Annotated in this window: 53 protein-coding genes, 2 tRNA genes and 3 pseudogenes (1 of these 58 cut by a window edge); 32 read left to right on the forward strand and 26 right to left on the reverse strand. The window is 60.4% G+C overall.

The window, feature by feature from the left end; genetic code table 11:
* Positions 1-46: 46 nt before the first annotated feature.
* The gene (locus tag AC1DIS_RS22515; protein WP_477743188.1) at positions 47-1,441 is read right to left on the reverse strand and encodes a sensor histidine kinase; all 1,395 of its coding nucleotides are present in this window, start codon (positions 1,439-1,441) and stop codon (positions 47-49) included.
* A complete protein-coding gene (locus AC1DIS_RS22520; protein ID WP_007934994.1) occupies positions 1,419-2,102 on the reverse strand; it encodes a response regulator transcription factor in 684 nt (227 codons plus the stop codon). Before AC1DIS_RS22520 ends, AC1DIS_RS22515 begins: the two co-directional genes overlap by 23 nt.
* Positions 2,103-2,262: 160 nt before the next feature.
* Between AC1DIS_RS22520 and AC1DIS_RS22525 the strand changes: the two genes are divergently transcribed.
* The 5 genes from AC1DIS_RS22525 to hcnC all read left to right on the forward strand — a co-directional run bounded on the left by AC1DIS_RS22525 (position 2,263) and on the right by hcnC (position 7,118).
* Positions 2,263-2,583: a YdcA family protein gene (locus tag AC1DIS_RS22525; protein ID WP_064617596.1), complete on the forward strand. Its 321-nt coding sequence runs from the start codon at positions 2,263-2,265 to the stop codon at positions 2,581-2,583.
* A 182-nt stretch (positions 2,584-2,765) separates the two neighbouring features.
* Complete coding sequence (locus tag AC1DIS_RS22530) at positions 2,766-3,716, forward strand: hypothetical protein (protein WP_111453213.1); 951 nt, start codon at positions 2,766-2,768, stop codon at positions 3,714-3,716.
* Positions 3,717-4,145: 429 nt separating this feature from the next.
* Positions 4,146-4,457, forward strand: coding sequence for a (2Fe-2S)-binding protein (locus AC1DIS_RS22535; protein ID WP_477743187.1), 312 nt, complete (start codon positions 4,146-4,148; stop codon positions 4,455-4,457).
* The gene (gene hcnB, locus AC1DIS_RS22540; protein WP_111453215.1) at positions 4,457-5,866 is read left to right on the forward strand and encodes a cyanide-forming glycine dehydrogenase subunit HcnB; all 1,410 of its coding nucleotides are present in this window, start codon (positions 4,457-4,459) and stop codon (positions 5,864-5,866) included. The genes AC1DIS_RS22535 and hcnB overlap by 1 nt, the downstream gene beginning before the upstream one ends.
* Positions 5,859-7,118 (forward strand): cyanide-forming glycine dehydrogenase subunit HcnC, encoded by a 1,260-nt coding sequence (hcnC, locus tag AC1DIS_RS22545; RefSeq protein WP_477743186.1) that lies wholly within the window; start codon positions 5,859-5,861, stop codon positions 7,116-7,118. The genes hcnB and hcnC overlap by 8 nt, the downstream gene beginning before the upstream one ends.
* A 51-nt stretch (positions 7,119-7,169) precedes the next feature.
* Here the strand turns inward: hcnC and AC1DIS_RS22550 are convergent, their stop codons facing one another.
* The 8 genes from AC1DIS_RS22550 to AC1DIS_RS22585 form a co-directional block, all read right to left on the reverse strand.
* Positions 7,170-8,039, reverse strand: a complete 870-nt coding sequence (locus AC1DIS_RS22550) for an isocitrate lyase/PEP mutase family protein (protein WP_477743185.1) — start codon at positions 8,037-8,039, stop codon at positions 7,170-7,172.
* Between the two features lie 134 nt (positions 8,040-8,173).
* On the reverse strand, positions 8,174-9,208 hold the full coding sequence (astA, locus tag AC1DIS_RS22555; protein ID WP_064617603.1) for an arginine N-succinyltransferase: 1,035 nt from the start codon (positions 9,206-9,208) through the stop codon (positions 8,174-8,176).
* Positions 9,209-9,269: 61 nt separating this feature from the next.
* Entirely contained in the window at positions 9,270-10,286 is a 1,017-nt protein-coding gene (locus AC1DIS_RS22560; RefSeq protein WP_477781086.1) for an arginine N-succinyltransferase, read from the reverse strand.
* Between the two features lie 119 nt (positions 10,287-10,405).
* Entirely contained in the window at positions 10,406-11,755 is a 1,350-nt protein-coding gene (locus AC1DIS_RS22565) for an APC family permease (protein WP_477743184.1), read from the reverse strand.
* Positions 11,756-11,808: 53 nt separating this feature from the next.
* Positions 11,809-12,561 carry an N-formylglutamate amidohydrolase gene (locus tag AC1DIS_RS22570; protein ID WP_018928986.1) on the reverse strand — a complete coding sequence of 251 codons (753 nt, stop codon included), beginning with the start codon at positions 12,559-12,561 and terminating at the stop codon, positions 11,809-11,811.
* On the reverse strand, positions 12,545-13,876 hold the full coding sequence (locus AC1DIS_RS22575) for a type I glutamate--ammonia ligase (protein WP_477743183.1): 1,332 nt from the start codon (positions 13,874-13,876) through the stop codon (positions 12,545-12,547). The genes AC1DIS_RS22570 and AC1DIS_RS22575 overlap by 17 nt, the downstream gene beginning before the upstream one ends.
* Positions 13,873-14,517, reverse strand: a complete 645-nt coding sequence (locus tag AC1DIS_RS22580) for a cysteine hydrolase family protein (protein ID WP_064617612.1) — start codon at positions 14,515-14,517, stop codon at positions 13,873-13,875. Before AC1DIS_RS22580 ends, AC1DIS_RS22575 begins: the two co-directional genes overlap by 4 nt.
* 2 nt (positions 14,518-14,519) lie before the next feature.
* Positions 14,520-15,374 carry a MurR/RpiR family transcriptional regulator gene (locus AC1DIS_RS22585; protein ID WP_018928989.1) on the reverse strand — a complete coding sequence of 285 codons (855 nt, stop codon included), beginning with the start codon at positions 15,372-15,374 and terminating at the stop codon, positions 14,520-14,522.
* A gap of 514 nt (positions 15,375-15,888) precedes the next feature.
* Between AC1DIS_RS22585 and AC1DIS_RS22590 the strand changes: the two genes are divergently transcribed.
* Both AC1DIS_RS22590 and cobF read left to right on the forward strand, forming a co-directional pair.
* Positions 15,889-16,461, forward strand: coding sequence for a histidine phosphatase family protein (locus AC1DIS_RS22590; RefSeq protein ID WP_086945593.1), 573 nt, complete (start codon positions 15,889-15,891; stop codon positions 16,459-16,461).
* The gene (gene cobF / locus AC1DIS_RS22595; protein WP_192350355.1) at positions 16,461-17,216 is read left to right on the forward strand and encodes a precorrin-6A synthase (deacetylating); all 756 of its coding nucleotides are present in this window, start codon (positions 16,461-16,463) and stop codon (positions 17,214-17,216) included. Before AC1DIS_RS22590 ends, cobF begins: the two co-directional genes overlap by 1 nt.
* An 18-nt stretch (positions 17,217-17,234) precedes the next feature.
* Here cobF and AC1DIS_RS22600 read toward each other — a convergent pair whose 3' ends face one another.
* A complete protein-coding gene (locus tag AC1DIS_RS22600) occupies positions 17,235-18,458 on the reverse strand; it encodes a DUF3422 domain-containing protein (protein WP_019651636.1) in 1,224 nt (407 codons plus the stop codon).
* 259 nt (positions 18,459-18,717) lie between these two features.
* Here AC1DIS_RS22600 and AC1DIS_RS22605 point away from each other — a divergent pair, with 259 nt between their 5' ends.
* The 3 genes from AC1DIS_RS22605 to AC1DIS_RS22615 all read left to right on the forward strand — a co-directional run bounded on the left by AC1DIS_RS22605 (position 18,718) and on the right by AC1DIS_RS22615 (position 20,756).
* Positions 18,718-19,605, forward strand: coding sequence for a universal stress protein (locus AC1DIS_RS22605; RefSeq protein ID WP_477781087.1), 888 nt, complete (start codon positions 18,718-18,720; stop codon positions 19,603-19,605).
* Positions 19,606-19,670: 65 nt separating this feature from the next.
* The gene (locus tag AC1DIS_RS22610; RefSeq protein WP_477743181.1) at positions 19,671-20,351 is read left to right on the forward strand and encodes a phosphoribosyltransferase; all 681 of its coding nucleotides are present in this window, start codon (positions 19,671-19,673) and stop codon (positions 20,349-20,351) included.
* Positions 20,352-20,426: 75 nt separating this feature from the next.
* On the forward strand, positions 20,427-20,756 hold the full coding sequence (locus AC1DIS_RS22615; RefSeq protein WP_018928995.1) for a hypothetical protein: 330 nt from the start codon (positions 20,427-20,429) through the stop codon (positions 20,754-20,756).
* 119 nt (positions 20,757-20,875) lie between these two features.
* On the opposite strand, the gene AC1DIS_RS22620 is transcribed toward AC1DIS_RS22615, so the two are convergent.
* Positions 20,876-21,556: a glutathione S-transferase family protein gene (locus tag AC1DIS_RS22620; RefSeq protein WP_018928996.1), complete on the reverse strand. Its 681-nt coding sequence runs from the start codon at positions 21,554-21,556 to the stop codon at positions 20,876-20,878.
* 285 nt (positions 21,557-21,841) lie between these two features.
* Between AC1DIS_RS22620 and AC1DIS_RS22625 the strand changes: the two genes are divergently transcribed.
* Positions 21,842-22,762: an alpha/beta fold hydrolase gene (locus AC1DIS_RS22625; protein ID WP_192350360.1), complete on the forward strand. Its 921-nt coding sequence runs from the start codon at positions 21,842-21,844 to the stop codon at positions 22,760-22,762.
* Here the strand turns inward: AC1DIS_RS22625 and AC1DIS_RS22630 are convergent.
* Genes AC1DIS_RS22630 through AC1DIS_RS22645 form a run of 4 tightly spaced genes read right to left on the reverse strand, consistent with a single transcriptional unit; the run spans position 22,739 to position 27,355 of the window.
* Positions 22,739-23,203: a response regulator gene (locus AC1DIS_RS22630; protein ID WP_018928998.1), complete on the reverse strand. Its 465-nt coding sequence runs from the start codon at positions 23,201-23,203 to the stop codon at positions 22,739-22,741. The two genes, AC1DIS_RS22625 and AC1DIS_RS22630, sit on opposite strands and share 24 nt — an antisense overlap.
* Complete coding sequence (locus tag AC1DIS_RS22635) at positions 23,200-25,527, reverse strand: ATP-binding protein (RefSeq protein ID WP_477743180.1); 2,328 nt, start codon at positions 25,525-25,527, stop codon at positions 23,200-23,202. Before AC1DIS_RS22635 ends, AC1DIS_RS22630 begins: the two co-directional genes overlap by 4 nt.
* Positions 25,524-26,174, reverse strand: coding sequence for a response regulator (locus AC1DIS_RS22640; protein ID WP_096480281.1), 651 nt, complete (start codon positions 26,172-26,174; stop codon positions 25,524-25,526). The genes AC1DIS_RS22635 and AC1DIS_RS22640 overlap by 4 nt, the downstream gene beginning before the upstream one ends.
* Positions 26,171-27,355, reverse strand: a complete 1,185-nt coding sequence (locus tag AC1DIS_RS22645) for a sensor histidine kinase (protein WP_477743179.1) — start codon at positions 27,353-27,355, stop codon at positions 26,171-26,173. The genes AC1DIS_RS22640 and AC1DIS_RS22645 overlap by 4 nt, the downstream gene beginning before the upstream one ends.
* Positions 27,356-27,527: 172 nt before the next feature.
* Here AC1DIS_RS22645 and AC1DIS_RS22650 point away from each other — a divergent pair, with 172 nt between their 5' ends.
* Entirely contained in the window at positions 27,528-28,046 is a 519-nt protein-coding gene (locus AC1DIS_RS22650; RefSeq protein WP_064617629.1) for an SgcJ/EcaC family oxidoreductase, read from the forward strand.
* A 161-nt stretch (positions 28,047-28,207) separates the two neighbouring features.
* Here the strand turns inward: AC1DIS_RS22650 and AC1DIS_RS22655 are convergent, their stop codons facing one another.
* From AC1DIS_RS22655 to AC1DIS_RS22665, 3 genes are all read right to left on the reverse strand, one after another.
* Complete coding sequence (locus AC1DIS_RS22655) at positions 28,208-29,134, reverse strand: bifunctional 5,10-methylenetetrahydrofolate dehydrogenase/5,10-methenyltetrahydrofolate cyclohydrolase (RefSeq protein ID WP_477743178.1); 927 nt, start codon at positions 29,132-29,134, stop codon at positions 28,208-28,210.
* A gap of 169 nt (positions 29,135-29,303) precedes the next feature.
* Positions 29,304-29,792, reverse strand: a complete 489-nt coding sequence (locus tag AC1DIS_RS22660) for a copper chaperone PCu(A)C (RefSeq protein WP_018929004.1) — start codon at positions 29,790-29,792, stop codon at positions 29,304-29,306.
* Positions 29,792-30,397 carry an SCO family protein gene (locus tag AC1DIS_RS22665; RefSeq protein WP_018929005.1) on the reverse strand — a complete coding sequence of 202 codons (606 nt, stop codon included), beginning with the start codon at positions 30,395-30,397 and terminating at the stop codon, positions 29,792-29,794. Before AC1DIS_RS22665 ends, AC1DIS_RS22660 begins: the two co-directional genes overlap by 1 nt.
* Before the next feature lie 785 nt (positions 30,398-31,182).
* Between AC1DIS_RS22665 and nirB the strand changes: the two genes are divergently transcribed.
* The 5 genes and pseudogenes from nirB to AC1DIS_RS22690 all read left to right on the forward strand — a co-directional run bounded on the left by nirB (position 31,183) and on the right by AC1DIS_RS22690 (position 36,346).
* Positions 31,183-33,744 carry a nitrite reductase large subunit NirB gene (nirB, locus tag AC1DIS_RS22670; RefSeq protein WP_477781088.1) on the forward strand — a complete coding sequence of 854 codons (2,562 nt, stop codon included), beginning with the start codon at positions 31,183-31,185 and terminating at the stop codon, positions 33,742-33,744.
* The gene (gene nirD, locus AC1DIS_RS22675) at positions 33,744-34,130 is read left to right on the forward strand and encodes a nitrite reductase small subunit NirD (RefSeq protein ID WP_018929007.1); all 387 of its coding nucleotides are present in this window, start codon (positions 33,744-33,746) and stop codon (positions 34,128-34,130) included. Before nirB ends, nirD begins: the two co-directional genes overlap by 1 nt.
* Before the next feature lie 31 nt (positions 34,131-34,161).
* Entirely contained in the window at positions 34,162-34,602 is a 441-nt protein-coding gene (locus AC1DIS_RS22680; protein ID WP_018929008.1) for a CBS domain-containing protein, read from the forward strand.
* A gap of 130 nt (positions 34,603-34,732) precedes the next feature.
* Positions 34,733-35,488, forward strand: a pseudogene (locus tag AC1DIS_RS22685) (MCP four helix bundle domain-containing protein); the annotation flags it as partial.
* Positions 35,489-35,620: 132 nt separating this feature from the next.
* A complete protein-coding gene (locus tag AC1DIS_RS22690; RefSeq protein ID WP_371924247.1) occupies positions 35,621-36,346 on the forward strand; it encodes a methyl-accepting chemotaxis protein in 726 nt (241 codons plus the stop codon).
* Positions 36,347-36,376: 30 nt separating this feature from the next.
* Here the strand turns inward: AC1DIS_RS22690 and AC1DIS_RS22695 are convergent, their stop codons facing one another.
* Positions 36,377-37,150 carry an L-iditol 2-dehydrogenase gene (locus AC1DIS_RS22695; protein WP_086945580.1) on the reverse strand — a complete coding sequence of 258 codons (774 nt, stop codon included), beginning with the start codon at positions 37,148-37,150 and terminating at the stop codon, positions 36,377-36,379.
* A gap of 100 nt (positions 37,151-37,250) precedes the next feature.
* Positions 37,251-38,561, reverse strand: a complete 1,311-nt coding sequence (locus AC1DIS_RS22700; RefSeq protein ID WP_477781089.1) for an ABC transporter substrate-binding protein — start codon at positions 38,559-38,561, stop codon at positions 37,251-37,253.
* Positions 38,562-38,867: 306 nt separating this feature from the next.
* Between AC1DIS_RS22700 and AC1DIS_RS22705 the strand changes: the two genes are divergently transcribed.
* From AC1DIS_RS22705 to AC1DIS_RS22715, 3 genes are all read left to right on the forward strand, one after another.
* Positions 38,868-39,770, forward strand: a complete 903-nt coding sequence (locus AC1DIS_RS22705; RefSeq protein ID WP_018929012.1) for a helix-turn-helix domain-containing protein — start codon at positions 38,868-38,870, stop codon at positions 39,768-39,770.
* 241 nt (positions 39,771-40,011) lie between these two features.
* Positions 40,012-40,085, forward strand: a tRNA-Cys gene (locus AC1DIS_RS22710).
* A gap of 195 nt (positions 40,086-40,280) precedes the next feature.
* Positions 40,281-40,367, forward strand: a tRNA-Leu gene (locus AC1DIS_RS22715).
* A gap of 82 nt (positions 40,368-40,449) precedes the next feature.
* Here AC1DIS_RS22715 and AC1DIS_RS22720 read toward each other — a convergent pair.
* Together AC1DIS_RS22720 and AC1DIS_RS22725 are read right to left on the reverse strand one after the other, a co-directional pair.
* Positions 40,450-41,024: pseudogene (locus AC1DIS_RS22720) on the reverse strand (tyrosine-type recombinase/integrase); the annotation flags it as partial.
* A gap of 39 nt (positions 41,025-41,063) precedes the next feature.
* On the reverse strand, positions 41,064-41,552 hold the full coding sequence (locus AC1DIS_RS22725) for an N-acetyltransferase family protein (RefSeq protein WP_477781090.1): 489 nt from the start codon (positions 41,550-41,552) through the stop codon (positions 41,064-41,066).
* Positions 41,553-41,866: 314 nt separating this feature from the next.
* Between AC1DIS_RS22725 and AC1DIS_RS22730 the strand changes: the two are divergent.
* Positions 41,867-41,950: pseudogene (locus AC1DIS_RS22730) on the forward strand (terminase small subunit); the annotation flags it as partial.
* Complete coding sequence (locus AC1DIS_RS22735; RefSeq protein WP_477779285.1) at positions 41,945-42,172, forward strand: hypothetical protein; 228 nt, start codon at positions 41,945-41,947, stop codon at positions 42,170-42,172. The pseudogene AC1DIS_RS22730 and the gene AC1DIS_RS22735, both read left to right, overlap by 6 nt.
* On the opposite strand, the gene AC1DIS_RS22740 is transcribed toward AC1DIS_RS22735, so the two are convergent.
* Positions 42,156-42,380, reverse strand: a complete 225-nt coding sequence (locus tag AC1DIS_RS22740; protein WP_477743175.1) for a site-specific integrase — start codon at positions 42,378-42,380, stop codon at positions 42,156-42,158. The two genes, AC1DIS_RS22735 and AC1DIS_RS22740, sit on opposite strands and share 17 nt — an antisense overlap.
* A 215-nt stretch (positions 42,381-42,595) precedes the next feature.
* Here AC1DIS_RS22740 and AC1DIS_RS22745 point away from each other — a divergent pair, with 215 nt between their 5' ends.
* A complete protein-coding gene (locus AC1DIS_RS22745; RefSeq protein ID WP_477743174.1) occupies positions 42,596-44,722 on the forward strand; it encodes a TonB-dependent siderophore receptor in 2,127 nt (708 codons plus the stop codon).
* Between the two features lie 207 nt (positions 44,723-44,929).
* A complete protein-coding gene (locus AC1DIS_RS22750) occupies positions 44,930-45,157 on the forward strand; it encodes an NIL domain-containing protein (protein ID WP_309475746.1) in 228 nt (75 codons plus the stop codon).
* A gap of 7 nt (positions 45,158-45,164) precedes the next feature.
* Here AC1DIS_RS22750 and AC1DIS_RS22755 read toward each other — a convergent pair whose 3' ends face one another.
* Positions 45,165-46,403 carry an acyl-CoA dehydrogenase family protein gene (locus AC1DIS_RS22755; protein WP_477743173.1) on the reverse strand — a complete coding sequence of 413 codons (1,239 nt, stop codon included), beginning with the start codon at positions 46,401-46,403 and terminating at the stop codon, positions 45,165-45,167.
* 392 nt (positions 46,404-46,795) lie between these two features.
* Between AC1DIS_RS22755 and msuE the strand changes: the two genes are divergently transcribed.
* From msuE to AC1DIS_RS22795, 8 genes are all read left to right on the forward strand, one after another.
* Positions 46,796-47,359, forward strand: coding sequence for an FMN reductase (gene msuE, locus AC1DIS_RS22760; protein ID WP_018929019.1), 564 nt, complete (start codon positions 46,796-46,798; stop codon positions 47,357-47,359).
* A gap of 46 nt (positions 47,360-47,405) precedes the next feature.
* Positions 47,406-48,506 (forward strand): dimethylsulfone monooxygenase SfnG, encoded by a 1,101-nt coding sequence (sfnG, locus tag AC1DIS_RS22765; protein WP_258614206.1) that lies wholly within the window; start codon positions 47,406-47,408, stop codon positions 48,504-48,506.
* A gap of 15 nt (positions 48,507-48,521) precedes the next feature.
* A complete protein-coding gene (locus AC1DIS_RS22770) occupies positions 48,522-49,676 on the forward strand; it encodes an AMP-binding protein (protein ID WP_477743172.1) in 1,155 nt (384 codons plus the stop codon).
* A gap of 14 nt (positions 49,677-49,690) precedes the next feature.
* On the forward strand, positions 49,691-50,482 hold the full coding sequence (locus AC1DIS_RS22775) for an ABC transporter ATP-binding protein (RefSeq protein ID WP_086945573.1): 792 nt from the start codon (positions 49,691-49,693) through the stop codon (positions 50,480-50,482).
* Positions 50,483-50,551: 69 nt separating this feature from the next.
* Positions 50,552-51,433: a branched-chain amino acid ABC transporter permease gene (locus AC1DIS_RS22780; RefSeq protein WP_428633328.1), complete on the forward strand. Its 882-nt coding sequence runs from the start codon at positions 50,552-50,554 to the stop codon at positions 51,431-51,433.
* Positions 51,434-51,444: 11 nt separating this feature from the next.
* The gene (locus tag AC1DIS_RS22785) at positions 51,445-52,512 is read left to right on the forward strand and encodes a branched-chain amino acid ABC transporter permease (RefSeq protein ID WP_477781091.1); all 1,068 of its coding nucleotides are present in this window, start codon (positions 51,445-51,447) and stop codon (positions 52,510-52,512) included.
* A gap of 80 nt (positions 52,513-52,592) precedes the next feature.
* Positions 52,593-53,918 carry an ABC transporter substrate-binding protein gene (locus AC1DIS_RS22790; RefSeq protein WP_477743170.1) on the forward strand — a complete coding sequence of 442 codons (1,326 nt, stop codon included), beginning with the start codon at positions 52,593-52,595 and terminating at the stop codon, positions 53,916-53,918.
* A gap of 148 nt (positions 53,919-54,066) precedes the next feature.
* Complete coding sequence (locus AC1DIS_RS22795) at positions 54,067-54,837, forward strand: ABC transporter ATP-binding protein (protein WP_018929026.1); 771 nt, start codon at positions 54,067-54,069, stop codon at positions 54,835-54,837.
* A gap of 10 nt (positions 54,838-54,847) precedes the next feature.
* On the opposite strand, the gene AC1DIS_RS22800 is transcribed toward AC1DIS_RS22795, so the two are convergent.
* A protein-coding gene (locus AC1DIS_RS22800; protein ID WP_477781092.1) for a sigma-54 interaction domain-containing protein crosses the window boundary here: on the reverse strand, positions 54,848-55,873 show its 3' portion. It continues 78 nt past the right edge of the window; 1,026 of the gene's 1,104 nt are visible here — the last part of the coding sequence; the start codon falls outside the window, past its right edge; it ends in the stop codon at positions 54,848-54,850.

The raw sequence follows: 55,873 nt of genomic DNA on the forward strand, positions 1-55,873 counted from the left end.
CCACAGGGCTGCTCCCACATTGATCTTCTTTGTTATGGAGATTGGGTCAAGCCTGGGGAATCAGGCTCTGCCGGCAGTCGATCATCAACTGCGCGCCACCCAGTTCGCTGTCGCCCACTTCCAGCGTAAATCCGTGCAGGCTGATGATCGCCGCGACGATCGACAACCCCAGGCCGAATCCGCTTTGCGGGTTGCCGCCTTCGGCGCGATAGAAACGTTGAAACACCGCCTCGCGCTCGGCCGGCGCAATCCCGGGGCCGGAGTCGAGCACTTCAATGCGCGTGTGCCCCGCGTCATTCACCCCACGCAAAATCACCTGGCCACCTGGCGGGGTGAATTTGATCGAGTTGCTCAGCAAGTTCGCCACGGCTTCAAACAGCAGAGCGCGGTCACCGTTGAGCCCGGGCAAGGATTCGGGCATTTGCAGTTCAAAGGTCAGTTCGCCTTCTTCCGCCAGCGGCAGATAAAAGTCATGCAACTCCCGCAGCAACGGCACCGGGTCCAGTCGCACGAACCCCGAACGGCGCTGGCGATCCTCCAGTTCGGAAATCCGCAACAAGCCACGGAAACGCGCCATCAAGGTGTCCGCCTCGCCGAGCACCGAATCCAGTTGCACGGCCAGCGTCGAGCCTTCATCGGCCTGCTGCTGAATCCGGTACAGCTGCGCCCGCAGACGAGTGAGCGGCGTGCGCAGGTCATGGGCGATGTTGTCGCACACGCCCTTGACCTCATGCATCAAGCGCTCGATGCGTTCGAGCATGGCGTTGACGATGGCGGCGAGCATGTCCAGTTCGTCACGGCGATTGGACAACGGCAGGCGCCGGGTCAGGTCGCCGGCGACGATGGCTTCGGCGCTGGCCTGGATCGCCCGGATCCGCCGCAGCGGGCGCCGTCTCAATAAATGCCAGCCGGCGATGCCCGGCAAAATCGTCAGCGACACGCCCCACAACAGCGCGTGCAGGATGATCCGGGTCACGGCAAACAACGAACCGTTGTCCCGCACCAGCACCAGCCAGCGGCCGTCCAGGGTTCGGGTCGCGACGGCGTCGCAGCTGTCGGCGGGCAGGGTCGGGTCGTCGGATTCGGCGCAATCGCCGAGCATGTGAATTTTGCCGTCCAGCGGCAGTTCTTCGGGGATCTGGCGCAAGGCGCCGCTGAGGTAGCGCTGCTGGTCATCGAACAGGCCATAGGCATCGATGCCGCGAATGTCGAAGGTCATGCTGGCGGCGAGGGCATCCACCAGTTGCTCGCCCTGGAAGCGTGAAAACAGATGCTGACGTTGCATCAGCGAGTGTTTGGCGAGGGTGTCGAGGTAGTTGGACACCTCGTAATACATGACCCCCATGAGAATCGCGCTCCAGGCGACGAACAGCGAACTGTAAAGCGCCAGCAAACGGCTGCTGGAGGAACGCCAGCCTTTAGAGGGGTTCAGCAATGACATAACCCGAGCCTCGCACGGTCCGAATCAGTGGGACTTTGCCTGGCGGGTCGATTTTCTTGCGCAGACGGCCGATGTGCACGTCGATCAGGTTGGTGCCGGGGTCGAAGTGATAACCCCAGACTTCTTCGAAAATCATCATCCGCGACAGAATCTGCCCGGTGTTGCGCATCAGAAATTCCAGCAACTTGTACTCGGTGGGCAACAGCGTCAGCAACTGGCTGTCGCGGCTGGCCTCGTGGCTGATCAGGTTCAGCTCCAGATCGGCCACGCGCAACGTGGTGGCCTGGGCGGTCACGGTGTTCTGCCGGCGCAGCAAGACTTCGACCCGGGCGGCCATTTCATCGGTGGCGAATGGTTTGGTCAGGTAATCATCGCCGCCGGCGCGCAAGCCACGCACGCGTTCATCGACGTCGGAGAGGGCGCTGATCATCAGAATCGGCGTGGCCACGCCCATGGTGCGCAAGGTGGTGACAATCGCCAGGCCATCGAGCTCCGGCAGCATGCGATCGAGGGTGATCAGGTCGTAGTCGCCGCTGACGGCGCGCTCCAGGCCTTCGCGGCCATTGTCGACCCAATCCACTTCGAGGCCGTGGCTGCTCAGTTCGGCGACGATTTCCCGGGCGGTCACGGCGTCGTCTTCGATGGTCAAAATACGGGTCATAGGGCTTGCCTGATAATCGGTTCAATACGAAGTTGAGGCATTTTGCCAAGAATTACATGCGGCTGATTAAATTAACTTTCATGTGGTCTCGTGAGGCTGGTCGCAACATTGATATCATCCAGCCATGACTCTAAATGGAAGCTGCACTGTGCGCACTTTAATGGTTCGTGGCTGGATGCCAATATTTGTGCTGTTGTGCCTGTTCGGTTCATCCGCCTGGGCTGCCAATACGCCGTGTTCGGGGAAGAAGGGCGGTATCGATCGTTGCGACGGCGATCTGTTCCTGTGCAATGACGGCTCCATCAGCGGTTCAAAGAAAAGCTGTTCGGCGATGTTTGGCACTAAAAGCCAGGCGCGGCCGCAGACGCTGTTACAGGAAACCGAAGGCTGCGCCTGCGGTACCGGTACGTTCTGCACCGGGCCAAGAGGCGGGGTGTATTGCCTGACGCCCAGCGGCAACAAGAGTTACAAGCGCAAGTAGTTCGGTTGGCGCAATGCATAAAACCCGCCGCCAGCGTCGGCTCCTTGCAAAGTGCATGGTCCTGAGAAGTTCATTGTTTTCAACTTGTTGAAATTCAAGGATTTATTTAAGTGGTGCGACTGGCACGCTGTCTGCAACGGCTCCTTTGACGAGTTGTAACAACTGCCTGGAGTACAACAACAATGAATAGATCCCCCGATGGTTTTTATCCTGTCGCCGAAGAGTCCAGCACACTATCGGGCGTCTCGTGGCCCGCAATCTTCGCCGGGGCCGCAGCGGCCGCGGCGTTGTCGCTGATCCTCGTACTGCTCGGTTTTGGCCTGGGTTTCACGGCGGTCTCGCCGTGGGCCAATGAAGGTATGAGTGCCAAGGGCCTGGGTATTTCGACGATTGTCTGGCTGGCCTTTACACAGATCGTGGCGTCCGGTCTCGGCGGTTACATCGCCGGCCGCTTGCGGGTGAAGTGGGCGTTCATGCACGGCGATGAGGTTTATTTCCGTGACACGGCCCATGGCTTCCTGGCCTGGTGTGTGGCGACGCTGGTGACCGCGACCCTGGTGGTCGGTTCGGTCAGTAGCGTCGTCAGCGGTGGTGTGCGGGCCGGGGCAGTGGTCGCCGGCGGTGCCGCCAGCGCCATGACCCAGGCTGCCGGCAGCGCTATCGGCAATCCCGCGAATGATCCGTACGGTTACTTCATCGACAGTCTGTTTCGCGATGACCGCCCGGTGGCTGTCAGTGATGACGCCACCCACGGCACCGTCACCCGCATCTTCGCGCGCAGCCTGAGCAACGACGGTCAATTGGCCACCGAAGATCGGGCTTATCTGGCGCAATTGGTGGCCCAGCGGACCAACCTCACGCAAGCGGACGCCGAGCGTCGTGTCGATGAAGTGTATGCCCGTACTCAAAAAGCCGTGGCCGACGCCAAACTGGCCGCGCAACAAGCGGCTGACACTGCCGCGAAAGTTGCGGCATGGACGGCGTTGTGGATGTTTATCGCGCTGTTGGCCGGTGCGTTTTTCGCCAGCCTCGCCGCGACCTTCGGCGGTCGTCGCCGGGATGCCGTGGAGTATCTGGAGGCCGATGCCTATGTGACCACCACCACGACCACGACGCTACCACCTGTTCGCTAACCCAGGAGAACCCCCATGCGCTCATTACTGCTGTTCCTGCTCGGCGTGCCGATCCCGATCATCATTCTGATTGCCTTGTTCATGCACTGATCCCTTCGAGGCATTTGGCCTCTGCCGCTTCTGCCTCCGGTAGAAGCGGCGTTTTGCTTTTTTTGCGCTGCGGGCGGCGAAGACGGTGTTTGCAGATTAGTTCGTCGGCTCAGGTGTTTTTACTGGCCTGGATCAATATTTCCTTCGGCGATATTTCCTAACATAAAAAGATCCAGCCCCATCTCGCGGTATTGACTACATTGCTTGGACGCGCAGCTGATGCGTTGTCGAAGTACCAGTGCAGACCTTCTCGTTGTTATTAGTCAGGTGGCCCGCAAGGTGTAGTGCAGCATGGAGCTGAAGAATCTCACCTGAACCTTTCATGGATGAACAATCGCAATGCAACGCATAAACCGAACCTTCGATATCCAGCCACTGGTGCGGGCGGATATGACTGTGTGCATCAATGGCCAGACTGTCAGCGCCGCCATCGGCGAAACCGTCCTGACGGTCATTCAGTCACTGGGCATTCGCCAGGTGGCCCGTAACGATCACGATCAAATCAGCGGTGCCTATTGCGGCATGGGCGTGTGCCAATGCTGTCTGGTGAAAATCGATGGCCGGCACAAACGGCGTGCCTGCCAGACGATCGTGCGTGAGGGCATGCGCATCGAAACCCGGGTCAACCGTATCGCCGGGCAGGAGGTTTGATGAGCCTGCAACCGGTGATCGTCGGCGGCGGGCCGGCGGGTATGGCCGCGGCCATTGAACTGGCGCGCCATGGTGTGCGTTGTACCTTGCTCGAAGAGGCTTCGCGTCTTGGCGGGGTGGTCTATCGCGGCCCCTTGCGCGATAACGTGCAACTGGATTACCTGGGGCCGCGCTATTCGGAAGTGCTGGCCAAACTGCATGGAGAATTCCACGAGCAGTCGGGCCTGATCGACGTGCGCTTGAACCACCGCGTGGTCGGCGCCGAAGGTACCCGGGCGTTGGTGGTGCTGGACGTCAATGAGCATTTGCAGGAGGTCCAATACCCGCAGCTGCTGTTGGCTGCCGGTTGCCATGAGCGCAGCGTACCGTTCCCCGGCTGGACCTTGCCTGGGGTGATTCTGCTGGGTGGTTTGCAACTGCAAATCAAGAGCGGCGTCGTTCAACCCCAGGGGCCGGTGGTGATTACTGGTACCGGTCCGCTGTTGCCGCTGGTGGCCTGCCAGCTACACGCTTCGGGGGTGAGCGTCGCCGGAGTCTACGAGGCGTGCGCGTTCGGCAAGATCGCCCGGGAAAGCCTCGCGCTATTGAACAAGCCGCAGTTGTTCCTCGACGGTTTGAGCATGCTCGCGTACCTGAAACTGCACGGCATTCCCATGCACTATGGCTGGGGCGTGGTCGAGGCTCAAGGCGAGGAAGAGTTGAAATCAGTGACCGTTGCGCCGTACTCCAGCACCTGGGAGCCAGACCTGAGCCGCGCCGAACGGATTGCCGCGCAGACCCTGGCGGTCGGCTATGGCTTCATTCCTCGCACTCAACTCAGCCAGCAAATGGGCCTGGACCACGGCTTCAGCGATGACGGCTACCTGCGGGCCAGCGCCAATGTCTGGCAGCAAAGCAGCGAACCCCATGTGCATCTGGCCGGTGACATGGGCGGAATTCGCGGAGGCGAGGCGGCCATGCTTGCGGGACGAATCGCAGCAGTGTCGATCCTGCTGCAACGTGACGTGCTGGATGCGGAGTTGGCGCGGGTCAGACGTGACCGCTACCTGTCGAAACTCAAGTCCATCGTGCGCTTTCGCGCCGCCGTCGACCGTTACACCGAACGCGGTGCCGGGCAGACCGCATTGCCGGTCGCCGACACGGTGATTTGCCGCTGTGAGCACGCGACCCGCGCCGACATCGATCGGGCGCTGGAGCAGGGTGTGCAAGACCTGGCCAGCCTGAAAATGCGTACCCGCGTGAGCATGGGCGACTGTCAGGGGCGGATGTGCGTCGGTTATTGCACCGACCGTTTGCGCGAAGCCACCGGGCGGCAAGATGTGGGCTGGTTGCGACCGCGCTTTCCCGTCGACCCGATTCCTTTTTCAGCATTCCAGTCTGTCGGCACGGAGGCTGCAAGCCATGAGTAAGTTCTACGACGTGATCATCGCCGGCGGCGGTGTGATCGGGGCGTCCTGCGCCTATCAGTTATCCAAGCGCAAACACCTGAAAGTCGCGCTGATCGACGCCAAGCGACCCGGCAACGCGACCCGTGCTTCGGCCGGTGGCTTGTGGGCGATCGGTGAGTCGGTGGGCTTGGGCTGCGGGGTGATTTTCTTCCGCATGATGTCGGCCAATCGCAAGCGCGAAGCCCAGGGTGCGGCGGTGGCGGTGGACTCCAGCACGCCGCATATCCTGCCGCAGTCGTTCTTCGATTTAGCCTTGCAGTCCAACGCGATGTACCCGGATTTGCACCGGGAGCTGCAGGACAATCACGGGATGGATTTCAAGTTCGAGAAGACCGGCTTGAAATTCGTGATCTACGACGATGAAGACCGGCTCTACGCCGAGCACATCGTGGCGTGCATTCCGCACCTGGCGGATCAGGTGCGCTGGCTCGATCAAGCGGCACTGCGCGAAGCCGAGCCAAGTGTCAGCCATGAGGCGAGGGGGGCGCTGGAGTTTCTCTGCGACCATCAGGTCAGCCCGTTCCGCCTGGCCGATGCCTACACCGAAGGCGCGCGGCAAAACGGTGTGGACCTGTATTTCAACACCAACGTCACCGGGGTGCTGCACCACGGCTCGCAGGTCACTGGCGTGCAGACCTCCGAGGCCGGTGTGTTCCGTTGCGATACGCTGATCAACGCTGCGGGTGCGTGGGCCGCCGACCTCAGCGAGCATGCCACCGGCATTCGCATTCCGGTGAAACCGGTGAAGGGCCAGATCCTGCTGACCGAGCGCATGCCGAAGATCCTGCGCGGTTGCCTGACCACCAGCGACTGTTACGTGGCGCAGAAAGACAATGGCGAAATCCTGATCGGCAGCACCACCGAAGACAAAGGTTTCGACGTGACCACCACCTACCCTGAAATCAGCGGTCTGGTGCAAGGCGCGGTGCGCTGCATTCCTGCGCTCGCCGACATCAACCTGAAACGTTGCTGGGCCGGGTTACGTCCTGGTTCGCCGGACGAACTRCCGATTCTCGGGCCGATGAAAGGCGTGCAGGGTTATCTCAATGCCTGCGGACATTTCCGCACCGGCATCCTGACCTCGGCGATTACCGGCGTGGTGCTGGACAAACTGGTGAATAACGAGCCGTTGCCGCTGGATATCACACCGTTTCTGGCGGATCGGTTTGAAGTGACGCCGGAGGTCGAATCGAAAGAAGCGCACATGGCTTGACCTCAACCTCACCACAGACGCGCGAGCGCTGTGGTGAGGGCGCTTGTGCCGTCATTCTTTAACGCGCATGAACTCTTCCGCCCAACGAATGTAGTCCTCCGGCTGCGTATAGGTATGCGTCAGTTCGGTGGCGTTCAGGTCGGAGGCCTGGGTGAAGATCTGGCGCTGTTCACGCAGGCTGTCATAAGTGGCTTTGATCGCTGCGAAGTAGGCGCCATGGCCGTCGATGGTGACTCGCACGCCCAATTCGGCCAGGCGTTTGTCGTCGCGCAGCAGCGGGTTGCCGTAGGTGACCAGCATCAGCGGTACGCTCAGGTGTTCGGCGATCTGTTCCAGATGATCGAAATCCTGCACGCCCACCATGCAAATCCCGTCGGCCCCGGCCTGTTGGTAATGCTGGGTGCGGCTGATGATTTCCTGGACCGGCAGGATCCCTGCGTTGGTGCGGGCGATGATCGCCATTTCCGAGTCGACCCGGGCTTCCAGCGCCGCGCGGATCTTGCCGACACCTTCGGCGACCGTGATCAGGTCGGTGGACTTGCGACCGAATTGCGCCGGCAGCAGAGTGTCTTCGATGGTCAGGGCGGCCACGCCGGCGCGTTCGAGTTCGACGATGGTGCGCATGACATTGAGCGCGTTGCCGTAGCCGTGATCGGCGTCGGCAATGACCGGCAATTGCGCCACTCGGCCGATGCGGGTGGCTTGTTCGGCGAACTCACTGAGGGTGATCAACGCAAAATCGGGAGCGCCCAATACCTGCAACGACGCCACCGAACCACCCAGGATTCCCACCTCAAAACCCAGGTCGGCGGCGATGCGTGCCGACATCGGGTCGAAGACAGAGGCCGTGTGGTAGCAGATGCCGGAAGCGAGCAGTTGGCGGAAATTACGGCGTAAATCTTGGTGAGAAAGCCTGGACATACGAGTTCCACCATATAAAGGAATGGAAGGGCTTGAGCAAAAGTGTCAACGCCGAAGGAACAAAAGGCTATCACGCGGGCGGGTAAAGGATGATGACGAATTTTTTTGGCAAGTGAACGCAAGATCTTTTCCGCTCACGCCGCTACCGCTTGCTGCTGTTGGTTGAGCAGCGGCACCGCGCGTACCGAGCTGCCGGGTTGCAATTGCAGGCGTTTGGCGGTGAGGCGGTCGACCACCAGGCTATTGCCCACCAGCCGCGCCCGGGCGGTGGTGATGCGGCAGTTTTCCAGGCGACGGTTGTGGATCAGCCATACCGGGGCCTGGTCGTCGGGCGTGCCGATGGCCAGCACCAGTGATTGGCTGTCGCGCACCGCGCGGATTCTCGACACCGGGGCTTCGATCACCGGGCCTGCGTCGAAGATGTCGATGTAACCCTTATGGGCAAACCCCTCGGCGGTGAGGATCTTCAGCGCCGGTTCGGTGTTGGGGTGGGGCTTGCCGATCACCGCCTGGGCCTGTTCGGTGAGCAGGCAGGTGTAGAGCGGCTGGCGCGGCATCAGTTCGGCGATGAACGCTTTGCTGCCCAGCCCCGACAAGTGATCGGCATGGCTGAAATCCATCTTGAAGAAGTGCCGGCCCAGGCTGTCCCAGAACGGTGAGCAGCCATGTTCGTCGGCACTGCCGCGCAGTTCGGCGATGAGCTTGTCGCCGAACAGCTGGGGGAATTCGGCAACGAACAGCAGTCCCCCCAGCGACAGCAATCGACCATTGCTGCCATAACGTTGATCGTGTCGCAGAAACAACGAGCAGATTTCCGATTGCCCGGTCATTTCGTTGTTGAGGAACAACGTGGGGATCTGGCGCTGAATGCCCAGGTCCGGCGATGAACTGACCGTGAGCCCGACCCGGTAGTTGTACCAGGGCTCACGCAGACCGACGGCCCCGATCAGGGCACTGACGCCGACCACTTGCTGATCATCGTCTTCGAGCACAAACAGGTAGTCGGCATCCGCGCGCTCGACCTGTTCGGCGAAAGTCCGCTGGGCCCAGCGCACCCGGTGGGTCAGGCGCTCTTCGTTGGCCGGCAGGGTAGTGAACCCGGGGCCGGCCCGTTGTACCAAATCCAGTAAAGCGGGCAGGTCGGTCATTTGAACCGGGCGCAAAATCATGATGCAGCTCCTTCTTCGCGCCTGCTCGGGCGCTGTCGTTGGGCTCGGGGCCGGTTGCCACTCACAGGGCGATCAGCCGGATCGCACTGGCGTCGGTCACGTTCAAGGCCGCGCACATCTCGGCGCTCAAGGCGATAGGTTGCCCGGCGCAGTAGTCCAGTTCGGCGACGATGGCGCGGTAGTCCTTCAACGAATCGTTGCTCACCAGGTAACTGCCACGGGCGTCGATGGGCGAGCCCGTCTGCACCGTGCCGGCCTGGCTCTGGGCGATGGAACGAATGCTTGAGGTGCGGGCGTACAGCGTCGGGCCGCCGTCGAACAGGTCGATGTAGCTGTTGGTCTCGAAGCCTTCGCGCTCCAGAATGTCGAAGGCCTCCTGGCCATCGGGGTGGATCCGGCCGATGCAATCTTGCGCAGCCTGCGACAGCATCGGCACGTAGATCGGGTATTGCGGCATCAATTCTGCGAGGAATGTCCGGCTCTGCAGGCCGCAAAGCCGCTCGGCCTCGACGTAAGGCAAATCGAAGAAATGCTTGCCCAGCGCATCCCAAAATGGCGATTGCCCCTGTTCGTCGCTGTAACCGACGATCTCGGTGATCACCGCTTCGGCAAAACGTGCCGGGTGGGCGGCGATGAACAGCAGTCGCGCCCGGGACAGCAACTCGGAAAATGGCGTGCGCTCCAGTGCCGAGTCGATATGGAAACCGCGCAGCAAAGAGTGAYCGCTGAGGTCTTGGCACAACGACAACGCCGGCACCCCATGCTCGATGTTCAGCTCCCGTGAGGCGCTGGTGAAATGGCGGTTGCGCAAACTGTAGAACGGTTCGCCGAACCCGGCGGTGGCGAGCACTTCCGAGCAGCCGACCAGACGGCGAGTCGTCAGGTTTTCCAGCACGAAGAAATAGTTCTCCGGGCCTTGGCCCTGGACGTCTTTTTCGAACGAAGCACAGGAATCGAGAATTTTCTCCCTCAGGCGTTCGGTGTCGTCCGGCAAGGACGTGACCCCCACCAGACTGTCGCGCGCCAGCTGCTGCAACTGGGGCAGGTCGGTTAACTCGACTGGACGTAAGACCAGCATGGACATACTCCTGTATCAAAGGGTTCGGCGGCTTGCACCGAACCTGACTATCACTGTCGGTTTCCACGCGTAAAATCGGCAGTCGCCTGAAATCATGTCAGACGTTGCTCTTTTTCTTGTCAGCCGTTGCTTGGGTCGGGCAGTGCGGTGCTGGCACCCAGTTTGTTGAGGAAGAACAGATAGACCAGGCCCAGGGCAATCCAGATCAGGCCGAGTTTCTGCGCATCGACGCCCATGTTGTACATGATGGCCGCGACGATGATGAAGCCGATGACCGGGCAGATCAGGTGACGGATCACCTGGCCGGATTGCTGCCGGCGCCAGTAGTAGTTGATCACGGTCAGGTGCAGCAGCATGAAGCCGCTCAGGGCGCCGAAGTTCACCAGGGAGGTGAGGGTGTCCACCGAGTTGATGAACAGGTAGCAGATCACCAGCGTCAGCACCGCCACCAGATAAATGCTCAAGTACGGTGTGTTGTGTTTCGGGTGCACTTTGGCCAGCACTTTTGGCAGTTTGCCGTCTCGGGCCATGCCGAACAGCAGTCGCGAAACCGCCGCTTGGGAGGTGATGGCGACCGCCACACCCCAGGCCAGCGCGGTGGCCACGGCGGTCAGGGTGGCCAGCCAGCTACCGGCGGCGATTTCGGCGATTTCATAGAACGCGGTGTCGGCGGACTTGAAGCCCAGGCCGGCGGCCAGGTCGGTGGCGATCCAGGTCTGCACGACGAAGATCACGCCCATCACCAGCAGCGTAATCAGCGCAGCCTTGCCGACACTGCGGCCCGGATCACCCTTGATCTCTTCGGCGAGGGTGGAAATGGCATCGAAACCGAGGAACGACAGCACCGCAATCGACACCGCTTGCATCAGCAGGGCGAAGTTGAAGGTTTCGGGGTTGTACAGCGGCGCCAGGGTCAGCTGACCGTTACCGCCGCCACTGTGCAAGGCAGTCCAGGCGTAGAACAGGAAGATCCCCAGCACCACCAGTTGCGCCAGCAGGAAGATGATGTTCATCCGCGCGGTGAAGGTGATGCCCCGCAGGTTGACGAAAGTGGCGCTGACCAGAAAGGCCAGGATGAAACCGACTTTCGGGATGTCCGGGTACAAATGATTCAGCGCCATCGCCGCGTATACGTAGAGCAGCGGCGGAATCAGCAGGTAATCGAGCAGCATCAGCCAGCCGGCGATAAACCCGACATGTTGGTTGAGGCCGCGTTGTGCGTAGGAATACACCGAGCCCGCCACCGGAAAGGCCCGGGCCATGCTGCCGTAACTGAGGGCGGTGAACAGCATCGCCACCATGCCGATGATGTAGGCCAGCGGCACCATGCCGGGTGCTTCGGCGTTGACGTAACCATACACGCCGAACGGAGCGATGGGGATCATGAAGATCATCCCGTACACCACCAGGTCGGTCAGTGACAGGCTACGTTTCAACTCTTGCCTGTAGCCGAATTCTTCAATGTCCATGAAGCCGTTCTCCTTGATATAAGCAGCTACACGCTGCGAGTTTGAAGCTGTTGCTATAGCAGCGGTGCCAGATAGTCGGTCCAGCGACTGACGTCCTCGGGGGTGCGCAGCAGGTCGTTGCGCACCTCGATCAGCACCGAGTCCAGCCCGCGTGCATCGCCGTGAACCGGTACGGTCATGTCACCCAGCGGATCGACTTTGTATGGCTGATTACCGGCGACTTTCAATGGGTGCCGGCTCAGGCCGTCGATCATTCGCTGGGCGTACTCCGTGGCCTGGCCGTACAACACGCCGACTTCCAGCGATCGCGGCTGGCCGTAATATATCGGCGTGAAACTGTGAATCCCCACCACTCGAACCGGTTTATTTTGCTCCACACGGGCGTCGATCAAGGTTTGCAGGCGTGCATGAAACGGTTTGAACAGGCAGTGCCGGCGGTATTCACGGGTGGCCTCGTCCAGATCGCGATTGCCCGGCACCTGATAAATCTCGCTCTGCAACGGAATGCTGTCCGGCGCGTGGCGCGGGCGGTTGAGGTCGATCAACAGCCGCGAATAGTTGGCCGCCAACAGGGTCGCGCCCAGTGCTTCGGCCAAACCCTCGGCCAGCGCCAGGGCGCCGATGTCCCAGGCGATGTGTTCGCGGGCGGCCTCGTCGCTCAGGCCCAGGTCGTTTAACCGGTCCGGGATAAAACGACTGGCGTGTTCACACACCAGAATCAGCGGATGCTCGGAAGCTTCCCGGCTCAGGGTGTAGGCAGGCCGGGTGTAGAGGCCCAGTTCGGCGGATTCAGTACAGGCGCGCATAGTGCTCACAGAGGTCGGCGGGCGAGAGCTGTTCCGTCAGCGTCAGTTCCTCGGTTTTCAGGGCGAAGTAGGTGTCCAGTAACGCGCTCGGCAGGGCTTCGATCAGCGCCTCGCTGTTGCGCAGGCAATCCAGTGCCCGGGACAGCGACGCGGGCAGGGCGACGATGCCGCGGGCCTGGCGTTGCTCTTCGTTCAGGGAGTCAGGGATTTCATCGGTGATGGCGTTCAACGCCAGGCGCCGCTCGATACCCAGGCGCCCGGCGATCAGCAATGCAGCCATGGCCAGGTGCGGTGAGGCGGTGGCGTCCATGGCGCGAAATTCCAGGTTGTACTGCATCGCCACGGATTTGCCGCCCAGGCTGACGGTCGGGCAAATCCGCAGCGCCGCTTCGCGGTTGCGTTGGCCGAGGCAGGCGTAGGAAGCGCTCCAGTGATGGGGCTGCAAGCGTTCATAGGAAATCGGCGTTGGCGCGGTGAATGCACAGAGCGCCGGCAAGTAATGCAGAACGCCGGCGGCCCAATGCTGGCCGAGGGTCGACAGGCCGTTGGCGGTGCCGGCGTCATACATCACCGGTTGGCCGGCCATGTCTTGCAGGCTCACGTGCAAATGCACGCCGTTGCACACGGCATGCTCGGCCGTCTTGGGGGCGAAACTCAGGCTGAGGCCCATTTGCCGGGCAATCTCACGGGTGATCTCGCGCACGTTCACCGCGCGGTCGGCGGCGGCGACACCAAGGGCCGGGCGGCAGGTGATTTCGTATTGGTGCTTGCCGTATTCCGGCAGGAACATTTCCGGTTCGACGCCGCCGGCTCGCAGTGCACTGAGCAGCCAGCCGCCGAATTCGGCGCCTTGGCGCTGGGCTTCCAGAGAGAACGCCAGGTGCTCCGCCGCGCCGCTGTCGAGGTTGAATTCGTGTTCGAACGCGGCGTTGACCTGCAACCCCAGCTCATCGCGATAGCGCGCCACCTCGTTGCGCAACAGCGTACGAGGGCAGGCGCCCCACGGACGGCCATCGGTTTCGCGAATGTCGCCGTGAATGAAGTCCAGCGCCGGAGCGTCGGCATCCGGGCCGTTGTTGACGGTCACCCGGCTGCTCAAGTCGGGAATCAGCCGTAAATCCCCATAAGCGCCCCAAGGGTTGCTGGCGGCGATGATGTCTTGCGGGGTCAGGGCGCTATTGGCCGGCACCCAGCCGCAACCGGCCACTTGATAGGCATCGAGTTCGTCGGTGGGGAAGGAACGGCCGCGTGTCACGCCGATCAGGTCGGTGGTGACAATGGTGGTCATGGGCAGGGGTGACAGGCGTTCGCTCATGGCTGCATCTCCTGCAACCGGCCAAGCACAGTCTGGGTGTCGGTGATCCAGCAGTAGCCCTTGATGGCGTTCAGGCAGGCGTGATGCCGCTGTTCGGTGTAGGTGGCGCAGGCATCTTCGACCAGCGTTACCAGATACCCGCGGTCGGCGGCGTCGCGCACGGCCATGTCGACGCATTGGTCGGTGACGATGCCGGCGATGATCAGGTGGCGGGTTTCAAGGTTGCGCAGCACGTAGTCAATGCTGGTGGAGTTGAACACCCCGGAAGAGGTCTTGGGCAGCACGATTTCGTTTTCGGTCGGCGTCAGCTCTTCGATGATTTGCGCTTGCGGGCTGCCCTTGGGCAGGTGCATGTCCGAGAGTTTGTGGTCCAGCGAACGGTCGCGGCCATCGGCGGTGAGGCTTTCGATGAGTGTGTGCAACACGTTTTGCCGGGCGCTGCGAAAGGCATCGAGCAGCCTGCGTTGATTGGGCACCACCTGCGTGCGGGCGCGGGTCAGGAAGTAGTCGGCATCCGGCTCGTTGAGGTGCGGGTCGAACTGCGGTTCGAGCCAGGCACGTTGCATGTCCACCAGCAACAGCGCGGTGTGATCGGCGGCAAACGGCAAGTCCCGGGGCGAATGGTGGGGGAGCATGAACATCCTTATTTATCCTCCAGCAGGTGAGTGTCGAAGTCGGCTCGCAGGGCATCGATGCCTTCCAGGCGATCGGCCAGATCGGGGCTGCGCAGGGTCAGGCAGGCAATCAGTGCTTCAACCTGGGCCAGCGCCGGCACTATCGAGTCGAAGGCCGACGCCGATTCCACCGGTGCGCTGATGATCAGGTCGGCTATTTCCCGCAGCGGTGATGCGTAGATGTCGGTGAACAACACGACGCGCGCATGTCGGCTCTTCGCGGCATTGGCGACCCGCAGGGCCTGGGACTGATAGCGGCGATAGTCGAACACCAGCAATACGTCCTGACGCTGTACGTCAAACAACCGGTCCGGTAATTGGGCGTTGTCTTCCAGGGCGAAACAGCCGGGCCGCAACAGGCGCAGGTGATTGAGCAAATAGTTGGCGAGGAAACTGCTGAAGCGACCGCCAAAGCAGTGGACCTGGTGGCGGGTGTCGAGCAGCCACTCCACCAGAATCCGCACATCTTCGGGCTGGGTCAGCGCCTGGGTTTCTACCAGTGCCCGATGGCTGTCTGCCAGATAATGACTCCAGGGGTCATCTTTCTTGAGTTGGGCGCGGGGCTGCAACAGGGTGCTGGGGGAGCGCAGGCGGTGATCCATGTCACTGAGCAAGGCTTCCTGAAAATCGGCGTAACCGCTGAAACCCAGCTTTTTTACCAGCCGCACGATGGTCGGATCGCTGACACCGGCATGTTCGGCCAAGCGTGACATCGGGCCCAGTCCGTTACGCGGGTACTGGTCCAGCAAGGCACGTATGACTTTGCGTTCCGACGGCGTGAAGTCCAGGCCGGGCTCGGTGATCAGGTCTCTGAGAGGGGGCATCCGGGCTCCTGCTGGATGGGTATGTCGGTTTCATTTCATAAAACGCTAAATCAGTATTTATGTAACGTGTGCTACATGTCTAGTTAATTTTTGTGCGGATTTTGAAAGCACTAAAATGGGGCAAAACCCCCGTGCGTGCGGGGCTGAGTGGATGTCGACAGGCTTTGTAGGACATCGCCCATAGAGGTGTGAGATATCGACCCAGCTCAGGAATAAAATGGGCGTTGTGAGCCCACGCCGTAGCAGCTGCCGAGCTCGCGAGGCTGCGTTCGCTGGTAGCAGCTGTCGAGCCTGCGAGGCTGCGTTCGGCTGCGAAGCAGTCGTAAACCCTGAGTGCACAGTGTGCCTGACGGATCACAGTGCCTGATTTTACGACCGCTACGCGGCCGAACGCAGCCTCGCGAGCTCGGCAGCTGCTACAAGGAAGGCGCCCAGAGTGCGTTTCTTGCGGCACAATGAACCGATTGTTCGCGGCATCGTGCCATCTTTCATCCCATCGACAGAGAGAACCTTCGTGCAGGCAACCCGCTTGACCCTGATTTGTCACGCTCGAACCGTCGCACAGAAACTGGCGCGTTTTCCTACGAATGAACCCGTGGAAATGGATTGGCAATCGGCGAAGGGCTCGCGCTGTCGTCTGTTCAAGCGAGCCCCCCGTTTACTCTGCGGCCCTGAACGGCGGACCCGGCAAACCGCTGAGCTGTTTGGCGACAACGTGGAGATTGTCACGGCATTGGGGGATTGCGATTTCGGACGCTGGAAGGGCACGTCGATCGACGATTTGCAAACATCCGAACCCGAGACGCTCCAGGCCTGGCTCAGCGACCCGACGTCGGCGCCCCACGGTGGAGAGTCAGTGGCGCAGCTCGGTGAGCGAGTGGCCGCGTGGATGAAAGCCCTTGAGGCGACGCCGGGGCATATCGTTGCCATCACCCATCCGTTTGTCATTCGCGCCGCGCTGATGCAGGTGTTGCAGGGCACCGGGTTCAACCAGATCGATGTCGAACCGTTGTCGGCCGTCGAGTTGCGGTTCAACGGTCGCTGGCGGTTACGCTTGACGGGCATGGACCCTGAAGGAGTGCTGTGATGAAAAGACTTCTGGTTATCGGTGTCGGCGCGGGCAATCCCGACTACATCACGATGCAGGCGGTGAAAGCGCTGAACCGGGTCGACGTGTTTTTCCTCATGGACAAAGGCCAGAGCAAAGACAAACTGATCGACCTGCGCCGCGAGCTCTGCGAGCGCTACATCACCGATCACGACTACCGCTTCGTTGAAGCCCACAGCCCGGAGCGTGAGCGCGGGGATGTGGACTACAACGCCAGCGTCGAAGACCTGAACCGTGCCAAGCAGCAGACGTTCGAGCGGTTGATCAATGAGGAAATGACCGACGATCAGTGCGCCGGTTTTCTGGTGTGGGGCGATCCGGCGTTGTATGACAGCACCATTCGGATCCTGCAGGCGATTCTGGCGTCCGGTCGTTGTCTGTTCGAATTCGAGGTGATCCCTGGCATCACCAGCGTGCAGGCGCTGGCGGCGCAACATAAGGTGCCGCTGAACAGCATCGGCCGCTCGATTGAAATCACCACCGGCCGACGGCTGGCGGCCGGCCAGGTAAGCGATGCCGACAGCCTGGTGGTAATGCTGGATGCGCAAGATGCCTACCATCACGTGGCTGATCAGGAGACAGACATTTACTGGGGGGCCTATCTGGGGACGCCGGATGAAATCCTGATCAGCGGCAAGCTCAAAGACGTGGCCGATGAAATTGAGCGGGTGCGCAAGGCGGCGCGGTTGGCCAACGGGTGGATCATGGATACCTACCTGTTGCGCAAGCCTTGAACGCCGCCAACCGATTGATCAGTGTTCTTTGGCCTTTCTGATCCTGATCAAAATAAACAGCAGGATGCACAGCGCGAGCGGGGTCATGGCCAGCATGGCGTCCCGCGCGGAAATGTCCGCGCCCAGGGTATGCAGGCCCGAGTAGAACAGCTTGAACAGGCTCAGCAAATAATAGGTGATGGCGATAATCGACAAGCCTTCGACCGCACGCTGGATTTTGATTTGGGTATCGGCGCGAGCGTTCAGGCTGCTCAGGATTTCCGAGTTCTGTTCTTCCATTTCAACCTGCACCCGCGCCTGCAGCAGATCCCCGAGGTTGGCCACGCTTTTGGCCAGCTGCTCCAGGCGCTGTTCGGTGACGTCACAGTACCTGACGGTAGGTTTGAAGCGTCTTTCGATGAAGATCCCGAGTCGCTGGCAATCGCCCACGTGAGTTTCCCTGAGTTCGCCCAAACGCTCGAAAACCAGCTGGGCATACGCTTGGGTGGCGCTGAAGCGGTGTCGGGTTTTTGCGGTGCTGCTGACCACTTGCGCCGACAGACTGGCGATGTCGGTCAACAACGCTTTCGCATTGCCGGTATCGGGGCCGGCGTTACGTTCCGAAAGGTTGACCAATGTCTTGTCGAAGACGTTGAGCTGAGCGCTCAAGGTTTTCGCGGTGGTAAGGGAAAGCGACGCCATCATGCGGTAGGTTTCGATTTCCAGCAGGCGGCGGATCATCCGGCCTTGGCGATAGGCATTCAGGCGCTTGTTGACGAACAGGAAACGGTTAGTGCCGTCCTCGCTCAGGCGAAAATCGCTCCAGACCGTCGCATCGCCACCGCCTATGCATGAGCCGCAAGGGTCTTTGAATCCATAAGCCGACAGATCGCCGGAAAACGACGCATCGTTGCGCACCACAATCTGCACGGCGTTGATCACGTGCTGCATGAAGGGTTCGACGCGGTCCATCAAGGTCTTGGGGGGCTGGCTCCAGTCAGGCTCCTGACTGGAAGAAGGCACCACCAGTGTCAGCGTCAGGAACTCCGCGTGTCGCTCCCACTTCAAGGCATGCCCCTCCAGCCTGGTGATGCCCTGGGCCGCATCCGGGTCGACGGGGCCGGGGCAGCAGCGACTCAGCAGGGTGTCGCATTGCCCGTCATTAGCCAGAAACGCCAAATGAAACACGTGGGCGGGCTCGTCGAAATACAGCGAAGGGCGCGCGTGCAACTCATTGTGCAGGGTCAGTCTTTGCGGGTGCATGCTGTCGAGGCCATGTTGGAGTTGTTTGTTCTTGGGACTGGGTGACCCATTTTGGAGTCACATACAACTCCCCTCGCCACACGAGCCCGGCACGAGATGCACAACACAGTTGTGAACTATTCTTTCCCAAGTGGGCACCTTCAATGACGCCCACAGGGGATTGATATATATCAAGGCCCAAGAGACTTTAAGGAGGGAGTCTGGGCTGAAGCCGGGTTGCTGACCTGGCGAAAACGCCATCGCTGTCCGGAGTCAGATCATGAGCCAGTATCAACGGTTATTACTGATCATCAACCCGCTCCTGCGCCAGTCTCCCGCGCTCAACCATGCCGCTGCCGTGGCCAAGGCCAGCGGGGCGAGTTTGCATATTGCGGCGCTGATCCCCTCGTTGGACATTCTGTCGTTGCTCGAAGAGGGCGACCGGAAAGTGGCTCGGGCGAACTACCTGCAGGAACACCGCGACTGGCTCAAGGAACAGGCGGAAAAAATGCAGGGCAGGGGGATCGAGGTGACAACCGAGGTCGCCTGGGCCGACAACATGCGCCAGGACATCCTTGATCACGTCACGGAAATGCACCCCGATCTGTTGATCAAGCAAGTCCAGCATGAGCCAGTGCTCAAGCGCGCGTTCTTTACGCCGCTGGACTGGCGTTTGTTGCGCCATTGTCCGGTGCCGGTCTATCTGGTGGGCGCCGAAAGCCATGCCTTGCCGCAGAAGGTGGTGGCCGCGGTTGATGTTGGCGATACCGAGCCTTCGAACAGCGAACTCAATGACCGGATCATCCTGCRGGCGTCTGCCCTTGCGCTGCAATGCAATGCCGAGTTGCATCTGCTGTACGCGTGTGACATTCCGGCTGCTTTTCTGGCGGATCTGGGCGGTGGCCTGACGCTATCGGAGCTTACCCGGGAATTGCGCAAGGACCTGGAAACCTCATTCCTCAAGTTGGCCGCCCGGTTCGGCGTGCCCGCTGAATGCCGGCATTTCATCACAGGGCATCCGGTGTCGGCGCTGAGTGAGTTCGCCCACGAACACCAGATAGATGTGATCGTGATGGGTAGAACGCAATACGGCAGCCTGGAGAAACTGCTCGGCAGCACGACCGAACATATTCTGTACCAGGTGCCTTGCAGCGTTCTGGCGGTGTAGTCGCAAGCATCCTTGGCGAAATTGACTTGCCCGTTTCGGGGTTCCCGCCCCAGGGAGGTTTTCAGATGAATCACAGTCCTTCATTGCAAACCATCTTGCATGACCGGGTTGATGCCGGCCGAAGCCTGGTGGAGTCGCTGCTTAAATACGCCAAAAGAGCCGATGTCATCGTCCTCGCCTTGCCCCGTGGCGGCGTGCCGGTCGCCTATGAAGTGGCCACGGCCCTGGAGGTTCGCCTGGACCTGATGCTGGTCCGCAAGCTGGGCGTGCCGTCCCATCAGGAATTCGCCATGGGCGCTATCGCCAGCGGTGGGATTCAAATCGTCAATGACGATGCGCTGCGGGCTAACGGCATCGACCAGCGTACGCTCGACGCTGTGGTGGCGAAGGAAACGCAGGAAATGTTGCGTCGCGAGCAGCTATTCCGGGAATCCCGTGGGCCTTTGGCGCTCAAGGATCAAGTGGTGATTCTGATCGATGACGGCCTGGCGACAGGGGCCACGATGATGGCTGCGATACAGGCCGTGCGCCTGCAAGCACCATCACGCATCGTCGTCGCCGTGCCGGTGGCCCCCATGGAAACGGCAGAGGCACTGCGCGACGAAGTGGACGAGCTGATTTGCCCGCTCACCCCCGATTGGCTGGTATCAATCGGCTATTGGTACACGGATTTCTCTCAGACGTCGGATGAAGAGGTCATCGATCTTTTACATCGGGCCTGGCAGAGAGAATCAATGATGAAATGAGGCAAACTGCTGGCCCCCCGATCTTCGGTTCGTTGTCAAACTTGCTTTCTTTTCAGCAGGTTAGGCATTGGCGATATGCGGACTTTGGTATGGATGACTGCAACGTTTGTCCTGGTGGCTATTTCGTTTGGAGCCCAGGCAAAGGAACTGAGCAAGAACTCTCGCTATGTATGCAGCTGGGGCTCGGAAATAGCCGAGGGCGCGCAAGCCTCGAAACTTTCCGGGCTTACGCTTTACGGAGCACGCAAGAAGCTGCAATCGCGCAAGTTTCCCCGGCCGTGGATGCGCATGACGGCCATGGGCATCACGGAGCAAACCTATAACAGCCCTTCGCGTCTCAAGCCTGCCGGCATCAAGCAAACGTATTATGAGCAATGCATCCGGCATGAGTTGGCGCAACGGTAAACCGCCGGTCGCAGGGGCCGTTCCTACGACCCCATCCCTCCCGCACAGCCTTGCGAATCCCCTCCAGCAACATCGCAAACGCCGGGTTGTCTACAGATCGCATTGCGGCCAATGACTGGTCATGCATTATCCGGCGCCTCACGAAACCGTTGTGCAAGGCGATCCGCAAACGGATAGAACGAAAACCAGGGCCTGGCTTCGTCGATCACCCGCAGGAATGACGGTCGCTGGATCAACCGGTCGAAATAGGCGCTCAAGTGCTGGTAGTCGTCGGGGAACGGCACCAGTGTGCAGGCATAGAACAGCGCCGGGGCGGCGGCACAATCGGCCAGGCTGAAGTCCGGGCTGGCCACCCAGATCCTGGACGCCATTCGGCGCTCGAGCATGCTGTACGCCGTCGCAAGTGTGGCCCGTTCCCTGGTCAAATCACCGTTGGTCGCGTGTAGTCGATCACTGACAATCTGTTGGACCGGCGTTTGTAGATAATTGTCGAAAAACCGGTCCCATAAGCGCACCTCCAACGCGGTCTCCCAATCGTCCGGAACCAGGCGCTGTTCACCTGGATACAGGCGATCCAGGTACTCGATGATGACGCTGGACTCCGGCAGATTACGTTGACGAGCATGATCGCGAAGTACCGGGAATTTTCCGATTGGCCACAATGCCTGAAGCTCTGCGCGGTCGGCGGCGTCCGTGAGATCGATGATTCTTCTGTCGAACTCGATGCCGTTTTCGTAAAGCGCGATGAGCACTTTGTGGCAGTACGACGACAGCGGATGGTAGTAAAGCGTTAGCGACATTTTTCAACTCCTTGTTGGGCAGATGAAAAGGGTGGGGCAATCAACAAGCATAGGCTGATGCCGGCGAAGCGTCTGGGCAGATGCTTTCGAGCTTGTGAGCTTGCACACGGGAGAATTCCTGCTTAACTGGAAACCGCTGGTCGGGTTGTGACTCATTGGTCATGGCGTTCATCTCAGCGCCCTTGTACCGTTGTCGCTGGTTTGTGCTGTCAGGCTTGTCCGGAGGAAGCCGGACAGTCGACCACGCTGTGTGTCTGGTCCAATTTGTTCAAGGAATAGAATGAAATGATGCCGAAAACTGCCATCGTCGAGATTGGTAAAAAGTACAAGGTTTATACCGAGCACTATCTCAACGCCGCTGCTGACAAGACGATCATTCTGGTCAATGGCTCGCTGGCAACGACCGCATCCTTTGCGCAAACGGTGCGTTACCTGCGGCCACGCTTCAATGTGGTCCTCTACGATCAGCCCTACGCCGGTCAATCGAAACAACACAACCGGCATGACCAACCGATCCGCAAGGAAGACGAGGCCGAAATACTGCTGGAGTTGATCGAGCACTTTCGCGCCCAGCATGTGCTGTCCTTTTCCTGGGGTGGCGCGGCGACCTTAGTAGCGCTGGCCCAGCGGCCCCGCCGGATCGAAAAGGCGGTGATCAGTTCATTCGCCGCGCGGATCAACACACCGATGCGTGAGTATCTGGAGAGCGGGCGGCACTTTCTCCATGCCTGCGATCGACGCAACGTCGGGCGTTTGATCAACAGCACGATCGGCAAACACCTGCCGTCGCTGTTCAAGCGTTTCAATGAGCGCCATGTCAGCAGCCTGGACGAACACGAATACCGGCAGATGCATTTTCACGTCAATGAGGTGTTGACCCAGGACACTCACTGCTACGTGTCTTGTGCCGATGCCATCGAAGTCCCGCTGCTGTTTATCAACGGTGAATGGGACGAGTACACCTCGGTGGAAGACGCCCGTCTGTTTGCGGCGCATACCCCCAAGGCGCAGTTTCAGACCATCGAGAACACCGGGCATTTCCTCGACATGGAACACCCCACGGCCTGGCATGACACGCAGCGAGCCTTGCTGGGCTTTCTGCAGCCGCCAGTCGTGAAGACGCCAAGCCAGCCACGCAATCCGGCTTTCAGCGGCAAATCGTCAGTGATTCCGCCCCTGCAATCAGCTAACTGGCTGCGGCCTTAACTGACGCAGCAACTCGATTTGATCCGCAGGGACCAGCGTGCGCAGGGCTTTATACAGTGCGCGGGTCTCTAGCAGGTTCCAGACCCGCAGCATGGTTTCCAGGGCGTCCAATGGCTTGCTGATGAAGTCCTTGGCGCCCAGGGCCAGCGCGCGCAGGCGGGTATCGCGGGTGGCGTCGGCGGTGAGCACGAGGATCGGCAGGTATTCGCCGGCCGGAATGCGCCGGTTGAGCTGTTCGAGCACGGCAAAGCCGTCGAACTCCGGCATGTGCAGGTCGAGAATCACCAGGTCCGGCTCGAAGCTGTTGAACAGGTCCAGGGTTCGCAGCGGCTGGGTGCTGCTCAGTACATTGGTCAGGCCTTCGCGGACCAGCAACTGCTCCATCAAATCGAGGTTGGGTCGTTGGTCGTCGATGATCAGAATGCGCAGGTCGGTGTTCACACGGGCTCCGGTAGGTGCTGGTCAAGATGGGCGAGGAATGAAGGAATATGAATCGGCTTGGTCAGCACCGCGGTCGCTCCTGCTTCCAGCAAGGCCTGGTGAGTGAGGTCGCTGGCATCGGCGGTGATCATCAGCACGGGCGTGGCGCGGGTGCTGGAGGACAGACGCAAGCGCTGCAGAACGTTGAAACCGTCAAGATCCGGCAGCGCCACATCCAGCAAAATCAGCTGCGGCGCATGTTGCCGGGCCAGGTCCAGGCCCATTTGCCCCTGCATGCTTGAGAGCAACTGGATGTGTGGCCGTCGCTGCAGCAGGGTTTCGATCAGGGCCAGGCTCGACAGATTGTCTTCGATGCACAGCACTTTGCCCTGGTAATCGGGGGCGGCGAGGGCGGGCGTTGCGGTTGGCGGGCTGATCAGTGCCGCTGGTGGCTCAGTGGTTGACGGCAATCGCTCGAAGGGTAGCTCCAGGGTGAAACTGGAGCCGTTGCCGGGTTGGCTTTTGACGGTCAGGCTGCCGTTCATCATTTCCAGAAGACTTTTGCTCAACGCCAGGCCGAGGCCCGTGCCTTCAACGTTCGGGTCGGTCTCCAGGCGTTCGAACGGCTTGAACAGTTGGTCCTGCCGATCAGCTGCAATGCCCTTGCCGGTATCGCAGACCGATACTGCAATTCGTTGTTGATGAACCCTGACCTCAATGTGCACCTGACCCTGGGGCCGGTTGTATTTGATCGCGTTGGACAACAGGTTCAGCAGCACCTGAACCAGCCGTTGCCGATCGGCGACGATCCCGCTGTCGGCGGCCAGCATCGGCAGTTCCACCAGTTGAATGCCGGCGTCGCAGGCCATGGGCGACACCAGCGTCAGGGCTTCTTGCAGCACCACCGCCAGGGGCACAGCCTCAACGTTGAGCGGCAGCCGCCCGGCTTCGATCTTGGCGATGTCCAGCACTTCGTTGATCAGGGTCAGCAGGTGTTGCCCGGCCCGCAGGATGTGACCGATCTGCGCCCGCTGCCCTTTGGGCGAATCCATATCCAGCAGTTGCGCGAAGCCGAGAATCGAGTTGAGCGGAGTACGCAGTTCGTGGCTCATGCGCGACAGAAACTCGCTTTTGGCGCGGCTGGCGCGTTCCGCTTCTTCCCGCGCAGTACTTAGCGCGATCTCGGCAACACGGCGATCGGTGATGTCGCGGGTGATCTTGGAGAACCCGCGCAGGGCGCCACTGCTGTCGTACTGGGCGGTAATCACCACACTGGCCCAGAAGCGGCTGCCATCCTTGCGGCAACGCCAGGCCTCCTCCATGTAATGACCATTGCGTGTGGCCTCGCGCAGCGCCATGTCGGGATGCTGCGGACATTCTTGCGGCAGATAAAACACCGAGAAATGCTGGCCGACGATCTCCTGTTCGGTGTAGCCCTTGATCCGTTCGGCGCCGGCATTCCAACTGGTGACGAAGCCGCGTGTGTCGAGGGCGAAGATACCGTAGTCCTTCACCCCGTCGATGATCAGCCGCAAGCGTTCTTCGTTGTCGCGCAAGGCTCGTTCGCGTTCGGCCAGTAACAGCCCGGCCTCGACCAGGCGCGTGCCCAATTGACCGATCTCATCGTTCTCCGGCGGTTGCGGCAATAACGGCTGACCGAGTGCCAGCCGTTGGGCGTTACGCTGAACCTGCTGCACCCGGGCGACGATGCCTTTGGACAGAAACAGCACCGCGACAATGGCGCCGAACAACCCGCAAACAGCGGCCAGCAAGGTGGAGAACAACAGGCGCTGTCGAGTGGAGGCCGCCGCTGCGGTGCGCTCGGCCAGCAGGGTGTCCTCAAGCGTGCGCATGGCGCTGATGCGTTCGCGTAATTCGTCGAGGACATGTTTGTTGTTGATCAGGATCGTGGTGATCGACTCTGGGGTTGCGTTGCGATCATCGAGCAGTTCAACCAGACCTTCGACCTTGGTGTCGATCAGCGGCGTGATCGCCTCCAGATGTTTACGCACCCGCTGATCGCGAACGTTGCGGTCGAGCCGCTGCAGGGCCGATTCGATCAAGGGCTTGGCTTGCCGGTAACCTGGCAGGAAATCCTCGCGATGGGTCAGCAGATAGCCGCGCACGCTGGCGGCGGCCTCGGCGAGCAGGGTGTGCACCGCCTGAATATCGCCTTGCACCAGCAGCACGCGGCGCACGTCTTCTTCCGCGCGCGCGGTCTGCCGTTCGGTGGTGTAGATCAGCACCAGCGAGAGCAACAGAATCACCAACGGCAGGGAAATCACCACGAGGGCTTTGCCGCGTAACGGCAGATCGGCCCAGCGGCGGGCGTTTGACGCTTTCATGACTGGGTCACCAGACCCAGCGCAATACCACGCACAGCGGCCTGGGTGCGGTCGGCGGCGCCGAGTTTGCCGATGACCCGTTCCACATGGGCTTTGGCCGTGCCGGTGGTGATGCCGAGTTTTGCACCGATTTCACGGTTGCTCATGCCGCTGGCCACCAGCCCCAGCACCTGGCGTTCCCGTGGGGTCAGGGTTACGGGGGCGGCGCCGCTGGCGTTGCGCTCGGTCAGGCGGCGCAGCAACTGCGCGCTGACTGAACTGTTGAGGGCCTGCTCGCCGGCGGCGACACGTTGCAAGGCGTCGATCACTTCGTGGCGACTGGCATCCTTGAGCAGATAGCCCACAGCACCGGCGTTCATGGCGGCTTCAAGGTGATCGGGGCTGTCGTCCATGGTGAACATCATCACTTTCAGGCTCGGCAGGCGCTCTTGAAGCAGGCGTGCGGCGCCCAGCCCGTTGAGCACCGGCATGCGGATGTCGAGGATGACGATGTCGGGCAAAAGACGTTCACATAAGTCCAGTGCTTGCTGGCCATTGCACGCCTGGCCGACCACTTCGAATTGCGTCAGGCCGGCGAGCAACGAGACGAAGCCGGTGCGCGTGACTTCATGGTCGTCCGCGACCACCAGTCGTATAACGTCAGTCATTGAGGGGTTCCATTCAGGCCGGAGGGGACGGTGGCGCGCAGTTGCGTTCCGCCGTGCGCATGGCTGATGCAGGTGAACTCGCCGCCCAGCAGGCTCGCGCGTTCCTGCATCGCGGCAAGCCCCAGGTGCCGGGCGCCGCAGGTATCGAGGGGTTGTTCCATGGCAAAGCCCTGGCCGTTATCGTCCACCCGCAGCGAGGCGTGTCCGTCATGCAGTTGCAGCGCCAGCACGACGTGGCTGGCCTGCGCATGTTTGAGAATATTGTTGATGCCTTCCTGGGCGATCCTGAACAGGGCGATCTCCACCTGGCTGGGCAAACGTGCTTCGCAACGTGCACTCCAGTTCACTTTGATCCCGGCCTCGCGCAGGCGATCGGCCTCTTTGTCGACCGCTTTCAGCAAGCCAAAGTCGTCGAGCACCGTCGGACGCAGGCCACGGATCAATTGCCGGCCTTCACCGACGCAATGCTGGGCCAGTTGAAGAATCGTCTGTAAGTCCGCACTGAGTTCGTCGGGCAATGGCGGGCAGCGACCGGCAAAACCTTGCAGGCGTTGATGCAGCCCGGCGAGGGTTTGTGCCAGGCCGTCGTGCAGGTCGTAGGCCATGCGTTTGCGTTCGTCTTCCTGTGCCCGGAACAGTCGGTGGACCAGATCGGACATGGTGCGCTCGCGGGCCACCAATGCGTCGAGCAAGCGCTGGTTTTCCAGGTGCGCGGCGAGCAGGGTGGCGAGCAGTTGCAGGGATTCGAGGTCTTCGGTGTCCGGTGCGCTGATGCTGACGCTGTTGGCCAGCACCAACGCACCGAAGGCGGCACCATCGCCACCGCGTAAAGGCACCCGCAACACATTGGGCAGATCCGCGCTCGGCTGTTCCTGCCATTGCGGTGCGCACATCGCGGTGTCGGCGAGGTGCTCGAGGCTGTGCAAACGATCGCGGCTGCCGTGACTGGCGGTGGTCCGGACCTGCGCATCCACGTCCCATTCCAGCAGTAGCGCGTGGTCCATGGCCAGGAAGGCGCAGGCCCGTTGCAGCACCCGTTGGCGCATGGCCTCGGGAGCCAGTTGGGTCAGCTCCTGGCCGGTATCCACCAGCAGCCGCAGCCGCGCGGCGCGACTTTGCGACTGCCGATATTGAGTGCGAATGGCCAGGGCGCTACCGGGGTCATGATCAGGGTTTTGCATGGGGGCAGGTTCCGGCGCCGGCACGCCCGTTCGGGCAGGGGCGTTATTAAACCTTGTTAGCGGGGCAGGGCGCTATCTGCCGAATGGCATAGGCAGATGGCTCCGGTTGGCCGATGGCGGGCCGCGTTCAGGGCGGCACAGTGTGCCCATCGACCATCATTGGAATAGCGCAATGAAATTCAAGACCTCGACCATCGCCCTGTTATTCGCCCTGACCGCCCCGTTGGCTCAGGCGTTGGAAGCGGTGCCTTACGTTTACAGCAGCGTGGCGCAGCAACCGACCAGCGCGAAGGATCGTGAAATCGCCGCCCTGTTTGACCATTGGAACAGCGCGTTGAAGAGTGGCAATGTTCAGAGCGTGGTCGACCTGTATGCGCCGAACGCGGTGCTGCAACCGACGGTTTCCAATCAGGTGCGCACCACGCCGGCACAGATCAAGGACTACTTCGATCACTTCATGGCGCTCAAGCCGGTAGGGCTGATCAACTTCCGTGAGATCCGCCCATTGGGCGCCAACGTGGCCATGGACAGTGGCGTCTACACCTTTACGTTGACCGAAGCCGATGGCAAGACCCGTCAGGTGCAGGCGCGTTACACCTTCGTTTATGAGCAGGTGGGCGGTCAGTGGAAGATTCTCAACCACCACTCTTCGGCGATGCCGCAAACGCAGGTGTTGCACGCGGGGAAATAAAAAGAGGATGTGCCAGACCGACACGGCCCACTGTAGGAGCGAGGCTTGCCCGCGAAGGCGTTCTCAAGTACGCCAAAAGCTTCGCGGCAAGCCTCGCTCCTACAGGTTGATCTGCCCCCAAAAGTTGGACACCAATCCTGATTGTGGGGTCAGATCAATGCTCAGTTCAACGCCAGATCGTCCTCAGGCTGCTGCCCGCGAGCCTGTGCCGCGCGTTGCAACCGGCTGGCGATCAAGGTGTTCTTCAACAGATAGGCAATGGTCATCGGCCCGACGCCACCGGGAACCGGGGTGATCGCGCTGGCGACGGTGCGGGCGCTGGCGTAGTCGACATCGCCCACCAGACGGTTGCCGAACTCGCTGGTGATGCGGTTGATGCCGACATCGATCACCACCGCGCCGGGCTTGAGCCAACTGGCATCGATCAACGTTGGCCGGCCCACCGCGGCGACCACGATATCCGCCAACCGGCACAACGCCGGGGCATCGACGCTGCGCGAGTGCACCACGCTGACCGAACAATTGGCCTGCAGCAGCAAGGTCGCCATCGGTTTTCCGACGATGTTCGACCGGCCGATGACCACCGCGTGCAAGCCACTCAAGTCATCACCGCAGGTTTCGTGCAACAGACGCATGCAGCCGCTGGGCGTGCACGGAGTCAGCACTTCGATGCCTTGCACCAGCCCGCCAACGTTTTCCCGGTGAAAACCGTCCACGTCCTTGATCGGGTCGATGGCATGAATCACTGCCTGCTCATCGATAGGGGCCGGCAAGGGCAGTTGCACCAGGATGCCGTTCACCGTGGGATCGGCATTGAGTTGTGCAATCAGTTCCAGGACCTGGGCCTGGCTGGCGGTTTCCGGCAGGCGGTATTCCAGGGAGCGGATACCGACTTCCTTGGCGCGCAGCAGTTTATTGCGCACATACACATGGCTGGCCGGGTCGTCGCCGACCAACAAGACCGCCAGGGCGGGGTAGATCTGTTGGCCAGCCAGGGCCAGAACCTCTTCCCGGACCTCATCGAGAACCTTGGCAGAAATGGCTTTGCCGTCGATATCGCGGGCAAATGTGGGGGTGCTGCTGATCAAGAGAGTCACCGTTGTCTTGATTGAATGGGGGTGAAGTGATCATCGCGGCGTCTTCACGCGCCGATGATCCATCAGAGACATGCAGGCAAGGGTGCTCAGGCTATCAGGTGAGGGCAGGCATACGCCACCGGAACACCAGCCTGCGATCAGACAGGCTGGGATCGAACTCTCAATGCATCTTGCTGTGATCAGGCATGCCGAGCGCCTGAGTCTCGGCGTCAACGGTGATCGTCTCTTTTTCGCCCTTGGCGTTTTCCACGGTCAGGGTCAGGGGCACTTTGCCGCCTTCCTTAACCTGGGCCGTCAAATCCATCAACATGATGTGATAGCCATGGGGATCGAAGCTTACCGGTTTGCCGGCCGGCAGCGCGACGGACTCGACCTGGCTCATGCTCATCACATCGTCTTTCATGCTGGATTGGTGAATTTGCACGGTGTTCGCTACCGGCGACTGCACGCTGAGCAGTTTGCTATCGCTGTCGGCCTGCAGGGTCATGAAGGCGCCGGTCGAATGCTGACCAGCCACCGTCGCGCGGACCCAGGCGTCGCTCACCTGGGTTTGAGCGGACACCTGCCAGGCCATGCCAATCAGGGAAAGACCCAGGACCAGTTGTTTGATACCCAGCTGTTTAATACGTGGTGCGCAAATCGAAGTCATCAGCAGACCTCCATGACGGTGAGCAGGTCTTCTGCACACTCTTTAGCGGTAAGGGACGCGGACAGCCCCAGGCGCAAATTGCCTCGGGAGTCGAAAACGAAGCTGGTCGCGGTATGGGAGAGGGTATAGGTCGAACCGCTCGGGATCTTTTCATAGAACACACCGAACTCCTTGGCGGTGGCGGCGGTTTCTTCCAGCGTACCGTACAGCGCCTCGAAACTCGGATCGAAGGCCTTGACGTAAGCGTCGAGCATTTGCGGCGTATCGCGCTCGGGGTCCAGGGTGATGAAGATCACTTGCAGGCGTTCGCCATCGCGGCCCATCAGTTTTTTCGCCTGTGCCGCACGGGCCAGCGTCGTCGGGCAGACCGCCGGACATTGGGTGAAACCGAAGAAAACCATCGGCATCAGGCCCCGATAGCTGGTCAGCATCCGGGATTCGCCCTGGGCGTCCTTGAGCTTGAAGGTACGCCCCATGATCTTGTCACTGAGGTCCTTGCCGTACTTGAACGACAGCTTGCTGCTGTCATCGCAGCCAGCGAGCAGGCCGAGGCTCAGCAGGCTCATGCCGCGCAGGACCGTGCGACGGGTATACAACGTACTCATGAACAAAAGCATCCTGTGTAGCGACCGGGAATCTACAGTGGCTGATCAATCAGACGAAAAAAAGCGCATGGATGTTAACAAACTGTTGCCCTGTGACGCTTAATCGATGGCTTGGCGGCATGCGCCAAAAGGTCGCGGCCTCGATATATCTGAAAATACAAATACGCGATGCTGCTGAAGGCAACGCTTACCCGGGCCGGTAAGTTGAGCAGCGACGAGCCGCAATTACTGATTTGACGACTGCTGCGCAGCCGAACGCAGCCTCGCAGGCTCGGCAGCTGCTACAGATCGGCATTGACGCTTGCCCGAATGGCACCGGGAAATGCCCGGCAGGGTGTAGCGCATGCACTTTTAAAGAGCCATGCCTGACAACATGCACCAGTGCGAAGCGGTTTCCTGAGCTGTTCCTTCCTTCAGTCCCAACGTCCGCCCACCCGCTCGCGGGGGCCTGCAAAGTTGACTCGCGCCTGATGAGACCCGCCCGGGGCGCGGTCTTTATCAAACTCTCCCATCGTTCAGCCGTCGGTTTTCCAGAACTGAGGAAGTCATGCGCTACGGACTGGCACAAAGGCTGCATTCTCCCTTCAGCCTCATCTGAAAAAGAGGGGCAGCCCACTCGATCAACGAAGATCGACCGGCCGGGCAGGTCGTGGGCAACATCGGTGGATCAGGCGAAGGCGCCAGGTCGAACACCGCGAAGAACAGGCAAAGACGCCTGAAACCGAGAGGTTTCAGGCGTTTTTTTTGCTTTTTTATCCGTGATTGGCTTTGGCTGGGTGCTTACTATGAATTCCAATGTTGCCGCATTGAACAAACTGCAAACGCTGATCGTGATCGGCAATGGCATGGTCGGACATCATTGTGTCGAGCAGCTCATCGAGCGCGGCGCCCTCGACCATTACCGCCTGCATGTCTTCAGCGAAGAGCCGATGCGTGCCTACGATCGTGTGCATCTGTCCGAGTATTTCGGCGGTCGCGATGCCGAATCGCTGGCCCTGGGCGAAGCCTCCCTGTATCAAACGCCGGGCGTCACCCTGCATTTGGGTGTGCCGGTGCTGGAAATCGACCGCGCCCGGCGCCAGGTGATTACCGCGCAAGGTTGCGTCGCCTACGACAAACTGGTTCTGGCCACCGGCTCTTATCCTTTCGTGCCACCTATTGAAGGTGCCGAAGGCGACTCGCGCCTGGTGTATCGCACTCTTGAAGACCTCGACGCGATTCGTGCTGCGGCGGCCAATGCCCGGCGTGGCGTGGTGGTCGGCGGTGGCCTGCTCGGTCTGGAGGCCGCCAACGCCCTGAAAAGCCTGGGCCTGGAAGCCCATGTGGTGGAGTTCGCCCCGCGCCTGATGCCGGTGCAGCTGGACGAGCAGGGCGGTCTGGCGCTGAAGGCGCAAATCGAGCGGCTCGGTGTGGGTGTGCACCTGTCCCGTGGCACGCAGTCGATCAGTGCCGGCGAGCAGTACCGCTACCGGATGAATTTTGCCAACGACGAATTTCTTGAAGCCGACCTGATCGTGTTCTCCGCCGGCATCCGTGCGCAAGATGCATTGGCCCGCCAATGCGCGCTGGACATTGGTCCTCGCGGCGGCGTGGTGATCGACGACCAGTGCCTGACCAGCGACCCGAACATCTACGCCATCGGCGAGTGTGCCGCCTGGAATGGCAGCCTCTTCGGCCTGGTCGCCCCCGGTTACCAGATGGCCCGTGGCGTGGCGTCGCTGCTGTGCAATCAAGCCGCCGAGCCGTTCCAGGGCGCCGACATGTCGACCAAGCTCAAACTGCTCGGTGTTGACGTCGGCTCCATCGGCGATGCCCATGCCCAGACACCGGGCGCGCGCAGTTATCAGTTCATCGATGAAGCGACGGCCAGCTATCGCCGCCTGGTGGTGGATGCCGACAGCAAGCGTGTACTTGGCGCAGTGTTGGTCGGCGACAACAGCTATTACGACACCTTGCTGCAATACATGCAGRACGGCATTGCCTTGCCGTCGGAACCGGCCAGCCTGATTCTGCCGTCGTCCGCCGGCACGCCAACCCTGGGCCCGGGCGCGTTGCCCGAGTCGGCAACGGTGTGCTCGTGCCATAACGTCACCAAGGGCTCGATCTGCTCGGCCATCGATGGCGGCTGCACCGACCTGGGCCTGCTCAAGTCGCAGACCAAGGCGTGCACCGGTTGCGGCGGTTGCGCGGGGCTGCTCAAGCAAGTCTTCGAGCATGAACTGATTGCCCGTGGCGTCAGCGTCGACAAGAGCCTGTGCGAACACTTCGCCTACACCCGCCAAGAGCTTTATGCGCTGGTGCGGGTAGAAGGGGTGATCACTTTCGAAGAGCTGCTGGCCAAGCACGGCCGTGGACACACCGGTTGTGACGTGTGCAAACCGGCGGTGGGCTCGATCCTCGCCTCGTGCTGGAACCAGCCGATCATGGACGCCTCGCTGGTGCCGTTGCAGGACACCAACGATACCTTCATGGCCAACATGCAGAAAAACGGCACCTATTCGGTCGTGCCGCGCATTGCTGGCGGTGAGATCACTGCCGACAAACTGATCGCGATCGGCGTGGTGGCGAAGAAATACGACCTCTACACCAAGATCACCGGCGGCCAGCGGATCGACCTGTTCGGCGCGCAGTTGCATCAGTTGCCGGACATTTGGTCCGAGCTGATCGAGGCCGGTTTCGAAACCGGGCACGCCTACGGCAAGTCGACCCGTACCGTGAAGTCTTGCGTGGGCAGCACCTGGTGCCGTTACGGCGTGCAGGACAGCGTGAAAATGGCCCTGACCCTCGAAGATCGCTACAAAGGCCTGCGCTCGCCGCACAAGCTCAAGTTCGCCGTCTCCGGTTGCACCCGTGAATGTGCCGAGGCGCAGAGCAAGGACGTGGGCGTGATCGCTACCGAGAACGGCTGGAACCTCTATGTGGCCGGCAACGGCGGCATGCGTCCGCGTCACGCCGAGTTGTTCGCCACCGACCTGGACGATGCAACCCTGATCCGTTACATCGACCGTTTCTTGATGTTCTACATCCGCACCGCCGATAAATTGCAGCGCACCTCGGTGTGGCGCGAAAGCCTGGAGGGCGGGCTGGATTACCTCAAGGACGTGATCATCAACGACAGCCTGGGGCTTGGCGCAGAACTTGAGTCGCAGATGCAACTGGTGGTCAACCGCTACGAATGCGAATGGGCCAATGCCCTCAAAGACCCGGAAAAACTCAAGCGCTTCCGCACCTTCGTCAACGATAAACGCCCGGACCCGGACATTCATTTTGTCCAGGAGCGCGGTCAGCGCCGGCCGATCATGGCCGCCGAACTCAACCTTATCCCTGTCACCGAGGAGAATGCCTGATGAGCCAGTCCAATACCCAGCGTGTCGATGCCCTTGCCACCGCAGCCAATGCCCAAGCCTGGCAGGCGGTGTGCAGCCAGCAGGATCTGGTCAGCAACTCCGGCGTTGTCGTCTGGCTCGACGGCGCCCAGGTCGCGCTGTTCTACCTGCCACAAGCCGAAGGCCGCACCCTCTACGCCATCGACAACCATGATCCGCAATCCGGCGCGAACGTCATTGGCCGCGGACTGATCGGCAGTCTCAAGGGTGATCTGGTGGTGGCGTCGCCGATCTACAAGCAGCATTTCCGTCTTGAAGACGGCAGCTGCCTGGAGTACCCGGAACAGCGCCTGCGGGTGTGGCCGGTGCGCTTGAACGCCGGCGTCGTGGAAGTCGCGGCGGCTTGACCGTCGCCCTGGACCGTATCGGAGAACGTTGATGAAAACAGCCGCACAGTTGCTGAAACTGAAGATCGTGCAAAACCAGCAGGTGCACAGCATCGCACCGGATCAGATGGTGCTCGACGCCCTGAAAATGATGGCCGAGAAGAACGTCGGCGCGCTGCCCGTGATCGAAGAAGGGCAGGTGGTCGGCGTCATCAGCGAGCGCGACTATGCGCGCAAGGTGGTGCTACAGGGGCGTTCTTCGGTCGGCACGCCGGTGCGCGAGATCATGAGCGCACCGGTGGTGACTGCCGACAGTTTGCAGAGCATCGAGCGCTGCATGGAGGTCATGACCGACAGTCATTTGCGTCATCTGCCGGTGCTGGAAGGCGGGGAACTGATCGGGCTGCTGTCGATCGGCGATCTGGTCAAGGAAGCCATCGTCGAGCAGGCCGATTTGATACGGCAACTTGAGCACTACATTCGCGGGCATTGAGCCCGCGCATACCGTAGGTCGCAAAAATCGGCTGGCGTGGAAATAAACCTAAGTAACCGGTTGGAACAGTCGATAACCCCAACAGTAGGCAATTAGCCGACCACGCACCTGCCGACAGGGGAACCATCGAGTGTCCATAAAATTACGTTTGATCTTGTTGATCGGCACTGGCTTGCTCACCGCCCTGATCGTGAGTCTGGTCAGCTATGTGGGTAACACCCGGATGGCTGAAGCGGTGAGTGACAACGAGGTCAGTATGACCGCGCTGCGCAACCACCTCGAAGCCGACATGATGCACGACGCACTGCGCGCCGATGTGCTGTCGGCGATGCTGGTAGGGTTGGGCAAGAGCCCCAGCAGCAAGGCCGAGGTGCGCAGTTCACTCAATGAGCATGCCGCGCATTTTCGCGAGATGCTCGGTGACAACCTCAAGCTGCCGGTCAACGACACCCTCAAGGCCGCGCTGGACAAGATCAAGCCAAGCCTCGATACGTACATCAGTGCCGCCGAGCGCATTGTCGGGCTGGCGCTGGATAATCCTGATTCCGCACAACAGCAACTGGGCACGTTCAATAACGCGTTCAGCCAACTGGAAAGCCAGATGGCCACCCTCAGTGAGCTGATCGAAACCAACACTCAACAGACCAGCGCGGGCACTCGGCAAACCATCAGCAGTGCCAACTTCACCCTCGGTGTCGTACTCATTGCCAGCTTGTTGCTGCTGCTCGCCCTGGGACGCTCGGTCATCCTGAGCATCATGGGGCCGTTGCAGATCGCCAGCCGGATTGCCGACAGCATCGCCCATGGCAACCTGAGCGAGCCTATCGTCGAGCCCACCCGCAAGGATGAAGCCAGCACCTTGATTCGCAGCCTGGCAACCATGCAGCGCGACCTGCGCGGCATGATCGAAGTGGTTCGCAGCAACGCCCACGGCGTAAGTGGCATGAGCCAGCGGTTGAGCAGCGGTTGCCATCAGGTCGCGGGCAGCAGCCAGCAGCAAAGCGTTGCCGCCAGCACCATGGCCGCGGCGGCCAGCGAAATGACTGCGAGCATCGAGGAAATCACCCGGCATGCCGAGCGTGCACTGAACATGGCCAACCAGGCCGAGGAACTGGCCAAGGACGGCGGTCGGGTGATTCATCAAGTGGTCAGCGACATGGACGGGATTGCCCGTTCGGCGCAGCAGTCGGCCCAGGTGATCCGCACCCTGGACAAGGAGTCCGAGGGGATTTTCAGCATCATTCAGGTGATCAAGGGCATCGCCGATCAAACCAACCTGTTGGCGCTTAACGCCGCCATCGAGGCCGCCCGTGCCGGTGAGCAGGGCCGTGGTTTCGCTGTCGTCGCCGATGAAGTGCGTAGCCTGGCGGGCCGCACCAGCGCCTCCACCCAGGAAATCGCCACCATGGTCGCGCGTATCCAGCAAAGCACCCGCGAGGCGGTCAGCAGCATGGAGGCGGGCGTCGCGCAGGTCGACAAGGGCATGGCGGTGACTGCCGACGTCGAGCGCGCCATCCGCGAAATCCTCCAGGCCACGCTCAATACCACGGAGCTGGTCAATGACATCAGCCGCACGATCGGCGAACAGAGCCTGGCCAGTAACGAAATCGCACATCAGGTGGAAATGATTGCCGGCATGTCCGAAGGCAACAGCAAGGTGATCAACCAGACCGCCTCGACCACCGATGAACTGTCCAGCCTGGCCGGACAGCTCTCGCAGTCGGTGGATCGGTTTCGCCTTTGAGGCATTGGCTGGCCCTATTATCAGGGCCAGTCAGCTCATCCAGTTGCCGCCATCGACGTTATAGGTCTGCGCCACGATGTAATCGCTTTCGGCCGATGCCAGGAAGATCGCCATGCCGACAAGGTCATCCGCCGTGCCCATGCGCCCGTACGGCACTTCCTGTCCCGCCAGTTTTTTCTTTTCCCCGAGCGGGCGGTTTTCATAGCGGGCAAACAGCGCGTCGACGCCGTCCCAATGCTCGCCGTCCACCACCCCCGGCGCGATGGCGTTCACGTTGATGCGATGGGGAATGAGATTGAGACCGGCCGATTGCGTGAGGCTGATCACCGCCGCCTTGGTCGCGCAATACACCGCGACCAGCGCTTCACCGCGCCGACCGGCCTGGCTGGCCATATTGATGATCTTGCCACCATGGCCCTGGCGAATCATCTGCTTGGCCGCGGCCTGCAGTGTGAACAGGGTGCCGGAAACGTTGATCGAGAACAGCCGTTCGTAGCTGTCGCGAGAAATCTCTGTGATCGGCGCGAGATCAAACAGCGCCGCGTTATTGATCAGGATGTCGAGCTTGCCTGTGGTGGCGATCACCGTGGCGATGGCAGCGTCGATGGATTGCTGATCGGTCACGTCCATCTCGACCGCATAGGCATTGGGCCCCAACTCGGTTGCCGTGGCTTGGGCACGTTCCAGGTTGATGTCGGCGATCGCGACCGTAGCGCCTTCGCGGATATAGGCTTGCGCGAACGTCCTGCCTATTCCTCTGGCGGAACCGGTAATCAGGGCGCTTTTTCCTTCTAGACGTTTCATTGTTCCCATCCAATCGTAAGAGCTAAAGAGTTGCCCGTTGAGGGCATTAAAAATGGTCGTTAGTCTGCGAAGCCCCCGCAGTGATCGCGCCACGCCGTTGTTACTTGGGATAACCGGCGCGCTTCATTTCGCGTTCGGTGCTTTGCTGCGCGGAGGCCAGGGCCTGTTCCACTGGCATCTGCCCGGTGAGCGCCGCGGATACCAGTTTGCCGACCGACGTGCCAATCGCCTGGAATTCGGGAATGGTCACGTACTGAATACCGACGTAGGGCACGGGCTGGACTGATGGGTGCGCCGGGTCGGCGTTCTGCATCATTTTCAGCGTGACACCGGCGAAGGGCGCAGCCTGCAAATAGGCGTCGCTGTAGGTCGACATGCGGGTGCCCGGTGGTACGTTGCTGATGCCATCCGTCTTGGCAACCAGTTGGATGTATTCCCTGGAGGTGGCCCAGGTCACAAAGGCTTTGGCGGCTTCCTTGTGTTTGGATGTCGCCGGGATGGCCAGTGACCAGGCATAGAGCCAGGACGAACCCTTGTCGGTGACTTCTGTTGGCGCGGCGACGAAACCAACATCATTGGCCACCTTGCTTTGCGTTGTGTCGGTGATGAACGAGCCGGCGACGCTGGCATCGACCCAGATTGCGCATTTGCCACTGTTGAACAGGGCGAGCGTTTCGTTGAAGCCATTGCTCGACACACCCGGTGGGCCGTACTGCTTCAGGGTGTTGACGTAGAAGTTGGCGGYGGCAGTCCATTGCGGCCCGGTGAGTTGCGGCTGCCACTGCTCATTGAACCAGCGCGCGCCAAAGGCGTTGGACATGGTCGTCAGCAGCGCCATGTTCTCACCCCAACCGGCCTTGCCGCGCAAGCACATCCCATACTGTTCTTTATCCGGCTGGTGCAGCTTGCCGGCGAACTCGCCGAGCTGCGTCCAGGTCGGGTGCTCGGGCATGCTCAGGCCGGCGTTCTTGAACAGGTCGGTTCGGTAATAGGTGACGGTACTTTCGCCATAGAACGGCAGGGCGTAGAGCGTGTCGTTGACCGATAACCCTTGGCGAACCGCAGGGAAAATATCTTCGAGGTCATAGCTGGCGGGCAGGTCCTTTATTGGCTCCAGCCAATGCTTGGCGCCCCACAACGGTGTTTCGTAAGTGCCGATGGTGAGCACGTCGAACTGGCCGCCCTGAGTGGCTATGTCGGTGGTCAGGCGCTGACGCAACACGTTCTCTTCAAGCACCACCCAGTTGAGCTTCACGTCGGGGTGCAGCTGTTCGAATGTTTTGGACAGTCGCTGCATGCGGATCATGTCGCTGTTGTTCACGGTGGCGATGGTCACCGTTTCACCTGCCTGGCAGAGCAGGGCAGAGCCCAGGCCGGCGGACAGAAAAAGCGCGCTTGGAATGATCTTCATCGTGATCTCCGCTCTGCTCTGCGCCTGGGGCGGCAGAAGCTTTATTGTTGTTGTAATCCACGAGGCGGGGCATAGCCGCACCGGGTTGACTACAGAATTGCAGCTACCCAAGCAGCGAACAAATGAATGGCATACGCGCCGCTGATACTTTTTTGACCGTGGAAAAAAAGTATCAGTGGGCGCCATGTAACGTGCTAGGCGCCGGGCGTCGTTAGTGCGAGTCTCATGTCAGCGTCCCGAGACTTCGACTCGTCCCAGGCTTCGCGGTACCTTGATAAAACCAACAAAAACGGAATCGCCAGGGTGATGAACCATCACGTAACCGCAGACAAGCCGCCAGCGCTTGAAGTCATCCTCAACGAGCCCCAGCACAGCTTTCGTTGGTATGAGCACGACTATCCGTTCGACCTGGCGCGCTGGAACCATCATCCGGAATTCGAGATCCACCTGATCCGCGAAGGCAGCGGTCGGCTACTGGCTGGTGACTACATCGGCGTATTCGAAGCCGGCCATGTCGCCCTCATCGGCCCGGGCCTGCCTCACGACTGGATCAGCGATCTGGGCAAAGGCGAGGTGATTACCGGCCGTGACGTGGTGTTGCAATTCGATGGCCAGATGCTGATGCAACTGCGCGACAAGGTTCCGGAGCTCAGCGAGTTACAAAGCCTGTTTCGCCAGGCGGCGCAGGGTATCGAATTTCATGGCAACACCCGCAAGAAGGCGGCACGACTGCTGGAAGAGATCGGCCAGTGCCACGGCTTGCAGCGACTGTGCCTGTTCCTGTCATTGCTGCAACTGCTGGCATCGGCCCCCGACAGCGAGAGACAGACGCTTGCCAGCCTGCAATACGCGCCCATGCTCGACGCATTGACGGCCCAGCGCATGAGCATTGTCTTCGACTACATCCTGAACGACCTCGCCGATGAGTTGCGGATGTCGGTCATTGCCCAGCGGCTGGACATGAACGAGCCGGCCTTCTCCAAATTCTTCAAGCGCGCCACCGGCCATACCTTCGTCGACCTGACGCGCAAACTACGAGTCCAGCGCGCCTGCCGTTTGCTGGCGCAAAGCAGTTTCAGCGTTGCCGATATCTGTTTTGAGGTGGGGTACGCCAACTTGTCGAATTTCAATCGGCACTTTCGCCATGAAATGCATGAGACACCCAGCGAGTATCGGCAGCGGTTGCAGCGCGCATCTTGCGGTGGGTAGCGCTTTCTGTGGCGCTGAAGTGTTAGTCTCGAAAGCAACCGGGTAGTGGCGTTAGCGCATCTGGAATTATTTTCTTCCAGTTCTTGACATGCCTTTCGAACCAGTCCAGAATTGCGTCCATTCCTGATTCAGGAACACGAAAACCCCTTAGATTTCAAAGGGTTGGAAGCTAGATTAGAATCTTGTTTCCAGGTACGAGTTTACACGTTTGATGTTGCGCTACTGAACATCAGATGTTTGAGGCCGAATAGCAAAATGGTTATGCAGTGGATTGCAAATCCACCTACGCCGGTTCGATTCCGACTTCGGCCTCCACTTTAAACGAGCTCCGTAGATCCATGATCTACGGAGCTTTTTTATTTTCGCAGTCCTGCAAGATTTAGTCTTGAAAAGGGGATTTGCGAACTTGCTTCAGCGGGGCGGGATGTATATATTTCCCCCTCTGTTGCACAAGCGTCAGAACTGCCAGATCGTTATTTGGACAGTCTTCAGACTGCTTACCGCGCTACCGCCCGAATGGCGAAACTGGTAGACGCATGGGACTTAAAATCCCCCGCTCGTAAGGGCGTGCCGGTTCGATTCCGGCTTCGGGCACCATCTAAAATCAAGGGTTTGCGGGCGAAAGCTAATGCAAACCCTTGTTTGTTTCTGGTCCGCTATTTTGGAGTTGCTCCGCAATTCACTTGGTAGGAGTGACTTTCTTGCCAAGGCGATAACGGATGTATTGCTCCATCATCACCACTGTCGTATGCCCAAGTTGATCTCTCGCCTGCAAGATATCACCGCTGGACTCGGCTTTATCTGTACCTGCTTTGGCGCGTAAATCCCGCATCTGAAATTCAGATTTCTGGACGCCGGCGCTTCTCTGGCCAAATCAAACCTTCTCCGCAACATCGCCACCGTCATTGGTGTGCCATCCTCTGTAACGATCAGCCGTGTCGAGCGGACCTTCTGACTTTCGGGGCATGATTCGATCAATCAAAACTTCAGCTCGCCAGTGACTTCAATCCGGCGCTTCGCCTTTGTTTTCCCCTGCAGAATCCAAATTTGCCCCTCGGCGTACGTGTCTCGTCCAGTTTCTTTATTGCCCTTGATGCCGGCACAAGGATTGGCCAGCGATGTGTAGCCTTTGTCCCGCGCGTAGTTCCAGATCGCCCTGAGGAGGGGCTTTTCACGGTTCGCTCGGACCGGCGCTGAATTGCGCCAGGTTAGGTACTGGCGAACGTGCAGAGGTTCGATCGTTTCTAGAGGGCTGGACCCTCATTCTGATACTACGACGCGTTTAAAGTGTACTTAGAGAAGTCTGACATGTTGCTTTCCTTGGTTTGAGTTGGGTCCTTCGAAGCCGAAGCCCTCGTAGAAACGCCTCGCACTGGCGTTGGTTTTGAGTACGTCGAGCCAAATGAAATGCTCTTTACGATCTTCGGCCAGTTGACGGATGAATTGCAGAAGCTGTTTCCCGTAGCCTTTGCCTGCTTGGGTCTTGAGGAAGTAAATTTTTTGGAGCTCCGCACCGGCCTTGCCGGAAATAGGCATCGGCTTCGACCAGTTAACCTTTGAGAACCCTACCGCTCTGTCGTCTTCATCGAGTGCTATGAGCCAACAGTGACGTGCGGGTGCCCCTATCGATTCCTGAAGCGCCAGGACTGAAAAGTCTTCACTCAAGAAATGCTGCATGCCTGAGGGGGTCCATATGTCGGAGAAGTGGTCTCGATACGTCTCTATGCCGATATCACTAAGTGTGTGGATATCCTCAATGGTCGCCTCTCGAATTTTGATCACTGTCTCGCTCCTTGCGTTGAGTTGATCTCGACCAATACCTACAACGCGCCAGTATTTCAAGTATTAGGTAGCCCATGAACAGGCCACGCCCTCCTATGTCACTGCTTGAACTGTCAGACCTGTCCGACTTCGGTAGCCGGCCAGGCAGAAAACCGGCGGGGCCCCTGGGGACTTGCAAAGGACACGGGGTCGGAAACCCGCGGGATCTTGTTAGTGGAAGGCCTGCCAGCTTACTGAAATTTCAATCACTGAAATCTTGAAAGGATTCATTGAGAAGCCGCTGAAAAGGAGAGCTCCTAAGCGTATTCGACTACCTGTACAAGAGCGCCTTCGCGGCACGGATCGGCAGGTCGCCGAGCACCATCACCTGGTTGAAGACGAACGGCAGGTTGGTGATCGTTATTAAGGATGCAAACGGCAACGAGAAAGAGCTCGAATACAACGACGCTGGCCAACTCGTGAAATATACCGACTGCTCCGGCAAAACCAATGCTTGGGAATACGACGAGCGCGGCCTGATGATCTGTTTTACCGGCGCGACGGGGCAGAGCATCGAGTACCACCGCAAAAATCTATCTCTGCTCCGCAATTCGCTACCACTGGTCATTTTGTGGGCGTGACTTTCATCCCTTTACGCATTCGAATGTACTTCTCTGTCATGCCTACGGTGGTGTGCCCAAGTTGATCGCGTGCAGCACGAATGTTGCGTGTCGATTCTTCCTTATCCGTCGCGGCCTTCGTCCGTACGCGCATTTGAAAATCAGCCTTGGGAATGCCGGCAAACTTCGGGGCATTATCAAACCACTTCCGGAGCATGCTCGGCGTCATCGGCTACACCGCCAAGGTCGGCAGCGCTGGATGATCTCGGCCGTGGCGCGGATGATGCCGCAATGGCCATTGCTTCAATGAAGTGATGACATTATCGAAGACTGTTTTTGTTAATGGGAATCAGTGTTAATTACGAATGGTTTTGTATAGCATGCGCCGCAGTTTTTGGCGGTTTCACTCCCTGCATTGGCCTATTCGTAAAGGTTTTTCTCTTCATGCGTCGAACCCTGCTTTCCATTTGTGTGCTGCAAGCATTGTCGTCTACCTCATGGGCTGAACAAACGGAGGTGTCACCCTCAACGCTTGAGCTGGACGCAACCGATGTTATCGGTACTGCGAATTATGAAAGGGCGGACGGCCCGGTGCAGGGTTATCTGGCTACGCGCTCGGCCAGCGCCACACGCACCGACACGTCGATCCACGAAACCCCGCAATCGATCAGTGTGGTCTCGAAAGATGCGGTCGAGGATCTGGGAGCCACCCGTTTGCAGGACGCGTTGGACTACGCTGGGGGCGTGGGGCGGGCGAACAATTTTGGTGGACAGGGTCTGACCACGTTTACCGTTCGTGGCTTCACCACTGGCGAGTTTTATCGCAACGGTTTTCCGATCAACCGCGGTTATCCGAACATGCCGGATGCCAACACTATCGAGCGACTCGAAGTGCTACGCGGTCCGGCAACCATGCTCTACGGTCGGGGTGATCCTGGTGGCACGTTCAACGTGGTTTCCAAACAGCCATTGCCCGAACGCACCGTCACCTTGGGCAGTCAACTGAACGATCAGGGCATGAAGCGTGGCACGCTGGATGCTTCCGGCCCGCTCGACGAAGAAGGGCGCCTGGCCTATCGACTGAACGTAGTGGGCGAGGGCGGCGACACCTTCCGCGATCACGTCGAAACCGAGCGCTACGGTATCACGCCGGTGCTCACGTGGCAGGCAACCGACGCGACCAAGCTGATTTTCGAAGGCGATTTCATGCGTAACAACGCGCCTCTGGATCGAGGCGTTACACGTTACCCGAGGCAGGCAGGTACCGCCTCTCGCGACAGTTTTTTCGGCGAAAAAGACGCTGGCAAACTGCATAACGACAACAACATGGCGCAGCTGCGTTTCGAGCACATGCTCAATGACGACTGGACGCTGGGTGGTGGCTTCCAGTGGCTCGATGGTTCGCTCAAGGGCAACGCAGTCGAGGCCAACGGTATTGCCGCTGACGGCCGCACCTTGGGGCGCAACTTCAACTATCGCAAGCTGGAGTGGACCGACAAGGATACCCAGCTCAATCTGACCGGCCATTTCGATACCGCTGGTTTGCAGCACACGTTGCTCACCGGTATCGAGTACGAAGATTATGACTACAAGTCGATCATTCAACGCTCCAGCGGTGCTGTCGATGCGTATCCGATCGACATCTTCGATCCGGTGTACGGCCAGTCGCGTCCAGCACTGACTCGTACGCCGACCCACGACAAGGAAAACCTCAAAACTTATGCCGCGTTTGTGCAGGATCAATTGGCACTGACCGACAAACTGAAGGTGCTGGCAGGGGCGCGTTTCGAACGCTTCGAACATGACTACGAAACCTATGTCCCGGGCGGCAAGAGTTGGCAGGCGAGTGACAACGCAGTAACTCCGCGCATCGGCGTGACCTACGATTTGACCGAGACATTAGCGGTTTATGCCGACACCGCGCGCTCGTTCAAGCCCAACACCGGCGCAAGCCGCCTCGGGGGAGGGTTTGCGCCGGAGAAGGGCAAGTCGTACGAAATGGGTATCAAGTGGGAAGCACTGGATCAGCGGTTGAGTGTCGATGCGGCGATCTATCAGATCGAGAAGCGTAACGTGCTGACCACCGACCCTGTCGATTCCACCTTCAGCGTTGCTGCCGGTGAAGTGCGAAGCCGTGGTTTTGACATCAACGTTGCCGGCAACCTCACTCCCGAATGGCGCGTGATTGGCGGCTACGCCTATGTCGATGCCGAAGTGACCAAAGACAACGTACTGCGCTCAGGCACGCGGCTGCTGAACATCCCGAAAAACAGCTTCAGCCTGCTGAATATGTACGAGTTCCAGGACGGCACCCTCAAGGGATTGGGCTTGGGCACCGGATTCAAGTACGTCGACGAGCGCGCCGGACAAACCGCCAACACTGCGTTTTCGATGGGCAGCTACACCGTTGTCGACTTGCTTGGCTTCTACAAGATCAATGACAAGGTGCGGCTCAATCTCGACGTGAAAAACCTGTTTGATCGCGATTATGAAGAAGGCGCGTTCGGCAATGTTTACGCTTATCCGGGTGCGCCACGAACCGTGCAAGTCGGTATTTCCTACACGTTGTAGTGCGTTCTGCTGGTGCACACTGAGCAAGCTCGATAACGCTGGAAGTGAGGCGATGTGCGTCAGCAGTAGAGTCTGTGGATCCTGCAAAGGCGACAGTTGCAGATTTGAGCTACAGACAGGTCAGCCGTCAGCTTATCTCAGGTCGCTCGTGCCTGGTGCTGGACCGTGGGCGGATCGTGGAGCCGGGCGAGGTGTGGCAGATTTTTGGTGACCCGCAACACGAGGTGTCACCGGCCGTGGCGACCGATCTGCTGGGCATCGCCCAAGGCACTGGGTGGGCAGGTCAGCTTGCTGCATGGCGGTATCGAGCGTATCCAGAGCCGCGCCCAGGGACGTCGATTCCTGGGTGTAGCGACGAGCCAGGGGCCAGGCGCGTTGCTGGCCCGTGCTTCGTCGCTGGCCGATCAGGTGCCGGGGTATCTGGCACCCGCGTGATGTCGACTTACTTCGATCCTCCACCGATCTGCCAGACGTAGGGCGGTTCGGTGCCGTTGATTTCCCAGTCGCCGATGATGCGTTCCTTGTAGATCAGCGGGTTGTGCGAGGCCGCGGTGCGAGCGTTGCGCCAGTGACGATCGAGGGCTTTGCCGGTGCTGGTGGCCGAGGCGCTGAGGGCGTTGAACAGGTCGCTGGTGGCGCGCAGCACTAGGTCGGCGATCACCACTTGGGCCTGGGCGGATTCCAGTTCGGCGGCGATGTTGGCATCGCGTTCGGCTTCGTCGTCATGGGCGAAGCGGCTTTCGTAGGCCACCTGCAAGGCGGCCGCGGCGCGCAGGGTGGTGGCGTGTGCGGCATAGACCTGCGCTGAAGCCTTGCCCACCACTTGCTGCACCTGGACATCCTGGCTGACGTGGTTGGCGTTGCCGGTGCTGAAGATGCGCGTGCGCTTGCGTACTTCTTCCGTGATGTCGCGCACCGCGGCACGGCCGGCACCGGTCTGGACCGCCAACAGCACCAGTTGATAGAAGGCCGTCTGGTATTTGAAGCGGGTGGTGAAGTCCAGCAGGTTTTCGGGCTCCACCACGGCATTCTCGAATACCGAGGTGCCGCTGCCGGTGGTGCGCTGACCAAAGCCATCCCAGTCGTCGCTCTGCACAATACCCGGTTGCTGCACGCGAACGGCGGCAATCACATCGGCGCCGTTGTCATCGCGCTGGGCATAGAGGTCGATCCAGTCGGCGAAGATACTGCCGGTGCTGTAGTACTTGGTGCCGTTGACCACCCATTGTTCACCCAGACGCGAGACACGGGTGCCAACCTGGCCGATCTTGATGCTGCCGACTTCGGTCCAGGCGTTGCCCACCAGATCGCCGTCGACAAAACGCTTGAACCAGGTGTCCTGGGGCGCATCGGCATGGGCGTTGAGGCGGTCTTCGACAAAGGCAAAGTGACCGCGCAACGCCTGCGGCAGATTGGAATCGGCTTCGGCCAGTTCGATCAGCAACTCAAACAACTGGGGCAGGGAAGCGCCGTCGCCACCGTACTGCACCGGCACGCGTACGGCGCCAAAGCCGGCTTCCTTCAGCCACTTCACTTGTTCAAAGGGCAGGCTGCGAGTTTGCTCGCGCTCCAGTGCGCCGGCGGCGATGCGTGCAAAGATCGGCCGGAAGCGCTCGGCCAGGGCCTGGTAGTCGGTACCGCTGGAGAGGGGGTGTGGCAGGTGCTGTTGCTGGACAGTCATGGTGCAGCTCCTTATGGAAGGCAAGAGAAGCAACAGTGCAGTCGATCTGTTGCGTACTACTGCCAGTGCACAGGTCGTGCCTGGCACTGCAAAAGCCGTTTAATCGGGCGCGCAGGGCTGTTCGCCAGGGTGGTTGCTGTCGTCTGCCGGGCAACTTGCTGAAGCGCTGACTGCCCGGCAACAGCGGCCTGGGCGCGCTGCACGGCATGGGCAGAGAGGCAGCTGTTGTGAGCGCAACAGTTGATCAACAGCCTGCCCGGTGGACGACACTGCGGCGTTTTGCGAAAAACCGTATAACTTATTGATTTATATTGAATTATAGAGATGGCACGGTTGCTGCTCTAGTCCTTGTGCAGGTGCCGCGGTGGCCTCTGCCACCATGAGGACGGGCAATGAGCAACACACTGAAAGTGGTCGCGGTATCCGGGAGCGTGCAGCGGCCTACGCGCACCCTGGTGCTGCTCAAGGCTCTGGTCGCCGGTCTTGCGCAACAGCTGCCGATCGCACTGCACCTCATCGAGTTGTCCGAGGTCGGCCCGCAGTTTGCCGGGGTGCTGTGCCGTGAAGACTTGCCCGCTGCGGTAGAGGCCGATCTGCAGGCCATTGAAACGGCCGACCTGCTGATTGCTGCCAGCCCGGTGTACCGCGCCTCGTACACCGGACTGTTCAAGCACCTGTTCGATTTCGTCCATCACCAGGCGTTGAACAACGTGCCGGTGTTACTGGCCGCCACCGGTGGCTCGGACCGCCACGCCCTGATCATCGATCACCAGTTGCGCCCGCTGTTTGGTTTCTTCCAGGCCCTGAGCTTGCCCATCGGTGTGTATGCCGCCGAAGCCGATTTCACCGACTACCAGATCACCAGCCCCCAGTTGCTCGAACGCATCGAGCGCGCTGTCGAGTCGGCGGTCCTGAGCCTCAAYCCGAAAGTTCACCGGGATGCCAGCGCTGCCTGACGTCCCGGGTCAACCCTCATTTCAACGAGTCAATGGAGTACGTACAATGAGCCAGGACAACATCAAGTTTGCCTATTGGGTTCCCAACGTCAGCGGTGGCCTTGTGGTCAGCAAGATCGAACAGCGCACCAGCTGGGACATCGATTACAACCGCAAGCTGGCGCAAATCGCCGAAAAGGCCGGCTTCGAATACGCCTTGTCACAGATCCGCTTTACCGCCGGTTATGGCGCCGAAAACCAGCACGAGTCGGTGACCATCAGTCACGCGCTGTTGGCCGCCACCGAGAAGCTCAAGGTGATCGCCGCCATCCTGCCTGGGCCCTGGAGTCCGGTGCTGGCGGCCAAACAGCTGGCAACCATCGACCAGTTCACCAACGGTCGGGTCGCGGTGAATATCGTGTCGGGCTGGTTCAAGGGCGAGTTCCGGGCCATTGGCGAGCCGTGGCTGGACCACGATGAGCGCTATCGTCGCTCGGAAGAATTCATCCAGGCGCTCAAGGGCATTTGGACCCAGGACAACTTCAGTTTTCATGGCGATTTCTACCGCTTCCATGACTACACCCTCAAACCCAAGCCACTGCAGCAACCGCACCCGGAAATCTTCCAGGGTGGCAGCTCGCGCGCGGCGCGGGACATGGCTTCGCGGGTTTCCGATTGGTACTTCACCAACGGCAACAGCGTCGAAGGCATCAAGGCCCAGGTCGACGACATTCGGGCCAAGGCCGCGATCAATGGCCACTCAGTGAAAGTTGGGGTGAACGCCTTTGTCATTGCCCGCAAAACCGAGGCTGAAGCCCGAGCGGTATTGCAGGAAATTATCGCCAAGGCCGATCCGGAGGCCGTCAACGGTTTCGGCAGCGAGGTGAAGAACGCCGGCGCCTCCAGCCCTGAAGGCGAAGGCAACTGGGCCAAGTCCACCTTCGAAGACCTGGTGCAGTACAACGATGGCTTCAAGACCAACCTGATCGGTACGCCGCAGCAGATTGCCGAACGCATCGTCGCCCTCAAGGCGGTAGGCGTGGACCTGGTGCTCACTGGCTTCCTGCACTTTCATGAAGAAGTGGAGTACTTCGGCCGCAAGGTGTTGCCGTTGGTGCGTGAGCTGGAGCGCGAGGCGGTCGCGGCCAAGGCTGCGGCGCTCGCCTAAAGGACGGGAAAGGTCATGGCGACATTCACTGATAACGCGCAATCCGACACCTTGCCGCAGTGGCTGCAACAGCAGGCACGTCAGCAAGGGACGGGCATTGCCCTGCGACATAAGCGCCTGGGGGTGTGGCAGGTGCGAACCTGGTGCCAACTGGCCGCTGAGGTTGAACACCTGGCAATGGCCTTGCAGGTGCGTGGTTTTGTGCCTGGCGCAAGCTTGGTGATTGTCAGCCGCCCGCGGCCGGAGGCGTTGATTGCTGTACTGGCGGCACAGTGGTTGGGCGGGGTGGCAGCGCTGTTGGATCCGCTGGAGGCTGCGGCTGCACAGGTGCCGCTGTTGCGCGAGCTGCACAGTGAATGGGTGTTCGCCGAAGGCCATGAGGAGATTCAGCGCCTGCGCGCCGCCGGACTGGCGCCCAGGCTGCTGATTTACGCCGACGGCCGCGGCATGGCTGAGGTGAGTCAGGCCGGTGACACCCTGGCGTTCGCACAACTGCTGCTGGGCAGCGATCACCGGCTGGAACCCCAGGCCCGAGCCGAGCGCACAGCTTTTACCTTCTACCGTTTGGGTGCGGGGCAGCGCATCGAGCAGCAGCGCATTAGCCACGCCGAGTTGCTAAAGGAAGGCCGGCGCCTGGTGCACAGCGAGCAGCTGGGGCGGCAGGAAGAAGCCCTGGCGGCGCGAGCGTTTGCCGCGGGTAGTCAAGCGCGTTACTTGCTGGCGCCTTGGTTGATTGCCGGCTTTCGACTGAATTTTCCGGAGAACCTGGCGACTCGCGACCAGGACCGTCGCGAGTTGGGCCCGACGCTGGTGGCCGGCACCCGGGAAACCTACGAGCGCCTGCATGCCCAGGTCCTGGCCCGCTTGCCGGAGCCAGGCAGCTGGCGTCGGCGTCTGGTGGACTGGGCGCTGGTGGCGCACCCCGGTGCGCTGCAACGGCATCTGGGGTACTGGCTGATCCGCCGGCCGTTGCGCGACATCCTCGGCTTTTCCCGCACCCGCGCGCCGTTAGTTGTGGGCGAGGCGCTGGCGCCACACACCCAGGCGTTTTTCCAGGCCTTGGCGATTGAAGTACGCACCTGGCCTGACCCGGCACAGTGGCACCGGCCCGCGCGCTGGCCAGCCCCGTTGGTCAACGGCTGGATCGAAGACAGCACGCAACCGGCCTGACAAGGACATGACTCATGGCACAGACACAGGCGACAAAGGTTGAACATCTGCTGGTGTTGGAAAATATTGGCTTGTCGTTCAAGGGCGTCAAGGCGGTGACCGACATCAGCTTTGCCGTGGCCGCCGGCGAGATTTGCGCCTTGATCGGCCCCAATGGCGCGGGTAAAAGCTCACTGCTGAATGTGATCAACGGCGTGTACCAGGCCCAGCAGGGGCGCATCCGCTTTGCCGGAGAAGGGCGCCGGCGCATGAGCCCGCATGATGCGGCGGTGCGCGGCATTGCCCGCACCTTTCAGAACATCGCCTTGTTCAAAGGCATGAGTGTGCTCGACAACGTGCTCACCGGACGCACCCTCAAGCGTCGCAGCAGCTGGATCGAGCAGGCTCTGCGCATCGGCCGCGCCGCTGGCGAGGACGACCGCCAACGTGAGGCCGCCGAGCGGATAATCGACTTTCTGCACATCCAGCCCTGGCGCGACACCCTTGTCGGCAAGCTGCCCTATGGCTTGCAGAAACGGGTGGAACTCGCCCGTGCCCTGGCCGCCGAACCGCGTTTGCTGTTGCTGGACGAACCGATGGCCGGGATGAACGCCGAAGAGAAGCAGCAGATGAGCCGCTTCATCGTCGATATCAACCGTGAGTTGGGCACTACGGTGGTGTTGATCGAGCACGACATCGGCGTGGTCATGGGCATTTGCGATCACGTGGTGGTGCTCGACTACGGCCGCAAGATCGGCGACGGCCCACCCGAAGAAGTGCGACAAAACCCCGAGGTGATCGCCGCCTACCTCGGCATGCGCCACTAACCCCTTGGTCGATAGCGCCGCCAGCCACCTGGTGGCCAGGAACCCTTTGCCCGCAAAACAGGAAGGCTCATGGAATTTTTCTTAGAGGTGTTGATCGGTGGGCTGCTGGCCGGGGTGATGTACGCCCTGGTGGCCATCGGTTTTGTCCTGATCTACAAGGCCTCCGGCGTCTTCAACTTCGCCCAGGGGGCGATGGTGCTGTTTTCGGCGCTGACCTTTGTCAGCCTCTTGGAGCGCGGGGTGCCGTTCTGGCTGGCGTTTGTCATTAGCCTGGCGGCGATGGTGCTGCTGGCGTTGGCGGTGGAGCGGGTGGTATTGCGTCCGCTGGTCAACCGCTCGCCAATCACCTTGTTCATGGCCACCCTCGGCTTGTCCTACGTGATCGAAGGGGGCGCCCAGGCGCTGTGGGGCGCCCAGGTGCATGGCCTGGAACTGGGCATCAGTGACGAGCCACTGGAACTGGGCGGCATGCTGTTGTCGCAGTTCGACATTTTTGCCGCCGTGGCCGCCGCGCTGCTGGTGTTGGCGCTGTCGCTGCTGTTCAACAAGACCCGTATCGGTTTGTCGTTGCGTGCCGTGGCCGATGACCCGCTGGCGGCGTTGGCCGTGGGCATCCGCCTGCAACGGGTGTGGGTGCTGGTGTGGGCGGTGGCCGGGTTTGTCGGTCTGGTGGCCGGCCTGCTCTGGGGCGCGCGGCTGGGGGTGCAGTTTTCGCTGTCGCTGGTGGTACTCAAGGCATTGCCGGTGCTGATCATCGGCGGTTTTACCTCGATCAGTGGGGCGATTGTCGGCGGCTTGATCGTCGGCGCCTCGGAGAAGCTGGCCGAGGTGTACCTGGGCCCCGTCATCGGCGGCGGTATCGAGAACTGGTTTCCCTATGTGCTGGCGTTGCTGTTCCTGCTGGTGCGGCCGGCCGGGCTATTTGGTGATCGCGCGATCGAGCGGGTTTAAGGAGAGGCGTGATGTTTTATCAGGAATCTGGTCAGTTCAGTACTCGCTATGCCCAGGACCGCCGGGTGTTTCGCCTGCGGCAGGACCGTTACGGCTTGGTTGCCTTGCTGCTGTTGGCCTTTGTAGGTGTGCCGTATCTGGGTARCGACTATTGGTTCAGCGCCATTCTGATTCCGTTTCTGGTGCTATCACTGGCCGGGCTGGGGCTGAACCTGCTGACCGGCTATGCCGGGCAGTTGTCGCTGGGCTCGGCGGCCTTCATGGCTGTGGGCGCCTTTGCCACTTACAACGTTGAACTGCGGGTGCCGGGCTCGCCGTTATTGCTCAGCATGGCCCTGGGCGGGGGAGTGGCAGCGCTGGTGGCGGTGCTGTTCGGCCTGCCGAGCCTGCGGATCAAGGGCTTCTATCTGCTGGTGTCGACCCTGGCGGCACAGTTCTTTGTGACCTGGGCGCTGACCCGCTTCAGCTGGTTCTCCAATAACAGCGCCTCGGGGGTGATCAGTGCACCGCGCCTGGAGATACTCGGGGTGGATTTGAACTCACCGGTGGGCCGTTACCTGCTGACGTTGGGGGTGGTGGTGGCGTTGTTCTGGCTGGGCAAGAACCTGGTGCGCAGTGAACTGGGACGCAACTGGATGGCCGTGCGTGACATGGACACGGCCGCTGCAGTGATGGGCATTGCGTTGCTCAAGACCAAGCTGCTGGCGTTTGCCATCAGCGGCTTCTTTCTCGGGGTGGCCGGAGCGCTGTGGGCCTTCACTTACCTGGGCACTGTGGAGCCCCACGGTTTCGATCTGAATCGGTCCTTCCAGATCCTGTTCATCATCATTATCGGTGGCCTGGGCAGCATCCTCGGCAACTTCCTGGGCGCGGCGTTCATCGTGCTGTTTCCGGTGCTGCTGTCGAACCTGGTGGCCTTGTTGCCGGCCGGGCTGATCGATGCCGGGCAGATAGAAAACCTGCAGAAGATGGCATTTGGCGCCCTGATCATTGTGTTCCTGGTCAAGGAGCCGGAGGGTCTGGCGCGCCTCTGGCAGAAGTTCCGCGAGCGCGCTCGGTTGTGGCCCCTGCGCTTCTGAGCAAACCGGCGCAGGCATGGACTGCGCTTCGATCCTCCTGCGGCAAACGTGCGATTGAATCATTGATAAGGAAAATACCGATGTTGAAACGATCTCTAATCAGTAGCCTCGCCCTGGCCGTCAGCCTGAGCGTTGCCACATTGACTGCGCAGGCGGATAACGAACAGTACTTCCCGCTGCAGAGCTATCGGGTCGGTCCTTATGCCGCCGGTGGTACCGGGTTTTTTGGTGGTTTTATCGACTACCTCAAGTACGTCAATGCCAATGGCGGGGTCAACGGCGTCAAGCTGACCTGGAGCGAGTGCGAAACCGAATACGTGGTCGAGAAGGGCGTGGAGTGCTACGAGCGTCTGAAAAAAGGCCTCAATGGTGCGCCGGCTGCCGCCACTAACCCGCTGTCGGTGGGAATCGCCTATGCCACCCTGGAGCGCTCGACCGCGGACAAACTGCCGCTGATCACCATCAACCACGGCCGCACCGACTCCACTGACGGCAGCGTTTTCCCCTATGTCTTCCCGTTGCAGCTGAACCCGTATTCCGAAGTCTCGGCGATCATCAACTACATCGGCCAGCAGGCCGGGGGGCTGGACCAGCTCAAGGGCAAGAAGATAGTCACCCTGTATCATGGCTCGCCCTACGGCAAGGAAACCAATGAGGTGTTGCAGACCCTGGCCGACAAGTACGGGTTCAAGCTGACCCTGCTGGAAGTGCCCCATCCGGGTAACGAACAGCAGTCGCAATGGCTCAACATTCGCCGGGAAAAACCCGACTGGGTGATTCTGCGAGGCTGGGGCGTGATGAACCCGGTGGCGTTGAAAACCGCGCAGAAAGTCGGCTTCCCGGCGGATCACATCATCGGCAACATCTGGAGTAACTCCGAGGACGATGCCGCACCGGCCGGTGCCGCCGCCAAAGGCTTTATCGCGATCACCACGCACCCCACGGGCACCGATTTCCCGGTCCTGCAAGGCATCCAGCAGCAGGTGGTGGCCAGGGGCAATGGTGACCTGGCCGATCCGAAACGCTTCGGCACCGTGTATTACAACCTCGGTGTGGTGAACGGCATTCTCAATGTCGAAGCGGTGCGCATTGCCCAGGAGAAATTCGGCAAGCAACCGCTCACCGGCGAGCAGGTGCGCTGGGGCTTCGAGCACCTCAAACTGGACGATGCCCGCCTCAAGGAGCTGGGTGCACTGGGCTTGGTGCAACCATTGCAGCTGTCGTGCTCGGACCATGAAGGGGGCGGTGCCGTGCGCTTCCAGCAGTGGGATGGCAGCCAGTGGAAACTGATCAGTGACTGGGTACAGGCCGACCGTGCCTTGCTCCGGCCGATCATCGAAGCCTCGTCGCACCAGTACGCCAAGGAAAAAGGCATCACACCGCGCGATTGCAGCCAGGACAGCTGAGATGTGAATCGGGTCGGGGAGGCGTCCCCAATGCTTTTCCGTTAAGGCAATGTCTGCTCAATACACATCCCGTGGCGAGGGAGCAAGTCACTCGCCACACGTCACTTGTTTCAAGCTTTTATTAATTGAAGAGCATGGGGATAGGCGTATGAACCAAGTACCGATCTTGCGGATCGACGCGATTGAAGTCCTGTACGAACAGGCCATCCTCGCGGTGTGCGGGGTATCGCTGGCGGTACCGCAAGGGCAGATCGTGGTGTTGCTGGGGGCCAACGGTGCCGGCAAGAGCACCACCTTGAAGGCCGCCTCCAATCTGGTGCGCGCCGAGCGGGGCGAGGTAGTGCAGGGGCGGATCCTCTATCGAGGCGAGGATGTCACTCGTAGCACGCCCCATAGCCTGGTGGCCAGCGGCCTGGTGCAGGTACTGGAAGGCCGGCATTGCTTTGCCCAACTGACAGTGGAAGAAAACTTGCTGACGGGTGCCTTTGCGCGTCAGGTGTCCCGCGGGCAACTGAAGGCCGATCTTGAGCGTATCTACAGCCAGTTTCCGCGCCTCAAGCTGCGGCGCAAAAGCCTGGCCGGCTACACCTCCGGCGGTGAACAGCAGATGGTTGCGCTCGGGCGGGCGCTGATGGCCCGGCCGCAGCTGGTATTGCTGGACGAACCTTCGATGGGCCTGGCACCGCAGATCGTCGAGGAGATCTTCGAGATCATCCAGCAGCTCAATCAGCGCGACGGCGTGAGCTTCCTGATTGCCGAGCAGAACATCAACCTGGCCCTGCGTTACGCCCAGTACGGCTACGTGCTGGAAAGCGGCCGGGTTGTCAGCGAAGGCACGACCGGGCAGTTGGCCGCGCGCAGTGATATTCAGGACTTCTACCTGGGGGGCGGGACAGCGGGTAAAGGAGCTGCTGCTTGACCGCCACCAGTCAGATCGACAGGTTGACCACTTTGACCGTCTGGGCGTCCTGTACCGGGCGGCGTTTGTTCACCACCAGTTCACCGACCTTGATCAGCATCGCGCGGGTGATGTTGCGACTCAGCCCCAGCAAGCTGGCGGTGTGCACCTGGTTGTAGTGGCAGAAGCGATAGGCCGCGCGCAACAGCGCTTCCTCGACCCGCTCGTGGAGGGCGCCGCTTTCTTCCTCGAACAGCTTCTTGAAGGCTTGCTGCAACAGGGCGTCGGCACTGTCGTCCTGGACGGTATTGCTGGCTTCCAGGCGTTCGATACGCAGGTTGGACAGGTGCAAGTCCTGGACGCGGATCAGATTGTTACGGCAGATCAGTAAGGTGTGGTGAATGACGTTTTCCAGCTCGCGAATATTGCCCGGCCATGAGTAATTCACCAGCTTCTGTTCGGCTTCGGTATCCAGCACCACTTCGCCATAGCCCAGCCGACGACTGTACTCGGCGATGAAGTGGCGGATCAGCGGCAGGATGTCGCCCGGTCGCTCGCGCAGCGGGCTGAGTTCCAGGCTGACCACGTTTAGCCGGTAATAGAGGTCTTCGCGAAAGTGCCCGGCGTTGATGGCTTTTTCCAGCTGCACGTTGGTCGCAGCCAGCACCCGTACATCGATTGGGATGCTTTTGCGTGAACCCAGGCGAACCACTTCACGCTCCTGCAGCACCCGCAGCAACTTGACCTGGATTGGCATCGGCAAGTCGCCGATTTCGTCGAGGAACAGCGTGCCGCCGTTGGCTTCCTCGAACCAGCCGGCTTTGGCGCTCAGGGCGCCGGTGAAGGCGCCTTTTTCGTGGCCGAACAGTTCGGCCTCCACCAAACTTTCGGAAAACGCGCCGCAGTTGACCGCGATAAACGGTTTGTTGCGACGAGCGCTGAGGTTGTGCAGGTGACGGGCCACCAGCTCCTTGCCGGTCCCGGTTTCGCCGATGATCAACACGCTGGCATCACTGGGCGCAACCTGTTGCAGGTGCGCCAGCAGCGCCTGTGATTT

It is taken from the genome of Pseudomonas sp. 05N433, assembly GCF_056396925.1.

What these genes read in the sequence shown, in the direction of transcription:
- hcnB (WP_111453215.1), top strand. Translation starts at nt 4,457, where the DNA reads ATGAGCCTGCAACCGGTGATCGTCGGCGGCGGGCCGGCGGGTATGGCC.
- AC1DIS_RS22515 (WP_477743188.1), bottom strand. Translation starts at nt 1,441, where the DNA reads ATGTCATTGCTGAACCCCTCTAAAGGCTGGCGTTCCTCCAGCAGCCGT.
- AC1DIS_RS22745 (WP_477743174.1), top strand. Translation starts at nt 42,596, where the DNA reads ATGCGTCGAACCCTGCTTTCCATTTGTGTGCTGCAAGCATTGTCGTCT.
- AC1DIS_RS22705 (WP_018929012.1), top strand. Translation starts at nt 38,868, where the DNA reads ATGAACCATCACGTAACCGCAGACAAGCCGCCAGCGCTTGAAGTCATC.
- AC1DIS_RS22565 (WP_477743184.1), bottom strand. Translation starts at nt 11,755, where the DNA reads ATGGACATTGAAGAATTCGGCTACAGGCAAGAGTTGAAACGTAGCCTG.
- AC1DIS_RS22795 (WP_018929026.1), top strand. Translation starts at nt 54,067, where the DNA reads ATGAACCAAGTACCGATCTTGCGGATCGACGCGATTGAAGTCCTGTAC.
- AC1DIS_RS22660 (WP_018929004.1), bottom strand. Translation starts at nt 29,792, where the DNA reads ATGACTTCGATTTGCGCACCACGTATTAAACAGCTGGGTATCAAACAA.
- AC1DIS_RS22585 (WP_018928989.1), bottom strand. Translation starts at nt 15,374, where the DNA reads ATGCCCCCTCTCAGAGACCTGATCACCGAGCCCGGCCTGGACTTCACG.
- AC1DIS_RS22600 (WP_019651636.1), bottom strand. Translation starts at nt 18,458, where the DNA reads ATGCACCCGCAAAGACTGACCCTGCACAATGAGTTGCACGCGCGCCCT.
- AC1DIS_RS22665 (WP_018929005.1), bottom strand. Translation starts at nt 30,397, where the DNA reads ATGAGTACGTTGTATACCCGTCGCACGGTCCTGCGCGGCATGAGCCTG.
- AC1DIS_RS22610 (WP_477743181.1), top strand. Translation starts at nt 19,671, where the DNA reads ATGAATCACAGTCCTTCATTGCAAACCATCTTGCATGACCGGGTTGAT.
- cobF (WP_192350355.1), top strand. Translation starts at nt 16,461, where the DNA reads ATGAAAAGACTTCTGGTTATCGGTGTCGGCGCGGGCAATCCCGACTAC.
- AC1DIS_RS22635 (WP_477743180.1), bottom strand. Translation starts at nt 25,527, where the DNA reads ATGAAAGCGTCAAACGCCCGCCGCTGGGCCGATCTGCCGTTACGCGGC.
- AC1DIS_RS22615 (WP_018928995.1), top strand. Translation starts at nt 20,427, where the DNA reads ATGCGGACTTTGGTATGGATGACTGCAACGTTTGTCCTGGTGGCTATT.
- AC1DIS_RS22645 (WP_477743179.1), bottom strand. Translation starts at nt 27,355, where the DNA reads ATGCAAAACCCTGATCATGACCCCGGTAGCGCCCTGGCCATTCGCACT.
- AC1DIS_RS22535 (WP_477743187.1), top strand. Translation starts at nt 4,146, where the DNA reads ATGCAACGCATAAACCGAACCTTCGATATCCAGCCACTGGTGCGGGCG.
- AC1DIS_RS22525 (WP_064617596.1), top strand. Translation starts at nt 2,263, where the DNA reads ATGGTTCGTGGCTGGATGCCAATATTTGTGCTGTTGTGCCTGTTCGGT.
- AC1DIS_RS22650 (WP_064617629.1), top strand. Translation starts at nt 27,528, where the DNA reads ATGAAATTCAAGACCTCGACCATCGCCCTGTTATTCGCCCTGACCGCC.
- AC1DIS_RS22570 (WP_018928986.1), bottom strand. Translation starts at nt 12,561, where the DNA reads ATGCGCGCCTGTACTGAATCCGCCGAACTGGGCCTCTACACCCGGCCT.
- AC1DIS_RS22695 (WP_086945580.1), bottom strand. Translation starts at nt 37,150, where the DNA reads ATGAAACGTCTAGAAGGAAAAAGCGCCCTGATTACCGGTTCCGCCAGA.
- AC1DIS_RS22780 (WP_428633328.1), top strand. Translation starts at nt 50,552, where the DNA reads ATGGAATTTTTCTTAGAGGTGTTGATCGGTGGGCTGCTGGCCGGGGTG.
- astA (WP_064617603.1), bottom strand. Translation starts at nt 9,208, where the DNA reads ATGATTTTGCGCCCGGTTCAAATGACCGACCTGCCCGCTTTACTGGAT.
- AC1DIS_RS22530 (WP_111453213.1), top strand. Translation starts at nt 2,766, where the DNA reads ATGAATAGATCCCCCGATGGTTTTTATCCTGTCGCCGAAGAGTCCAGC.
- AC1DIS_RS22550 (WP_477743185.1), bottom strand. Translation starts at nt 8,039, where the DNA reads ATGTCCAGGCTTTCTCACCAAGATTTACGCCGTAATTTCCGCCAACTG.
- AC1DIS_RS22775 (WP_086945573.1), top strand. Translation starts at nt 49,691, where the DNA reads ATGGCACAGACACAGGCGACAAAGGTTGAACATCTGCTGGTGTTGGAA.
- AC1DIS_RS22770 (WP_477743172.1), top strand. Translation starts at nt 48,522, where the DNA reads ATGGCGACATTCACTGATAACGCGCAATCCGACACCTTGCCGCAGTGG.
- AC1DIS_RS22625 (WP_192350360.1), top strand. Translation starts at nt 21,842, where the DNA reads ATGATGCCGAAAACTGCCATCGTCGAGATTGGTAAAAAGTACAAGGTT.
- AC1DIS_RS22575 (WP_477743183.1), bottom strand. Translation starts at nt 13,876, where the DNA reads ATGAGCGAACGCCTGTCACCCCTGCCCATGACCACCATTGTCACCACC.
- AC1DIS_RS22520 (WP_007934994.1), bottom strand. Translation starts at nt 2,102, where the DNA reads ATGACCCGTATTTTGACCATCGAAGACGACGCCGTGACCGCCCGGGAA.
- AC1DIS_RS22620 (WP_018928996.1), bottom strand. Translation starts at nt 21,556, where the DNA reads ATGTCGCTAACGCTTTACTACCATCCGCTGTCGTCGTACTGCCACAAA.
- AC1DIS_RS22580 (WP_064617612.1), bottom strand. Translation starts at nt 14,517, where the DNA reads ATGTTCATGCTCCCCCACCATTCGCCCCGGGACTTGCCGTTTGCCGCC.
- AC1DIS_RS22755 (WP_477743173.1), bottom strand. Translation starts at nt 46,403, where the DNA reads ATGACTGTCCAGCAACAGCACCTGCCACACCCCCTCTCCAGCGGTACC.
- nirD (WP_018929007.1), top strand. Translation starts at nt 33,744, where the DNA reads ATGAGCCAGTCCAATACCCAGCGTGTCGATGCCCTTGCCACCGCAGCC.
- AC1DIS_RS22790 (WP_477743170.1), top strand. Translation starts at nt 52,593, where the DNA reads ATGTTGAAACGATCTCTAATCAGTAGCCTCGCCCTGGCCGTCAGCCTG.
- sfnG (WP_258614206.1), top strand. Translation starts at nt 47,406, where the DNA reads ATGAGCCAGGACAACATCAAGTTTGCCTATTGGGTTCCCAACGTCAGC.
- AC1DIS_RS22680 (WP_018929008.1), top strand. Translation starts at nt 34,162, where the DNA reads ATGAAAACAGCCGCACAGTTGCTGAAACTGAAGATCGTGCAAAACCAG.
- AC1DIS_RS22640 (WP_096480281.1), bottom strand. Translation starts at nt 26,174, where the DNA reads ATGACTGACGTTATACGACTGGTGGTCGCGGACGACCATGAAGTCACG.
- AC1DIS_RS22740 (WP_477743175.1), bottom strand. Translation starts at nt 42,380, where the DNA reads ATGACGCCGAGCATGCTCCGGAAGTGGTTTGATAATGCCCCGAAGTTT.
- AC1DIS_RS22690 (WP_371924247.1), top strand. Translation starts at nt 35,621, where the DNA reads ATGGCCGCGGCGGCCAGCGAAATGACTGCGAGCATCGAGGAAATCACC.